Source organism: Nitrosomonas communis, assembly GCF_001007935.1.
Lineage (GTDB): Bacteria > Pseudomonadota > Gammaproteobacteria > Burkholderiales > Nitrosomonadaceae > Nitrosomonas > Nitrosomonas communis.
In genome coordinates, this window is sequence record NZ_CP011451.1 from 3,748,650 (window position 1) to 3,806,320 (window position 57,671).

The window sequence follows — 57,671 nt, forward strand, 5'->3', positions numbered from 1 at the left end:
TAGTGTTAGGCACGGTGGTGCTGGCGGTGACTGGCGCTGAAGCGCTCTATGCCGACATGGGGCATTTTGGTCGAAAGCCGATCCAGTTTGCCTGGTTTGGATTTGTCTGGCCGGCACTGCTGTTAAATTATTTTGGACAAGGGGCATTACTGATAAGCGATCCGACGGCGGCGCGCAGCTCATTCTATCTGATGGCACCGTCTTGGGCGCTTTATCCCGTGATTGCTCTTGCTACTGCTGCCACAGTCATCGCTTCACAGGCAGTCATTACAGGCGCCTTCTCGGTCACTCGACAGGCTATCCAGCTGGGTTATATTCCTCGCATGCAGATACTACATACTTCAGAGCACGAGATAGGGCAGATTTACATTCCGTTTGTGAACTGGTTTCTAATGCTGGGTGTAGTGGTACTGATAATTGGGTTTGGTTCCTCAAGTAATCTAGCAGCGGCTTACGGCATCGCTGTAACCGGCACTATGGCCATTGACACGCTGTTGGTCTTTTTTGTGATTTATGGCCTGTGGCGCTGGCATTGGACAGCAGCCATCCTCATCATAATACTTTTTCTAGTGATCGACCTCGCCTTTGTCAGTGCCAATCTTACCAAGATCCTTCACGGCGGCTGGTTTCCGCTGCTCATCGCCACAGTTATCCTTACTTTCCTGAACACCTGGAAGAAAGGACGCAGCATTCTGATGCAACGGCTTCAGACGGATGTAATCGATATCGACTTTTTCCTTAGCAACATTGAAAAGGAACCGCCGACCAGAGTACCCGGTACAGCCGTGTTCCTGACCGCTAACTCCACAGGGGTGCCTCATGCCTTGCTTCACAATCTTGCGCACAATAAGGTGCTGCATGAGCAAGTAGTGCTGCTGACAGTGGTCACTGCTGATGTACCTTTTGTACCGGCCAATGAACGCATTGAGATTAAATTACTGGGAAACGGCTTCTATCGCGCGCTATTCCACTTCGGCTACCTCGATCAACCGGATGTACCCGCAACGCTGGCACAATGTGAACTTTTAGAGAAAAAATTCAATATGCTTGAGACCTCATTCTTTCTCAGCCGAGAAACACTTATTTCCACCTCTTTCCCAGGTATGGCACGATGGCGCGAGAAGCTGTTCATTACCATGGCGCGTAACGCTTCCAGTGCCATGACGTTGTTCAAGATTCCAGCTAACCGTGTCATTGAGCTGGGCACACAAGTCGAATTGTGAACCCATCACTTTTCCTCGCCAGGAAACATTTTCAACGATACTACTCCTATCTCAAGAGTTGAATTGCTTGAAATATATGGATACGCTGAGAAACTCACTACGGAACCAATGTATAACACACTAAGGTAATGACCAATACCCCAATAAAATTAAGCACCAAACCTTCACGTACCATCCGCTCAATCGGAATCATGCCGGTTCCAAAGGCAATCGCATTAGGTGGGGTTCCTACTGGCATCATAAAACCATAACTCGCACTCATGGCGGCAGGTACCATCAGCAGTGCCGGCTCAACGCCTGCAGCTAGCCCTGCCGGGCCAAGAATCGGCATTAACAAGACAGCGGTAGCGGTGTTACTGGTCGTCTCAGTCAGAAAGGTCACGATCAGTGCAATGGTCGCGATAATGATCAACGGATGCAGATGGGATAGCATTGTTAATTGTTCAGCGATCGATTTGGATAATCCAGATGCCACAAATGCCTGAGCTATAGCGATGCCCCCAGCGAACAGAATGAGAATGCCCCAAGGCACTTTCACTGCCGTTTGCCAATCCAACAATTTTCCGTCACGACCATTGGGAATCAGAAACATAGTAATGACAGCAAGCAGTGCAACAGTCGCATCTGAGGCTCCCTCCAGATCCAACCAGGCACTCCAGCCTCCAAAAGGCTCAGTACGGGTGACCCAGGCCAACACCGTCAAACCAAAAATAATCAGAATACGTCGCTCTTCTGGCCGCCATGGGCCAGGCTGAGGCATGGAAAGTTCGCCGACATAAGTCAGGTTGCGCGTCAACCACAACCCTGCCAGTGGCGCCATTAGTAGAACAACGGGCACCCCCCAGCTCATCCATTGCGTAAAACTCACGGTTGTTCCGGTGAAATTCTGATATTCCTGCATGAAAACCAGATTGGGAGGAGTGCCAATTGGTGAACCCAAGCCACCAATACTACTACCATAAGCGATAGATAACAGAAGAGGTAAAGCGATCTTTTTATCACTACTTTGATCAATCACAGCCAGCGCAAGCGGCAGCATCATCAATGTGGTTGACGTATTGGAGATCCACATACTCAGCAAGGCACATGTACACATGAAACCCAACACAATGCGTCGGCTGCTATTTCCTCCCACTAATCTTATCAAGCCCAAGGCAAGGCGGTAATGTGTTCCCGAATGCGCCATCGCAGCAGAAATCATGAATCCACCAAGCATCAGTAAAATCATGTCGTTGCCGTAGGCTTTGGCGATTTCTTCTTTCGGCAAAACGCCAACCAGTGGAAAAATGGCTAACGGAATGAGTGAAGTCACAGGGATCGGTACAGGTTCAAAAATCCACCAGATAACGCAAAGCATTACCACTGTACCTGTCCAGCAGGCTTTGGCATCCCAGCCGTAGAAACTCATGCTTGCTGCAAGCCCTGCTGCAAGCAGAGGGCCTGCAATGAAGGCCCATTGTCGGTATATGTGCATGATGACCAACTCACTATGATGAGATGAATAGGGATTTAGAAATATAGAAAAAAGGAGGAATTCTATTACTTATTCCATTTCTAAATCAAAACGACATTGCCGGCTCTGGCTCTTCTTGCCGGCAATGTCAAGTTTGATTTAGCTGGTAGGATGCAATAAGTGTAACCCATTGCACCAGATGATAAGGTAGCACATACGGCGCAATGCCCGATGGTTATTACCCTTACACGGGTTGCCCTATCGAACACAAATAGGCGCTGTGCTAAGCACTGCCTAAACAACTAAACCGTCGATATGCTCTTTAAATGCGATACATTCTGAATCATTCTTAACTGGTTAAGCTATAGCGTCCTTGCCTTTATAAAATTGAATTGCATCTTATCGTAACGCTAGCTAACGTATTTATTTACTGCTTAAATCAATTCTCAGTCAGAGTAGCCAGACATTCTTTATTTTCTCTCTAGGCTATTCAAGTATGACTTCTAATAGAACCACGCCTTGCTACTTTTCTTTAATCACCCCATCTTCCAACTCCACTACCCGATCGGCCATATCCAGAATACGATAATCATGCGTCACCAGCAAAATGGTGGTTTGCGACTCTTTGGCTAATCGTTCCAGAATCGTGACAGCCTCATGTCCACTTTGCTTGTCCAGCGAGGCGGTGGGTTCATCGGCCAGCACGATTTTGGGCTGCCCTACCAGAGCCCTGGCAATGGAGACACGCTGGCACTGCCCCGCCGACAGCTGGTCTGGTTTGTAATTGAGCCGCGCGTCGAGCCCTACCGCTCTCAGCATTTCTGCGGCATGATCGAGCCTCTGCTGCTCAGTCATGCTGTTTTGCATCTCTAAAGCCATACTGACATTTTGCTGTGCAGTGAGCGATTTAAGCAGATTATGCTGCTGAAAAATGTACCCGATCTGCTGGCGGACGCTTACTTTAACCTGTTCGCTACTGTTAATTAATTCCTGATCGAGCACTCTCACACTGCCGTGATAAGCCTGGCGCAGGCCACCGATAATGGTTAAGAATGTCGTTTTACCTGAGCCGGAAGGACCCGTCATCAGTACAATCTCGCCTTTTTGAATGGAAATGGTGACGTTTTTCAGGACAGGCTGTGTGAGCGCGCCGCTGCCAAAGCTGAAATTCAGGTCATGCACATTAATGACATGCGACATCAGAACATATCGGCTGGGTTGGCTGCTTTCAACTTATGTATTGCCAGGAACCCTGCGGTCATGCACATGGAAAGAATAAACAGGAACACGGTCACGGCTTTAGTAAAAGTCATCGGCATCGGCATGAATATCTGGGATTCAGCCAGGTGATATAAGCTGAGAGAAAAAAGATAGCCGGGAATAAAACCTAGGATAGCCAAAAAGAAGGCCGACGCAAACACCACACGGATAAAGTAACCGTGCTCATAGCCCATGGCTTTCAGCGTTGCAAACTCATGACGGTGATTGGTGATATCCGTGAACAGGATTTGATAGACGATGACCAGGCCCACTACCAGTCCCATCACCGTGCCAAAACCAAAAATAAAGCCAATGGGGGCCATGTTTGCCCAGTAATTCTTTTCATTTTGCAGTAACTCGTCGTAGGTAAAAATATTGACGAACTCATTCAGCTGACTGCTCAGCTCGGTTTGTACCTGTTTTATCGATGTGCCAGCATACAGCTTGATGACGCCTAAATCGATATCATTGCGCGTTCTATCTGGAAAAATACGCATAAAATTCAGGTCACTCGTAACGATATTGCCATCAGCAGCAAATGAAACGCCCAGTCGGAAAAATCCAATGACGGTGATTTTATAATCATTTACTTCTGTCACATTCCGGCCGGTTTCCAGCAATTGACGCATCGGTCCAAACTCGGGACGGGAATATTCATCAAACAGCACGGTATCTTTGAGCCGCAATGCAGTCCGCTTATTTTTAATCTCTTCGATACCAAAGATCAGGGAATCAGGATCAAAGCCGTAAACCATCAATGTTCTTTTACTACGGGTTTCGATGTTCTTAAAAGGCGCTAGCCCTAGATAGAATGGATAAACCTCAGCAATTGCCGGATGCCCCAACGCACGCATCAGTTCGCTGCGTTTGAAGCGGACCGGACGCCACATCGCTTCACTTTGTTTATGCATCAGAAACAAATCACCATTTAACTTTACCGGAGCAGAAGCAGCGCTGGCATAGAGCGCATCTCTGAATCCCTGCTGCATGAACACTAGCACACAGGCGAATAACACGCCACAGGTAGCCGCAATCAGTTTGGTACGGTCAAAGATCAACTGCCGCCAGGCCAGGCGTGCTGGAAAATAAATCCAGGCAACCAGATTCATGGTACAATCCGCACCCAGACCTGCCGGAGAATCTGGTGCTGCAACTCAGTCACGGCTTCAGGTTCAAGCGTCAGGCGTACTTCAATGATGCGATTATCCCGATCTGCTAGCGGATCCGTGTCATTTAAATCGTTTTTCCTGACAAGGAATCCGAGTTCTCTAACTTCAGCGTGATAACTCCGCTTGAAACCAGTCGCATGGATGCAGCCTCTCTGTCCTGCCTGGACACGCAGCAGATCGGACTCATAGACTTCGGCAACGACATCGAGCTGGGTTAAATCCGCTATTTCCAGCAAGCCATTCTCTCGGATTCTTTCAGCCGGCCAGGTATGAATCTTTAAAATAGTGCCGGAAATGGGGGCATAAATCAGCATATTTTCCAGTTCTGCTTCGGCGACCTTCTGTTCCGCTTGCGCATTGGCGATTTCGGCCGCCAAGCGTTTAAGATTCGCTTCAGATTGTTCCAGTGCCAAACGTTTGGCATCGGCAAGCGAGGCACTAGCAGCAGAATCCTGCTCAAGTGATTGATAGCGCAAATGTTCCTTTTTATTGAAAATCAGCGCGACCTGTTCGACGATCCGTTGAGCTTCCAGCGACTTGACGCGTGCTCTGGCAGCCTCCACCTCAGCCTTTTTTTTATTATGATCCGAAAGTACTGCGAGCTTGTCACCCGACTTGACCCGATCGGCCTCCTGGAAAAAAAGTCGCTCTACTCGGGCACCTTCTGGGCCAGCATTATGAGAAACCTTGATCACGCGGGAGCGAGGCTCGATCCAGCCTAGAGCACCAATTCCTGGAATGTTATTATTAACCAGGCATTGTGTCTCGGCAAATACGCTAGGGGTCGCACGAATAAAAACTATGATAACAAAAAGAGAATAATGGACCTTATTAAAGTACATGAATCATTACACAATTCGAGTTAGAAAAAGGGATGGTATTGGACGGATTCAAGAATCAGCCGGCTACAATTCTCACTACTTAACGCAAACCCTGCCTGAAAAAAGGCCATTATATATTCTACCTGCGATCCCATAGATTGATTCAGATTTGAAGGAAAGCCCTTCGCAGGAAATATGCAAAATGCGCCATACTACCAAGATACTAATCACTATACCGGGCACTAAGCCGACATTCTCCTGATGCGTTGTGTACAGTTATCTATCGATAGCTCATACGGCCGGGACAGTTTGCTTTGTGTGCTAGCGCACATACTAATTACACTATTTCTGCAATACTTTAGTTGGATTTTTGCGAATATTTGCCTGACTTCATCAGCTTCTCGCTCGATATCAATAAGGCGGTTGAAGTTGCTCGCAATGTCATTCCATTTCCAAATCAAACATGACGCGAAGGCGAGCCGTAAACAGTCTCCATAATACGGCAAGGTGAAGTCGACAACGTCACTTTTGATTTAGCAATAGAATTAAGGAAGTGATAGCTGTCAAGAATGTCATGTGAGTCAAGTGAAGGTAGATCGCTGCATTGATTAAACGTAGCCATCTATGCACTTTTATAGGAGACTCTATGCTAGATTCTGATTCATCCAATTATTGGTATTGCCGGAAAATGGGCATAAAGATTCCTATGCAAAAGGGAGTCCATTTCTAAATGGAGACCAATAACCATCGTTTCTTCCGATATTTGCGCCGACTGAATACGAATTTGCACGGTGGTATCTCCCTAAAGAATGCCTTTAATGAGCTGCCGTTACGCTCGGAATTGCTTAGCGCAGATCAGATGGAACAGCGCGGCAAGCATCTCGCTGGCATGCACAAAGTGACGCAGAAACGCCCGCGAGATTACCTGATAGCGCGGTTGGCAGCAAATGAAGCGGTCTTGATCGACGTTTGCAGACGACTCACAACGGCGGTAAGAGCCAACCAGCAGATCACGCCGGCTAGCGAATGGCTGCTCGATAACTTCTATTTAGTTGAAGAACAGATCCGTACTGCCAGGCGTCATATGCCTAAAGGGTATAGACGGGAATTACCTCGTTTATTGGATGGTCCTTCGGCCGGGTTGCCGCGTGTATATGATATTGCGCTGGAGATCATTTCGCACGGAGATGGACGGGTGGACTCGGAAAATCTCAACCGTTTCGTCGCGGCTTATCAGACGGTTCACACGCTCAAATTAAGCGAGTTATGGGCCATCCCCATCATGTTGCGATTGGCATTAATTGAGAATCTGCGGCGTGTTGCTATTCGCATCGTCGCCGATAGAATCGAGCGCGACCTTGCTAGTACCTGGGCAGAGCAAATGACGGCAGCCGCAGAGACGGATCCGAAGAGTCTGGTGCTGGTAATCGCGGACATGGCACGCTCGCAGCCGCCGATGTCAACTTCATTTATATCGGAGTTTACGCGTCGGCTGCAAGGACACAGCACCGCCCTGTCATTGCCGCTGACCTGGATCGAGCAAGTGCTGGCCGAATCCGGACTGAACATTGAACAATTGATCCAATCAGGACACCAGCATCAAGCTGCTGACCAGGTTTCTATTAGCAACAGCATCGGCAGCTTGCGTTTTTTAAGTGGAATGGATTGGCGTGAGTTCGTCGAAAGCATGAGTATCGTCGAGCAAACGTTACGCAAAGATCCGAGCGGCACTTATGGCAAGATGGATTTTGCTACCCGCGACCATTATCGTCATGCGGTCGAAAAGATTGCAAAGCGGAGTTCCCTCACTGAAACCGAGATAGCACAAAGTGCAGTCCAACTCGCGCATGAGGCTCAGGCAGCGCATTCAGATAACGAAGATGATGACAAACGCGCAGCACATGTCGGCTTCTACCTGATTGACCGAGGCTTACCCAAACTTGAGACAAAGGCACAAGCGCGTTTCTCTGTGACTGATAGCCTCGCGAAAATAGGATCACAGCACGCACTGATGGTGTATCTCGGTCTAATCACGCTGCTAACGCTGCTGTTCAGCGCTAGCCTGATGTCCATTGTTCATACTCAAAACGTATCGAATGAATTCTCGCTGCTGATCGGTATCCTCGCACTGCTGTCCACCAGCCAGCTGGCACTCACTCTGGTGAATTGGCTGGCAACCTTGTTCGTACGCCCGCATCACCTGCCACGTATGGATTTCTCCGGCGGCATCCCCGCACAATCGCGGACCCTGGTCATCGTGCCGACGATGCTCACTAGCCTGCAAGGTGTCGACGATCTGGTCGAGGCACTGGAAGTGCGCTTTCTGGCGAATCAGGACGACAATCTGTATTTCGGCTTATTGACCGATTTTCGCGATGCACACGAAGAAACCCTCGCCGAAGACGAACCGCTGCTGCAGCTGGCCCAGACACGAATCGAGGCACTGAATGCAAAATATAGCGCTGTAGAAAAAAGCATCTTCTTTCTTTTTCATCGCCCGCGCCGTTGGAATCCGCAGGAGCGCATCTGGATGGGCTATGAACGTAAGCGTGGTAAGCTTGCGGACCTGAATGCATTGCTGTGTGATATCATGCTTAGCCATGCTGGCAACTGTTTCTCACGCATTGTCGGTGACACAACTTGCCTCACGAACATTAAGTACGTCATCACTTTGGATACAGATACGCAGCTACCGCATGATGTCGCACGGCAGCTTGTGGCCGCAATGTCTCATCCGCTGAACCGCCCACGCTATGATGAACAGCGGCAGCGCGTGCAAGAGGGCTACGGTATTCTCCAGCCGCGCGTCAGCGTAAGCGTGGAAGGAGCTAATCGCTCACGTTATGCGCAATTGCATAGTAGTGAAGCCGGCATCGACCCTTATACCCGTGCCATCTCCGATGTCTACCAGGACGTATTTGGCGAAGGCTCGTTTATCGGTAAGGGCATCTATGATGTGGATATGTTCGAGCGGGCATTAAATGGACGCTTTCCCGAAAACAAGATTCTCAGCCACGATTTGCTGGAGGGATGTTATGCGCGCGCCGGCTTATTGAGCGATGTACATGTGTATGAGGAATATCCTGCGCACTACAGCGTGGATGTGAGCCGACGTCATCGCTGGATACGTGGCGATTGGCAATTGCTGGGCTGGTTGTTGCCACGCGTTCCTGGCCCCGATAAACATCGACTGAAGAACCCGCTCTCGTGCCTGTCGCGATGGAAACTATTCGATAACCTGCGGCGCAGTCTGGTGCCGACAGCGTTGACGCTGTTGCTGTTGCTAGGCTGGGTGGTGCTTGCCTCACCCTTGCTCTGGACCTTGGCAGTAATCGGTATACTTCTCCTTCCACCTTTGGTCACATCGGTGGTGGATCTCTTTCACAAGCCGAGTGATGTGCCATTACGGCAACATCTTACCGCTGCACTCGACACAGCAAGTCAACGCCTGGCGCAAGCGGCCTTTACCCTGGCATGCCTTCCGTATGAAGCCTGGTTCAGCTTGGGTGCAATCATACGTACAGCGGGGCGTATGCTGTTTACCCACAGACGGCTGCTCGAATGGAATCCGTCGGGTGAAGCGGCACGTACTAGCCGCACGGATTTAGCCGCCGCTTTGCGCATGATGTGGATCGCCCCACTGATTACTATGGCTGTGATACTTTATCTGCTGTTATTCAAGCCTGCTGCACTCATGGTAGCAGGGCCCATCCTGCTACTATGGCTAGGTTCACCCGTGATTGTCTGGTGGACCGGCCAACCTCTCGCACGCCGCGAGGCACGGCTATCGGCTGCACAGACAGCCTTCTTGCGTAAGATTTCGCGCAAAACCTGGGCGTTTTTCGAGACTTTTGTTGGCCCGGGAGATCATTGGCTGCCGCCGGATAACTATCAAGAATACCGCGGTGCCTCCGTTGCACATCGCACTTCTCCGACCAATATGGGGATGGCGCTACTCGCGAATTTATCCGCATATGACTTCGGCTACATCCCGGCTGGGCAACTCATCGAGCGCACGGCACATACCCTCGACACGATGCAAACGCTGGAGCGTCATCGTGGCCACTTTTACAACTGGTACGATACACAGTCATTGAAACCGCTGCATCCAGCTTACGTTTCGACGGTAGATAGCGGAAACCTGGCAGGCCATCTGCTGACCTTACAGTCGGGTCTGCTTACGCTTGCTGATGACAAAATCTTCAGCACGCGTTGGTTCCAGGGATTGCACGACACGCTCGGAATCCTGGTCGATGCGGCAGGCAACATCCGGTCAGAGCTACTCGCTGAACTGCAGGCAGATATCGAGTCTGCCTATAGCTCCCCCCCCACTACACTCGCATTGGCATGGCAGCGCCTCGGACAACTGGCGAAACGCGCGGAGGAGTTTGCCGACAGCATGGAAGCTGTCTCTCCGAAGCTGCCTCAAACAGGTAGCGCGCTGGTAGCCACCCAAAAAAAACGGGATGCAGCAACTGGAGGATACTTGGAGACAGATGAAGATTCCACACACCATCCGACCTTGGATCACGCCAGCGCTGTCATCTCTGAGACAACTTCTGAGAATCATGTGTTCTGGTGGGCGCATGCGCTGGTACGGCAATGCCGCGCGGCTCTCGACGAGTTGGCCTTTCTCGCCCCCTGGCTAGCGCTGCCAGCTGCACCGCGCGGGCTTGGCGACAACTTCGACCTTGCCACAATCCCAACGCTGCAGGAATTGGCTAATATCGAACATGAATTATTGACGGCAATTGAACAGCAGCTCGACGCGCCCCTTGCGGATGATGCTGCCACATCCGCGAAATACGAGTGGCTACACGCATTTAAATGCTGCCTCACACAAGCCAGCCGCCGCGCCACTGAGCGAATCGCCACTATCGGACGGCTTGCCATGCAGTCAAGCGAGCTCGCATGCATGACATATGACTTTCTGTATGACAAATCATCGCGTCTGCTAGCGATTGGGTACAACGTGGATGAACTGAGGCGGGATGCGAGTTACTATGATTTGCTGGCTTCGGAAGCGAGGTTGGTGAAATTCATTGCGATCGCGCAGGGACAGCTGCCGCAGGAAAGCTGGTTTGCCTTGGGACGTCTGCTCACGACTGCTGGCGGCGAACCCGTTCTTTTATCATGGAGCGGCTCCATGTTCGAGTATCTGATGCCGCTGCTGGTGATGCCCACCTTTGATAACACGCTGCTTGACCAAACCTATAAGGTAGCGGTGAGACGGCAGATCGAGTATGGACGTCAGCGTGGCATACCGTGGGGAATGTCGGAATCTGGCTATAATCTGGTCGACGTCCATCTCAACTATCAGTACCGGGCATTTGGCGTGCCTGGCCTTGGGCTAAAACGCGGACTTGCTGAGGACCTGGTCGTTGCCCCTTATGCCACGGTGCTGGCATTGATGGTGGCACCCGAAGCGGCGTGTCTGAATCTGCAACAACTCGCTGCGATAGGACTGGAAGGAAAGTTCGGCTTTTATGAGGCCATTGATTACACCCCCTCACGTCAACGACGTCGGCAATCGAGCACAGTAGTACGATCTTATATGGCGCATCACCAGGGAATGAGTCTGCTCTCCCTGACTTACCTTCTGCTGGACCGTCCGATGCAGAAGCGTTTCGAGGCGGTGCCGCTGTTCCAGGCGACCTTGCTGCTGCTTCAGGAGCGGATTCCCAGAGCCACGTCATTCTTTCCGAGCGTGGCCCAATTTTCTGACATTCGACTGCCTCTCCACGCCGAGGAAGCACCGATTCGCGTTTTCAACACGGCTAATACGTCAATGCCGGAAGTGCAATTGCTATCCAACGGCCGCTATCATGTGATGGTCACCAATGCCGGCGGCGGTTATAGTCGCTGGAAAGAGCTTGCGGTCACACGCTGGCGCGAGGACACGACTTGCGACCACTGGGGGTCATTCTGCTATCTGCGCGACGAGCGCAGCGGAGAAATCTGGTCAACTGCCTATCAGCCGACATTGAAACAGCCGCAGCATTACGAAGTGATTTTCTCCGAGGGACGCGCTGAATTTCGTCGGCGCGATGTTATAGGCGATGGCAGTTTCGAAACCTATACCGAGATAGCAGTATCGCCAGAAGATGATATTGAGCTGCGCCGCGTGCGCATCACCAACCGTACCGGTATCCGCCGCACCATCACCATGACCAGTTACGCAGAAGTAGTGCTTTCCGTACCTGCCGCAGATTTGCTGCATCCGGCTTTCAACAAGCTGTTCGTGCAGACTGAGATCGACGAGAAACGCCACGCGATCCTTTGCACGCGTCGTCCGCGCTCAGCTACCGAGCAAACATGCTGGCTGTTTCACATGATGACAGGGCACGGAGTAGATGTCGACGCCATCTCTTATGAGACGGATCGGATGCAATTCATTAGCCGCGGCCGCACCACTGCTGACCCGCAAGCACTGAGCGGTACATCATCAGAGGCGCTTTCCGGCAGTCAGGGCTCAGTGCTGGATCCGATTGTCGCCATCCGCCATGCCTTGACGCTCAATCCAGAACAAACAATCACTATCGATATAGTGAGCGGCATAGGGGAGAGCCGTGATGCCGCATTAGGCCTGATCGAAAGATATCAGGATAGACGGCTTGCAGAGCGTGTCTTTGATGTCTCCTGGACACATGCCCAAGTGGTGTTACGCCAACTCAATGCGAGTGAGACCGATGCTCAACTCTATGGACGTCTGGCCAATTCTGTTATTTATGCCCACGGCTTGCTTCGCGCTGAAGCCAGCATTCTGATGCAAAATCGTCGAGGGCAATCCAGTTTATGGGGCTATGCCATTTCTGGTGATTTTCCCATCGTTCTGCTGCAGATTGGTGACGCAGCCAATATCGAATTGGTACGTCAATTGGTACAGGCTCACGCCTACTGGCGTCTAAAAGGACTGGTAGTGGATCTGGTGATCTGGAACGAGGACCGTGCCGGTTATCGACAATTGCTCCAGGATCAAATTATCGGTTTGATTGCGGCAGGCACTGAAGCGCATGCCATCGATCGACCAGGTGGCATTTTCGTGCGCCGCGCGGAACAGATATCGAACGAAGACCGTGTTCTGTTCCAATCGGTCGCGCGCGCGATCATAACAGATAGCCGAGGAACACTGGAGGAACAGGTCACCCGCCGTAGCCTGAGAGAGGTACAGATGCCGCGCTTCCGGCCGAGCCAAAGTTACCGCGCGGATTCTCCTGATGGCAGCATGTTGCCGCAGCGCGATCTCATTCTGCACAATGGTTTGGGCGGGTTCACACCGGACGGACATGAGTATGTTATTACCACCACAGCCGCACAAGTAACGCCCGCCCCATGGGTAAATGTATTAGCGAATCAGCATTTTGGCACAATCATTTCCGAGAGCGGCCAGGCTTATACCTGGAGCGAAAACGCACATGAGTTCCGCCTCACCCCCTGGCACAACGACCCGGTATCCGATACGAGTGGAGAAGCTTTTTATCTGCGCGACGAGGAGAGCGGTCATTTTTGGTCACCTGCACCCCTGCCCTGCCGCGGCGCGAGTGCGTATGTCAGTCGGCACGGATTCGGCTATAGCGTGTTCGAACATACTGAAGGCGGCATCGTCTCAGAGTTATGGATATATGTGGCTGTGGATGCTGCAGTCAAATTTTCGGTATTAAAAATGCGTAACGCATCAGGGCGGTCACGGCGGCTCTCCGCGACCGGCTACGTGGAGTGGGTGCTGGGCGATTTGCGGCCGAAATCGAACATGCACGTAATCACCGAAGTAGATCCCGGCAGCGGTGCGCTGTTCGCTCAAAACCCTTACAATACGGAATTCGCAGGCAGGGTTGCTTTCTTCGATGTGGATGAAGTCGATCGTTCGATCAGTTGCGATCGCGCTGAGTTCATTGGGCGTAATGGCTCGCTCAAAAATCCGGCAGCAATGACGCGTACACGGCTTTCAGGCAAGGTAGGGGCAGCATTGGACCCTTGCGCTGCGATCCAGGTAGGCTTCGACCTGGCTGATGGTCAAGAACGCGAGATCATCTTCCGCCTGGGCCAGGCCGGCAGACGTGGGGCGGATGATGCGCGCAATCTGGCGCAGCGTTTTCGTGGATCGGCCGCTGCACATGCTGCGCTCGAAGCGGTGTGGCAATACTGGAACCATACCCTTGGCGCGGTTCAGGTGGAAACCCCGGAGCCGTCTCTCAACGTCCTGGCTAATGGTTGGCTTGTCTACCAAACGCTTGCCTGTCGTCTATGGGCACGCAGCGGCTATTATCAATCGGGCGGCGCCTTTGGTTTCCGCGATCAGTTGCAGGACGTGATGGCGCTGATCCATGCCGAACCGCAACTCGTGCGTGAACATTTGCTGCTGTGCGCGGCGCATCAGTTTGTTGAAGGCGATGTACAGCACTGGTGGCATCCACCGTCGAGCCGTGGCGTACGCACCCATTGCTCCGACGATTACCTCTGGCTGCCACTGGCAGTGTGCCGTTATGTGCTGAGTACCGGTGATACCGGCGTATTGGATGAATCCGTTCCTTTCCTTGAAGGCCGCCCGGTCAGTCCTGAGGAAGACTCGTATTATGACCTGCCAGGTCACTCTACTGAGTCAGCCAGCCTGTACCAGCACTGTGTACGCGCCATCCGGCACGGCCTGGCCTTTGGCGAGCATGGTCTGCCGCTGATGGGCTCCGGAGACTGGAACGATGGCATGAACCTGGTGGGCATACACGGCAAGGGTGAAAGTGTCTGGCTCGGCTTCTTCCTGTATAAAGTGCTGACACGCTTCGCAGTACTGGCGCAACAGCAAGGCGACATGCCATTTGCTGAGCAGTGCCGGCACGAAGCCGAACAATTGCGCCAGCATATCGAACAAAATGCCTGGGATGGCGTATGGTATCGCCGCGCCTACTTTGACGACGGTACCATGCTAGGGTCGGCAACCAACATCGAATGCCAGATCGATTCGATCTCACAAAGCTGGTCAGTGCTCTCCGGCGCGGGCGAGAGTGAACGTTCGCGCATGGGTATGGACGCCGTATATACCCGACTGGTGCAGCACGATCACGCGTTGATCCAGCTCTTGGATCCGCCATTCGACAAATCAGATCTGGATCCGGGCTACATTAAAGGTTATGTTCCTGGCGTGCGCGAAAATGGCGGGCAATACACCCATGCCGCTATCTGGACCGTAATGGCATTCGCAGCCTTGGGTGACAGCCAGCGCGCATGGGAATTGCTGACCATGATCAACCCGGTGAATCATGGAAAATCGGCAGCAGATGTGGCGATCTACAAAGTTGAGCCCTATGTCGTCACCGCCGATGTTTATGCGGTCTCGCCGCACGCTGGTCGCGGGGGATGGAGCTGGTACACGGGTTCCGCCGGCTGGATGTACCGTCTCATTGTGGAATCTTTGCTCGGCCTGAGGCTAGATGTGGACAAACTGCATTTTTCCCCCTGCCTGCCTGCGTCCTGGCAGGCGTTCAAACTGCATTACCGGTATCGAGAGACCGTCTACCATATCACCGTGTCGCAAGCGGAGGCCGACAATGCTACGCAGAGCAGTGTAATGCGCATCACGGTAGATGGTATCGAACGCCCCGATAAAGTCATTCCGCTGATCGACGATCGCAAGGATCATACGGTCGAAATAAACATCGTAACCCAGCCCCAGCCACATCAATGATACAGCAGAACATGAGCATAGTTCTCACTCGAGATAATAAACCAAAAGTATTCATGCATTTTTCAGCATTCTGCTTTACTAGCGCAAGGAATTACGACGAACTACATTTTCTCTCTACCCGCTATGCAGGAGGGATGAGGCTAATATCAAATAACATTTTCTGAGGTTTGCATTATGAATAACTATCATCAGCAAGCTGTCACCAGGGCGATTTTCCCAGTCGCTGGTTTAGGAACACGTTTTTTACCAGCCACCAAGGCCTCACCGAAAGAAATGCTGGTAGTCGTGGATAAACCGCTTATTCAATACGCAGTAGAAGAGGCCTATGCTGCCGGCATACGTGAAATGATCTTTGTGACAGGCCGCCATAAACGCGCAATTGAAGATCATTTTGACACGGCTTATGAGCTGGAAGCTGAACTGGCTGCCCACGGCAAAGACGATTTACTCGCGATCGTCAATGCCGTTAAGCCTGCTGACATGGAGTGTGTCTATATCCGTCAGCCCAGGGCGCTCGGTCTGGGTCATGCCGTGTTGTGCGCCGAACACCTGGTGCAAGGCGCGGCCTTTGCGGTGTTATTAGCCGACGACCTGATGGTAGGCGATCCACCTATTATGCAGCAAATGACTAACCTTTTCAGTCAACACCAGTGCAGCATTCTAGCGGTGCAGGAAGTACCACAGAATCAGACCGACCGTTACGGTATCGTCCAAGGAGAGGCGCTGACGCGCGATCTTATCAAGATCACCGGTTTGATTGAAAAACCTCACCCCAGTATTGCCCCCAGCAACCTCGCAATCGCTGGCCGCTACATCCTGACCTCATCAGTATTTGAGCACATTCGTGCACAACTTCGCGGCACTGGAGGTGAGATTCAACTCACTGATGGCATTGCAGCCCTGCTTGGTTCAGAGCAAGTACTAGCTTATCGCTACCACGGCAAACGTTATGACTGTGGCAGCAGGCTGGGATTGCTCCAGGCCAGTGTCGATATGGCATCTGCTCATCCAGAGATGGGCAGAGAGTTCTCTGCCTGGCTGAAAGCCCGTTCAAGCGTTTAATCCGGATATTTCATCAGGCTGACCTGCAACATGAGTAAAAGCTAATGAACAAGCGCTTTCAAGCAGATTTACCCAGATCCAATTTGTATCGCCGATCTCTGTGGATAATTTATAATTCCATTTCCAAATCAAACATGGCGCGAAGACCCATCGCAGACAATATCCATCATACGGCAAGATGAAGCCGACCCAGTCAGTTTGGATTTAGCAATGGTATGACAGCAACCGAGATGGTACTTGTCTATTATGCACCGCTATCCAATCCACAGCGTTTTAATATTAACGAACTCACGAATGCCATGATAGGATAATTCCCGCCCAAACCCCGACTCTTTTATACCGCCGAATGGTAAACGCGGGTCACTTTTAACGACACCATTGACGAAAACGCTGCCAGCCTGGATTTGGCGAGCGATAGCCTCACCTCGTGTCACATCACGTGTCCAGACACTTCCACCCAGACCAAATGGCGATTGATTAGCCAGGCGTATCGCTTCCTCAGCGTTTTTAACCCGTACCATGACCGCTACCGGGCCAAACAATTCTTCATCAAAGGCGGGTATACCAGGACGTACCTGATCCAGAATAGTTGGTGCGTAATAAGCACCTTCGGTACCAACCAATTTGCCGCCAGTCACGAGGGTAGCGCCCATGGCAAGACTACGCTCAACTTGCGCATGCAGAATGTCCCGCAAATCGGCACGCGCCATTGGCGCAAGAGTAGTCGTTTCCAGCTTGGGATCACCGCTGCGTAATTCACTTGTTAACATTTTAAAGCGTTGTACGAATGTATCGGCAATGGCATCCACGAGAATAAAGCGCTTGGCAGCAATACAACTTTGCCCCATGTTTTGGAAACGGGCAGTCACCGCTTGTGCTGCCGTAAATTCAAGATCGGCATCATCGAGTACGATGAAAGGATCTGATCCACCCAGTTCCAGGACACATTTTTTCAAATGTTGACCCGCAATGGTAGCAACTTTGCGTCCGGCAGCATTGCTGCCGGTCAAGGTTACCGCAGCAATGCGTTTATCGGCAATGACCGTTTCAGCCTGGTTTGCCGTGATCATCAATGTGCGGAAAGTATTCGCAGGAAATCCTGCTTCACGAAAGGCTTCTTCCAATGCAAGCGCACAACGCGGCACATTGGAAGCATGTTTCAGTACTACGGTATTACCCGCCATCATTGCAGGAGCAGCCGCCCGTATCAATTGCCAGAAAGGGAAATTCCACGGCATGATGCACAATAAGGTCCCCAAGGGCTGATAAACGACAAGACTGCGGCTGGCATCAGACACAATAATTTCATCTGCCAGATAAGTACTGGCATGCTCAGCGAAATAGTCACATCCCCAAGCACATTTATCGATCTCGGCTCTGGCTTCCTTCAGTAATTTGCCCATCTCATCGGTAATCAGATGAGCGCAATCATCACGGCGCTGACGAAAAACTCCTGCCAGCTGACGCATATAAACAGCTCGCTGCTCAACACTCAGCAAGGCCCAGCCTACTTGTGCTGATTCCACCTCACGCAAGACAGTGTCAATAGTATCGGCCTGCCAAATAGGAAAAAATTGTATCGTTTGCCCGGTAACGGGATTGATTGAGAGCATGGACATAGTGTTAGTACCCCTTAAAAGCAGATTTCATGTGTCATTTATCATTATCAGGTAATACTTCTGCATTGAGCAGAATAATTTCATTTTCATTGATGATCTCCTGGCGCAATTTATGATACATAAACACAATCTTGCTGCATTCCTTTTCATCTGCCGGCTTTTTCTGTGACTAATCCTCAGGCAGGTGGTGAGCTTGAGAGTCTCCTGCATCAAAGATAAATTACCCTAAAGGCGGCTTCCAGGATTATGTATGCTATTGCATTATTGCCTGGCTATGTGTTATCCCTTAGCATTAACTTGTAACAAGATCAAACTGAGTTGGATTTTTTTCCGCGCCAGTTATTTCCCTAAATAGCGCTTTGCTAATGAGTTTCAATTTTGAAAGGATAAAGGACAGAACGACTCAATCATAATAACTGGCCTTAAGTTGAAGGAGGGACCAAATGCAAGACTCGGAATCTGCTGCCGTTATTGGTCTATTTGCCCTACTCGTATTGGTCGCATTATTTTGTTTGCTGAGTCTCTCACGCTGGCTTGGTGGCTACCGACCACAGTGGGATAAGGAGCAACCCTTTGAGTGCGGTGTCCCTCCCACCGGCGATGCACGTCCTCAAGTTCCAGTGCGCTTCTATGTGATCGCAGTCTCCTTTTTGATATTTGATATTGAAGCGATGTTTCTGTTTATCTGGGCGGTCGCCTATTGGGAATTAGACTTGCCAGGCGTTATTGGCGCCATTGTATTTATATTGGTTCTGATGCTTGGTTTGGTTTATGAGTGGTACAAAGGGGGGTTATCATGGAGTCCAGACAAAACAACCAAGGATCTCTAACAGCTGTTTTCAGCAGACTGGAAGAAGCAGTGTCTTGGGGGCGCAAGTATTCACTCTGGCCATTCAATTTTGGCCTCTCTTGCTGCTTCGTCGAGATGATGACGGCGTTCACGCCACGCCATGATATCGCTCGCTTTGGTGCCGAAATCATGCGTGGCTCACCGCGTCAGGCCGATCTGTTGATCATCTCGGGGACCGTATTCATCAAGATGGCGCCGATGATTCTGCGTCTCTACCACCAGATGCTCGAACCTAAGTGGGTTATTTCCATGGGCTCCTGTGCCAATTCAGGGGGTATGTACGATATCTATAGTGTGGTGCAAGGGATAGACCTGATCCTACCGGTAGATGTCTATGTTCCCGGCTGCCCACCACGTCCCGAAGCATTGTTGCAGGGGCTGGTAATATTGCAAGAGTCAATTGGTACCAAGCATCGGCCACTTGCTCGCAGGGTGGAAGGATAACAAATGGTAGACAGGAACAGAACGCTGATTACACAACTGCAGACGCTCTTCAATGCCGTTCCCGGCGAACTACCCCACGATAAAATCGATACCCTGTCAGTACCCGCTGATCGGCTCATCGAAGCACTCATCTTTCTCAAACATAAGGCAGAGCCCCGCTTTGAGATGCTCTTTGACCTGTCTGCCATTGACGAGGCTAAACGAGGCGGCGGACTGACTGTGTTCTATCATTTGCTCTCGCTCTCCGGTAATACCGATCTGCGTCTCAAAGTAAGCCTACCTGAGGAGGCACCGGTATTACCCAGCGTCTGCACCGTATGGCCAGCTGCCAATTGGTATGAACGCGAGCTTTATGACATGTTCGGCATCCACATAGACGGTCATCCCGATCTGAGGCGTATCCTGATGCCCGAATACTGGGAAGGCCATCCTTTGCGCAAAGCACATCCCAATCGTGCCACTGAGATGCCGCCCTACCGACTGCCCGAAGCACGCTATCGCAGTATCATGGAAAGTTACCGTGCCGAAGATTATCGCGAACCGGGGACAAGTGCTGAAGAAATGATCCTCAATATCGGCCCCACCCACCCTGGTACGCACGGCCTATTGCGTTTAGTCGTGCAACTGCTGGGCGAGGAGATACGCGATGTGAATCCAGATATCGGTTTCCATCATCGCGGCGCGGAAAAAATGGCCGAACGTCAAACTTATCACAGCTACATCCCTTACACCGACCGCATCGATTATCTGGCTGGCATTCAAAACGAGCTGCCCTATGTGCTTGCAGTGGAACAGCTCGCTGGAATTACCGTACCACCACGTGCTGAGGTCATGCGGGTGATGCTTTGCGAACTTTTCCGCGTTGCCAGTCATCTGGTCTGGATAGCTAGCTATGCACATGATACAGGAGCATTGGCGCCGCCTTTTTACGCCTTTCGAGAGCGTGAATATCTGTTCGATGTGATGGAACTCATCACCGGCGGGCGCATGCATCCGAGTTTCTTCCGCATCGGTGGCGTGGCCCTTGACCTGCCCGAGGGCTGGCACGAAGCATTGCAAAGTTTCCTAAAACGCATGCCTGCTGCTATTGATGATTACCAGGCTTTACTGGCGGATAATCCGATATTTCGCGCCCGCACCCGTGGTATCGGAGTATTGTCCGCAGCAGAAGCTATCGATTGGGGGGTAAGCGGACCCAATTTACGAGCCTGTGGTCCGACATGGGATCTGCGCAAAAAACGTCCTTACAGCGGTTACCAACACTACGAGTTTGAGATCCCCACCGCTACCGAAGGAGATGCCCTAGCCAGAACTGAAGTGCGTCTGGAAGAAATTCGTCAAAGTCTACGCATCGTCGAACAAGCTATGCAAAACATGCCGCCTGGCCCGGTTCTGTCTGCAGAAGCGCGTTATGCCTTCCCACGCAAGGAGGCGACATTGCAAGACATCGAAACGCTAATTCACCATTTCATCGCGGTGGGCCGGGGGATGAGCTTCCCAGCCGGGGAAAGCCTCTTTGTGACTGAGGCACCCAAGGGGATGAACGGCTACTTTGTCGTCAGCGACGGTTCGGAACACCCCTACCGTTTACGGATACGCACGCCATCTTTTCCGCATATCCAGGCTCTGAAATTATTAGCTCACGGCCATCTCTTGGGAGATCTGATTCCCATCCTGGGTTCCATCGACTATGTCCTGGCAGATGTCGATAGGTAAGGAGAAAAAAATGAATGACAAGCTCGACCGACAAACATTGCAAAAGCATCTGGCCCAACTTCCCGTCACTCACCCAGAACGCCGTGCGGCGGTAGTCCCTCTGATGCAATCCATACAGGCTGAACGCGGTCACCTTGATGACAGGGGCGTTGAAGAGGTCGCACAGGTTACCGGTCTGTCAACTACCGAAGTTGAGGAACTCGCTACTTTCTATAGTCTGATCTATCGTCACCCAGCAGGCCGACATGTCCTGCGGGTGTGCGACAGTCTATGTTGCAGTCTGCAGGGAGCGGATCGATTGCTGGAAGCAGCCGAACAATACAGCAGCGTATCATTGGGCAAGATTTCTCCAGATGGTGCTTTCAGTGTCTTGCCCAGCATTTGTCTGGGCTTATGCGATCAAGCACCCGCGGCACTCTTAGATGGTGAAGCAGTAGGACCATTGAATGAAGCCGCTCTGCAAGTTTTGCTGCGCCGACTGCAAGAGGTGGATTAAGCGTATGGAAGCGGTACTGACCCGGCACATTGAAGCCAACGCTCCCCTAGACTTGGAAGCCTACCGATCTTTAGGTGGCTACCGAAGTTTGGATGCCGCCTTTGCTCGTAAGCCTGAGGAAATCATTGAAATAGTAGAAGCCGCCAATCTGCGTGGGCGCGGCGGTGCGGGTTTTTCCTGTGGCCTGAAGTGGCGCCTACGGGGTGCAGATGCACCGCGGCCCCGTTATCTCGTTTGTAATATAGACGAATCAGAGCCGGGTACTTTTAAAGATCGCTACCTGCTCTATGGCGGTCCCCACCAGATCATCGAGGCGGTCATCGTCTCCGCCTATGCGCTGCAAGCTGAAAAGGCGGTAATTTTTGTCCGGGGAGAGTATGGCAAGGGGGGGCATGGTTTACACCGAGCCATCAAAGAGGCTGAGATGGCTGGACTGGTGGGATCTAATATCTGCGGCAGTGGTTTCGATCTGCAGATGGAGGTGCACATCAGTGGTGGACGCTACATCTGCGGCGAAGAAACCGCTATGCTGAATGCCATCGAAGGTTGGCGTCCCAATCCGCGTCACAAGATACCACGACCCAGCGTCAAAGGTTTATGGCAGCATCCTACCACCACCAATAACGTTGAGACCCTGGTCAATGTGCCGCATATTCTGCTTAATGGTTCAGACTGGTTTCGTGCTCTGGGAATCAACGGCGGTTGTGGACCCAAGCTATTCTGTGTCAGCGGCATGGTGCACCATCCTGGCCTATTCGAACTACCCTGTGGTACGCCAGCACGAGAATTGATTTTTGAACATGCCGGCGGCCTGGCCGAGGGACGTACTCTGCTTGGTTTTATACCTGGCGGAGCTTCGACAGCCTTCTTGTTGCCCGAACACCTTGATGTGCCAATGGATTTCGATCCCGTCGCCAAAGCAGGATCCAGGCTCGGGACCGCCAGTGTCATCGTTCTCGATGACACTACCTGCCCGGTTCGAGTTACGCTGAACCTGATGCGCTTCTTTGCCCGTGAATCCTGTGGTTTCTGTACTCCCTGCCGTGATGGCATTCCTTACTTAGCGCAAATCCTAGCAACTATTGCTAGCGGAGAGGGGCGGGCAGAAGACTTAGTCTTGCTAGAAGAACTAAGCGGTATCATCGCCCTTCAATCCTTTTGTGCCTTCGCCCCTGGTGCGATAATACCCCTTATCAGCAGCCTGCATTGCTTTCACGACCATTACGAAAGTCATATCGACACCGGCCGCTGCCCGTTTGACGCAGTCAACAAGAGCGGAGCCTAATCATGGGAACGATGCGTATCGACGGTCACGAGATCCCTTTCCAGGAAAATGACAACATTCTCAAGGCCGCGTTAGCAGCGAATATAGAGATCCCCTATTTCTGTTATCATGCTGCCCTCGGCAGTCTTGGTGCCTGCCGGCTGTGCGCTGTCGAGGTTGCGTCGGTGGATCCGGCCCAAAAACCCCGGGTAGTCATGTCTTGTCTCGAATTTGCTAGAGATGGGCTCAGTGTTTCAGTTTCTGCGGCTGCGGCACGACAAGTACGGCAGAGAGTCATCGAATTTTTAATGATCAATCATCCGCACGATTGTCCGGTGTGCGACGAAGGAGGAGAGTGTCACTTGCAGGACATGACGGTTGCCTGCGGCCCTCCCTATCGCCGCTATCGCGGCCGCAAGCGCACCTTCACCAACCAGTATCTAGGCCCGCTGGTTCACCATGAAATGAACCGCTGCATTACCTGTTATCGCTGCACTCGCTTTTACCAGGATTATGCGCTCGGCGATGACCTTGGCTCAATGCGTCTACGCAACGAGGTCTATTTCGGTCGCTTCCAGGATGGCCCGCTGACAAGCCCGTTTGCCGGTAACCTGGTTGAGATCTGCCCTACCGGCGTCTTCACCGATGCCGTGTTCCGGCAGCATTTTGCGCGGGTCTGGGATCTGCAGACGGCCCCTTCCATTTGCCCCCACTGCAGTGTCGGCTGCAACACCCTGCCTGGAGCACGGGACGGCACACTACGCCGGGTGCGCAATCGCTTTCACCCCGAGCTCAACCGCTGGTTCATCTGTGATCGCGGCCGTTACGGTCATCAATACAGCGAACACCCTGATCGGCCGCTGACAGCCCAGGTGGCGGGCGTGAAGATGAGTTATCGTGAAGCGCTTGCTGCCGCTGCAGAACAGATCAAAGCTGCCGGGGATAAAACGGGCGGCCTTGGCTCAACACGAGAAGACCTGGAAAGCAATGCGATGTTACAGACCTTACTGAATAAGCTGAGTGGGAGGTTCGCTACCTTTAGCGACCCCCAGCTCGAGACAGCAACTGCTGCTGCCGTCGCAGCTCTGCAAAGCAGCGGTGGGGCGCCATCCCTGGCCGAAATAGAACAAGCTGACGCAGCGCTGGTGGTCGGCGACCTGACTGCGCATGCGCCCATGATGGACTTAGCCTTGCGGCAGGCTTATCGGAATGGTGCCAAACTGGCCATTCTGCATAGCGGACCCTGCCTGCTGACTCGCTTCGCAGCCACGACCTTGACAGTTGCGCCTCACGAGATAGGCGCACAACTTTTGCATTTGAATGAGCAGGCGGCTACTGCCTCTAATGCCTCCAACCAGCATAAGAAGGAGCTAGCGGATATTGCAACCTGCCTGACAACGGCCCAGCGACCGATATTAATAGGGGTGAGCGAGACTATGTCTGCACCAGAGATTGCTGCCCTGGTACAACTGGCTACTGCCTTGGGATCTCATGCCAGACTCGCCTATGCTTTGCCTGGAGCCAATGCCTACGGCACGACATTACTTACCCCGACAAATAGCACGAATGCGGTGCTAGAGGCAATCGAATTGGGTCAGATCCAGACTTTGATCGTGATGGGCAATGATCCGCTCGGTGATGCCCGCCTCGGTGCTCGCTGGCGCGCGGCACGCCAACGCCTCAGCACGCTTATCGTATTGGATTGTGTCGCTACCACCACTGCCGAGGCAGCGGATATTTTGCTGCCAGTAGCAGCGTGGGCCGAACGGGGGGGCACTTTTGTCAATTATGAGGGCCGCGCCCAGGGCTTTGCTCCTGTCTTTCAGCGAGCAGAACCCCTGCCCAACACAGTAGAGGTCCTTGCTGACCTGGCTCACTGCCTCGAGCTCACCTTACCGGATGTCCCAGCAGTACTGAATAATCTCTTCCCTGGCTATCAGACACCCTTCCCTGGCACAATGGGACCGTCTCTACCCGCTCCCTCTCTAACTATGCAGACCGATACCACTATCGGTACAGCGTCCATAACCCACCCCGGCCATTGGCAAGTGGCATTGACCAGCTGGTATGGAGATGATGCGCTTGCCAGCTACGCGGCGGCTTTGGTGGAGCTTGCTCCAGCCGCCGCCGTGCTTATTCATCCGACAGCAGCCTTTAAGGAAGGGATTGAGGATAAGGAGCAGGTCAGATTGCGCGGTCCGGCCGGCACCGTAGTACTACCCGTGCAACTTAATAACGATGTGGCCGCCGATACGATTGCCCTAGCCAGAGTGACGCTGGCTCAATTAGGGGTGGGTCACGGTGATCTACTTGAACTGGAGCGAATATTATGAGCTTCACGCTGTGGCTACTTACTTTCGCAAGCATGGTATTGGTACTGCTGGGGTTGTTGCTGATTGGTGCCATTCTGAGTTATGGTGAGCGCCGCATTCTTGCGCTGCTGCAAGATCGCCTTGGCCCCAACCGCGCTGGCCCCTTCGGTTTGTTGCAGCCTGTGGCTGATATTCTGAAGCTGATAAGCAAGGAAGATTTCATCCCGCCCTTTGCCGATCGTATAGTTTATACCGTTGCCCCGATTATCGTCCCAATGACAGTGTTGATTAGCTTTGCCGTGGTACCAGTCAGTGAAGATGAGTGGCTGGCCGATCTCAACATTGCACTGCTTTACGTACTGGCTCTCTCTTCGCTGCGAGTTTACGGCGTTATGCTCGGCGGCTGGGCTTCTAACAGCAAATATTCGCTGCTTGGCGGTCTACGCTCCGCCGCGCAGATGATCAGTTACGAATTACCGATGGGACTCGCATTGGTGGGGGTAGTGATGTTAAGCGGTTCTTTCAGCCTCAGGGAAATTGTTGCTGCCCAGGAGTTGCCTTTTATCGTGCTTCAACCGCTGGGATTTATCATTTTTCTGGTGTGTGGCATCGCTGAAACCAACCGCCTGCCCTTTGATCTTCCAGAGGCGGAGAACGAGCTCGCTGCTGGTTATAACACCGAATACGGCGGGATCAGATTCGCCTTCTTTTATCTGGGTGAATACTTAGGGGTACTGCTCATCGCAGCACTCGTGACAGTACTGTTTCTGGGTGGCTGGCATGGACCCTGGCTACCTGGGGTAGTGTGGTTTGCCCTTAAGACACTGACACTGATATTGCTATTCTTTTGGTTGCGCACCAGCCTGCCCCGGCTGCGCTATGATCAATTGATGGATCTCGGCTGGAAGTTGATGCTGCCTGCCGCGTTGCTTAATCTGCTAGTTACGGCTGTGCTAGGGTTATTCTGGATGAGAGGCTAACTAAGGTGGATAGATAGACAAATGAATAAACAGACTCCAGCTCTACTTATCAGGCTATGGCATTCGCTGTGGACGACCTTGCGTCATGCCTGGGCAAAGCGTGAGACTGTGTCATACCCGGAGATTAAGCGCCCTTTGCCCGGACGCTGGCGTGGCCGCATCGTGCTTACCCGCGACCCTGATGGCGAAGAACGTTGTGTAGCCTGTTATTTATGCTCGGCGGTATGCCCAGTGGACTGCATCCACTTGCAAGCTACGCAGCGAGACGACGGCCGGCGTTATCCGGAAACATTTCGTATCGATTTCAGCCGCTGCATCTTTTGTGGCTTTTGTGAAGAAGCCTGCCCGACGCTGGCGATACAGCTTACGCCAGATTTCGAGATGTGCGAGCAAAGCCATGGTGAGCTGGTGTACGAGAAAGAGCAACTGCTCGTTGAAGGCCAGGGCAAGCACCCCAGTTACAATTTTTACCGTCATGCTGGCATCGCAATCACCGGTAAAGCCATCGGCGAAGGTGTCGGCGATACACCACCGGTAGATCATGATACCAATCTGCCCTAGTAAATGAAGCATAACTGGCTAATGTAATTCCATTTCCAAATCAAAAATGACGCGAAGGCGAGCCGCAGACAGCATCCATAATACGGCAAGGTAAAGCTGACAAAGTCAGTTTTGATTGAGAAATAGAATAAGGAAGCATCGATGGACAGCACACAAAGATAAGGAAAACAACCATGATGAATAGCACAACCAGTCCAACAGGGTCAGCTCATGTATGAGTTCATTTTTTATCTTTCTTCCGTTATTGCAGTGATTGCCGCAGGCACAATCCTGGTCGTGCGTCATCCGGTCTATGCCGCCTTGTACCTGATCGTGTCACTACTGGCTTTAGCATTGTTGTTCTTCTTGCTCGGCGCTCCCCTATTGGCAGCATTCCAGGTTATGTTATACGCTGGTGCGATCCTGGTATTGTTTTTGTTCATGATGATGGTGATGAATTTACGTACCGAACGGAATCTGCCACTGTTACTTCCTGCCAGCTGGGGAGGGGTGGCATTATTGGCTCTGCTTCTGTGGTTGGTAATCTTGCTGTTACTTAGCAGATCGTCATTAGATATGGCAGTCAACATCATGGTGATCGGACCCACGGCGGTGGGGAATGCGCTATTTGGCCCATATCTGGTGGTGGTTGAAGCTGCTGCGATTTTATTGCTGGCGGCATTGGTAGCGGCCCTCTATCTCAGTCGAAGGGGAAAACGATGATCCCGCTCAGTCACAGCCTGGCTATCGCCGCTCTATTATTCGTACTGGGTCTTGCCGTGGTGTTATTACGGCGGGAGTTGCTGTTCATATTGATAGGATTGGAGGTGATGCTCAATGGCGTTGCCTTAACGGCGATAGCAGCGGGCCAATACTGGGGCAATGCCGATGGTCAGGTACTGGTTATCATGCTGATGACGGTAACGGCTGCAGAAGTTGTGGTGGCATTGATTCTAGTATGGCTAGCCTATGATCACTACAAGGCAGTGCGGGTGGAAACGCTCACCCACCTGAAAGATGAAACTGAAAGGAGTTCATCGTGAGTCAGTGGCTATGGCTGATTCCCTGCGCGCCTTTGCTTGGATCGCTCATCATTCTCTTTCTGGGGGGCCTGCTGCGACGGGAACACCTCGCCATAGTAGCTTGTTGCGCTGCAGCCATTGCTTTTCTGGTAGTGATGTTAGCCTGGCTAACCGGGGCCGCCAGCCAACCGTTGCAGCAAACCCTTTATACCTGGGTTGCAGTGGGCGAATGGCAGCCGATGTTTGGATTCACGCTTGATCGCCTTGCTTTGGTCATGGTGAGCGTAGTTAGCGGTGTGGGCTTATTGGTCCATTTTTACTCGGTACCCTTTATGGCTGAAGAAACCGATCAGCGTCGTTATTATTTTTTTCTCAACCTGTTTTTAGCCGGCATGCTGTTGCTGGTGCTAGCTGATAATCTGTTGCTTCTTTATCTGGGTTGGGAGCTGGTTGGGCTATGCTCCTATGCCCTGATTGGTTTCTGGTATCGAGAGTCACTGCCAAGCAATGCTGGGCGCAAGGCCTTTATTGTCACTCGCATTGGCGATACGGCACTGGCACTCGGCATCTTTCTCCTATTCAGCCAGTTTCACGAATTATCCCTCTCCGCGCTGCTTGCAAATGCTACCGCCCAGTGGGAAAAGAACTCAACCTTGGCCACTCTGGCGACGCTGTTAATCCTGGGTGGTGCTCTAGGTAAATCAGCACAATTACCACTACAAATCTGGCTGCCTGATGCTATGGCTGGCCCCAGTCCGGTTTCTGCATTGATGCATGCCGCCACGATGGTCACGGCAGGCGTTTATTTGATCGCGCGCACTCACCCCTTGTTTGAGTTGGCACCTCAGACACAATGGCTCGTGGCAGCCATCGGTGCGCTAACCATTATCTATGGCGCTAGCGCTGCGTTAGCACAAACAGATTTCAAAAAAGTGTTAGCCTACTCCACCATCAGCCAAATAGGTTACATGTTCCTGGCACTGGGCTGCGGAGCCTATGCATTAGCACTGTTTCATCTGACCACTCATGCCTTTTTTAAGGCTTTACTATTTCTATCTGCAGGCACGGTAATTCAAGCCAGCGGGGATGAACACGATATAAATAGTTTAGGCAGAATAGGTAACCATCCATCCATAGCCCGCTGGACATTCCTGATTGGTGCAGCTTCACTGGCTGGCGTGCCTTTCGTCACCGCCGGCTTCTATAGCAAAGACGCCATTCTTGTCACCACTTGGTCGGCACCGGCTGGCCCGTTATTGTGGGCCTTCGCTGCCTTCGGCGCCCTGCTGACTGCAATCTATATCTTTCGCGTCTATTTACTCGTCTTCCAAGGTTCAGGGCAGAAAACCTCGACAATATCCCTTCCCTATTTCATGTCGCTGCCGTTACTCATTTTGGCGTTGCTCAGCATCGTTAGCGGCTTCATTGAGTTACCGGAAGGCTGGCCCGGTCCGCACCTTTGGAGTCTATGGCTGGAAAATGAGCTTGGTGTAGCGACCTTCCCTCCACTAACCATTACTTACAATCTACAACTCATCACTGCGTTATTACCACTAGCGGGTTTTAGCTTGGCCTTGTGGTTGGTCCAGCGCGAGCAAGCGTATCAATCACTTCCCTTGGCAAATTTTTTGCGTAACGGCTGGGGTTTTGATGCTTTCTACCATGCCACGCTGGTACGTCCCTACCGTGGCTTGGCAAGGATACTGCACGCTGCTGAGAGTAAGGAGGGCATCATCTATATCATAGTACGCCCCTACCGCGCTCTCGCCAGGAGAGTATCAGGTGCTGTGGAAACTCTTCTGATTGAGGGGGCGCTAACCAGAATAACGCGTGGCTTCTTGGCCTTTGCCACCTTCTGCCGCAAAGGCGTGGAGTACAACGCGTTAGAAGCCGGCATCACTTGCTTAGTGGCAGCGCTGCGCTTCGGCTATACGCTTCTGAGCACTACCCAAAATGGTTTTCTGAGCCGCTATGCCTTGGTGATAAGTACAGGGGCCGTGTTCTTCCTGGGATATTGGTTATGGTGAGGAGAGTGTTATGGACTGGTTGAGCGTGCTGATATTTCTGCCCGTGTTGGGCGGGCTGTGGATCGGCGTAATAGGACACAATAAAACAGCCTTTGCACGTTGGGCCGCGCTAGCGATTACCAGCACAGAGCTGTTAATCGCACTTGGTTTGTGGTGGAACGCAGTCCCCAACGAACAGGGTTATTTTTACATCGTGCGTGCTCCCTGGGTCCCTGCCATGGGGATTCAATTTTTATTGGGTATGGATGGTATCAGCCTGCTGCTGGTGCTGTTAACCGCGCTACTAGGTCCTGTGGTAGTGTTGGTCTCATGGAATGCAATACAACGCAACTGGCCCGCTTTTGCCGCCCTCCTCCTCGCTACCCAGGCAGGAATTATGGGGGTCTTCCTGGCGCTTGACCTGGTGCTGTTCTATGTATTCTGGGAACTGATGTTAGTGCCGATGTATTTTCTGGTGGGAGTATGGGGTCACGAACGTAGACTCTATGCCGCCTACAAGTTTTTCCTTTTCACAGTTACCGGTTCACTGCTGATGTTGATAGCCATTCTGGGGTTGTACTTTACTCATGGCGAGCAAACTGGTATTTACACGTTCGATTACTTTGAATTATTACAGGTCAATCTGCCAGACAACAGCGAGATGTGGCTAATGCTTGGCTTTTTTATAGCTTTTGCTGTCAAGATTCCGCTGTTTCCAATACATAGCTGGCTGCCTGACGCTCACACCGAAGCGCCCACAGCGGGCAGCATCTTCCTCGCAGGCTTATTATTAAAGACCGGCGCTTATGGCTTGTTGCGCTTCTGCCTACCGCTGTTTCCTGAAGCCTCCACAGACTTTGCGCCCATTGGTATGACTCTAGGGGTGATCGGTATCCTCTATGGTGCCTTGTTGGCCTTGGTCCAGGAGGATATGAAGCGGCTCATTGCCTATTCTTCTATTAGCCACCTGGGCTTTGTGGTGTTTGGCATCTATGCATGGAATCAGGAAGGTTTGAACGGCGCTGTAATCTTGATGCTGGCGCACGGGGTGTCAACAGGCGCGATGTTTGCCATGGTCGGTATGTTGGAAGAACGTTGCGGCACCCGCTTACTAGCGCAGCTGGGGGGACTATTATCGCCAATCCCTCGTCTGGCTTCCCTGTTGTTACTCTTTACACTCTCTGCAATGGGTATGCCTGGGCTGGCCAATTTCATCGGTGAATTCCTGGTTCTTGCCGGCGTGTTCCAGGTCTCAGCCGGGCTTGCCGTAGCAGGAGCCCTAGGTATTATTGCTGGGGTCGTTTACCTGCTGTGGATGTACCAGCGCGCTGTGCTAGGGGAGATCACCATTAAACGAGCATGGACCGACCTCAACCGCCGCGAAGCTGTGCCACTGGGACTTTTGGCATTGGTAGTACTGTGGCTGGGTCTTTACCCTGCACCCTTCCTTGACAGCCTGCAAATCCCCGTGACCGCTATTATCGAATCGAAAAGCTCTGTGCCTACTGGATCGATTGATGCCCTCCGCTGAGCTGATCAATCTCGTCCCTTACCTGGTACCAACAACTGGTGGCTTAGCCATATTGATACTGGGTATCTGGCCGAAGCGTGTTTCGATCCGATTATTATCGACTGCCACGCTGTTTTTTCTGCTGCTGGGTGCTGCCGCCACTTTACTGTGGCAAGTACCTGGTACAGTAGGTAGCATGTTAGTAATCGACGATTTAAGTCGCGTGTTTACTCTATTTTTTATGTTGGGTGCCGCAGCCATCGTCCTGCTATCTTTCGGCCATGCCCCCATCCGCAATGAGCTCCAAGAGGAATACTTGAGCCTGATTCTCTTTGCCACATTAGGAATGGCCCTGCTCGTAAGCTCAAACAATCTTATCAGTGCCTTTCTCGGTCTGGAAATCCTGGCTGTACCGCTTTATGCCCTTATCGCGTGGCAACCAATAAGGTACGGTGCGATCGAGGGCGGCATAAAATATGCTGTACTTGCTGGTTTTGCTACTGCATTTTTTCTTTATGGCGTTGCCCTGGTCTATGCCAGCAGCGGCACTTTGGATCTGACTGAGTTGAACACAGTAGCTGGCGATGAATCCTTACTGCCAGTGGCCATTACTCTGATCTTGGTTGGGGTAGGATTTAAAGTAGCTTTGGTGCCGTTTCATATGTGGGCGCCTGACATCTACCAGGCCGCCCCTTCACCGATAACAGCTCTGTTTGCGAGTTTCAGTAAAGCGGCGACCATAGTGTTTCTGATCCGGCTATTGTGCCTACAATTGCCCCAAATATGGGAAGCGCTGCTTCCATTATTGTGGGGACTTGCGTTAATCAGTATGGTAGTAGGTAACCTGTTGGCGCTAAATCAACAGAATCTGAAAAGATTACTCGCCTATTCCTCTATCGCCCATCTCGGTTATATCCTGGTAGGACTGGCAGCGGGTACTGCGCAAGGCCGCGATGCCGCTATCTATTATGCTGTTACCCTAGCCATCATGAACCTAGGTGCCTTTGCTGTCATCGTTGCGTTAACGCGCCGTGAGCAGGATCGTGAAAATTTGGCAGATTATCGCGGGTTGGGACGTCGTTATCCGATGCTGGGACTTGCCATGGGAATTTACCTGCTAGCCCTAGCCGGCCTTCCGCCGACAGCTGGCTTTATGGCCAAGCTACTTGCCTTTGGTGCAGCTGTCGAGGCTGGCAATATGATGTTGGCGATTGTGGCAGTGCTCAACACAGCGCTCGCTTTTTTTTATTACTTACGGGTAATGATGGAGTTTTATAGTGAGCAGGAAACAAGCTTAAACACCATTCCGCCAACACAGGGCACATTGATTGTCATCATCATTGCCATTGTCCTGATTATCGGGCTTGGCATTTTCCCGCAGTGGCTATTGGGATCACTTCAATTGCCTTGAAGTACGGGATTTTTCAAGAAAATAGACATAGCGACAAGACTTTTGCAAGATGGATTTCGATTGTAATTCCCTTTCTAAATCAAACATGGCGCGAAGGCGAGCCGCAGACAGTATAAAATAATACAGCAAGGAGAAGCCGACAAAGTCAGGTTTGATTTAGGGATGGAATGACTTGTCATTAGCCGATAATACCTCTGTACTAAGCAAAATAATTTCAATTTCATTGATAATCTCCTCCTGCCGCAATCTGTTAGCCCTCATCCGCAATCTTGCAGTATCCTTCTCCAGATGTTGGATAGCACTATCCATATGAGCCAGTCGTTTATGATTTTCCCTCATAAACGATGAATAAAATACTTCATGTAATAGCACATAAAGATACTGATCAGTCAATTTTGTCAGAAATTGTGTCGGCTCCAGATGCAACAGAGGAGGGTGAGAATAAGTCAATTCTGGTTCAGGTAATGACAGAGGTAATAATTGGCGTAGCCTGATTTTCTCGCTTTCATCATCATAATAAAGTACGCTGATCTGCCCTATTTTTGTTGGCGCGGCTTGCTGTAATCTGTTCAGCACCTCAATTAGCCGCTGCAACGTAATCGGCACCTCTTCTGCCACACTGTGACTTTCAATAAAAGCAGCAATATGAAAGTTCTCGAGTAATTTGCTCTCAAGCTTGCGCCCCACCACTACCATCAAAGTTTCTCTTTGCAGTTGCTGGCTGTTTAAGAATGTAACTAACGATTCATTATAATCACCGCAAAAACCGCGTTCTGAACCGATGACAATCAATAGTTGCTGATGGCCCGGTTGAGCTGGGATCTGAGGATAAAAATACAGAAAATCCTGTGCCGTCATTTCAATGCTGGTAGTAACACGGCGTTGCGTGTCGAGGAACATTTCCAGTTTACGGATTTCAAGCAGAGCGAGGTTTTTCATCGTTTTCATGACGCTGTTGATTTCATCCAGCGTCGCTAGCCGCTCTTTTACCTCACGTCGTTTACTCATGCCCTACCCATTTCATTCAACCAGGTACGAACCAGGATTCTCCACTGCTCGTGGCCTTCCTCAATACTCAACCTGGTACGGGCTATTTGTTCTTGCAGATATTGCAAGCACGGTTTTATCTGATCCAATTCAAGATGATCAAACATTCCTTCGTTATAGGCAACCAGCCAGGCCATCTGGAATTCAATGGTTAACGGAGTAAGCAGTTCTTGCTTGAGTATCTCTCGTAATATCTGACCACGCCGTATGCGTGCCTCCATAGTGGGTTCGAGTCGTGAACCAAAACGGGTGAATACTTCGAGCTCAAGAAATTGCAAATAATCCAGCTTCATTCGCCCGGCTTCCTTTTTGATATTGGGATGCTGCGCATTTCCCCCAATACGCGACACTGAGCGCGTGACATCGATAGCCGGCAGGAAACCACGCGCAAATAACTGTTGATCAAGATAAATCTGTCCATCCGTAATGGAAATAAGATTGGTGGGAATATATGACGCAATTTCACCCTGTTCTGTCTCTATAATCGGCAATGCGGTCATACTGCCGCCCCCCTGTTTGGATGACAAACGGGTAGAACGCTCCAGCAAGCGAGAATGTAAAAAGAAAATATCGCCAGGATAAGCCTCGCGGCCAGGCGGTCTGCGCAGTAGCAAGGAAAGTTCGCGATAACTTCTTGCATGCGTGCTTAAGTCGTCATAGACCACGAGCGTATCATAACCTTCTGCCATCCAGGCCTCTGCCACAGCGCAACCGGCAAAGGGTGCCAGATATTTTAAGCCAGGCATGGCATTTGCCTCTGCAACCACCAACACAGTATTACTCAATGCTTGGTTGCGCCGCAGAATCTCGATAGTATTCACGACGGTGGAACGTTTCTGGCCAATTAAAACATAAACACAATAAACATTCTTGTCACGCTGATTAATAACCGCATCGATAGCGAGTGAACTTTTACCAGTACCATTATCCCCGATGATCAATTGTCGTTGTCCTTTGCCGACCGGAATCATGGTATCGATAATTTTGTTGCCGGTATACAGCGGCTGCGCCACAAAATCACGTGCAATAATGGGGGGGGAGCGCACGTCCAGCAAACGATAGATATCGAATTGAATCGGGCCGGCATCATCAAGCGGAATACCCAATGGATCGATCACTCGACCCAGCAGGGCACGCCCCACCCCTATACTCAAACGTTTCCCTGTCAGAAAAACAGCGGTGCCCGCGGTCAATTGGCTGGTCTGTCGTAGCAGGATGGCGCCCACCCGATCGCGGGCAAGATGAAACACTAAGGCACGGCTGCCATCTTCCAGATGAACCACATCCTCCATCCGCGCAGAAGGCAATCCACTAATCCAGGCAATGCCATCACCGATAGATACCACGTTGCCTTGCTCTGACAAACGAAGACCATACTGGTAGCGTGCTAACCAGTCGGCCTGTCTGTCAAAAAGAGAATTACTCAAAGAATTGGCACTGCTAGCTTCCCGCGGTAGCATGCTGCAAAGATCCACTAAAAAATTTTAATTCATCGCGTAAATTAGCATGCAAGATCCACGAACCTATTACTATCTGAAATCCTGCGATCAGATCAGAATTTACCTGAAATTCGATTGGCAGCATTCTTCCAGCGACATCTGACAAATAACGGGTAAGTTCATTTTGTTTGTTCTCATCCAGTGGAAATGCACTTTGAATTTTTATCTGCAACTCTGGTACTACCGTGGCTTCTGTAATAACGCGCTTATTTTCTTTGCTCAAACCATGTAAATCTTCCAGTAGCAATGCATAAAGAGCTGCTTCCAATTCAGGTGAGGCAAGGCGAAAGAGTAATTTAGTAGTAAATGCGATACCTTGCGCAATGCCTTGTTCTTCCATTCTGCGTTCAAATTCACGTTTAGCGCGCTCATCCAGCACCTTACGCCGTTCTGCTTCTTCATTGATTTTGTCATTCAGTTCAGCCAGTTTATTTTCACGCATTGCCGCCAGCTCAGCCATCAGGCGTGCCTGAGCCCTTTCTTTTTCCTGTTCCCATTCAGCCAGAAATTTTTCATGTTGTTGCTTAAGCTCATCTGCCTCAGCTTTGATTTGTTGCGCATCAGTCAGCGTCTTTTCGATACCAGCGCGACGTCTAGCAATAATGTCCAATATAGGTTGATACAAAAAATGCTTTAAGATCCAGACAAGTGCCAGAAAATTGATGATTTCGAGGATGAAGGTTGTCCAATCAAAAGTCACGCATACACCTGTACTTATCGGTTAATCAAATATTCCAGCAGCGGGTTACGAAACAGGATGATAAGCACAATTACCAGCACATAGATAGCAAGTGATTCAATCATCGCCAAGCCTATAAATAAAGTGCGCATAATAGATTTTTCTGCCTCTGGCTGACGCGCAAGCGAATCCAGCGCCTGGCTGATTGCCCGTCCCATCGCCATCGCTGGGAACATCATGCCAATAGCTACACCCAATACTGCGCTGATGGTAGAAAATATCGTAAACCAGGATATATCACTCATTAGCTAACTCCTTGTACATTTTGTTGAGATTGCATGGCGCCGGCAACATAAATCAACGCTAACATGCCAAAAATATAGGCCTGAACCAATGCCTCGATGATATGCAACATTAACACGGGTACCGGCACCAACAAGCCAGCTACGAGCAGGACCAGCAATGCCACCAGTTCGAGGCTCATAATGTTGCCGAATAAACGTACCGCTAAAGCAATCGTGCGGGTAACTTCACTAATCAGGTGAAAGGGTAACAAGATGGGCGAAGGGCTAAGATAGTGCTTAAGATAACCTGCTCCCTCATTGCGTATCCCAAACCAATGTACCGACAAAAAAACCAATAACGCAAGACCTGCGGTTACGGACAAGTTGCCAGTGGGAGAATGGAGCTCCGGAACAATGCCAACAAGGTTGGCAATGAGAATATAAATCCATAACGTTCCGATAAATGGCATCATTTGTTGCGAATAACCTGGAGATACCGCTTCGATGCTTTCCTCAATTAACAAAATGATTCCCTCCAGCATGGTTTGTAATGGCCCTGGCTCGAGCGACAGCTGCCGTGTAGCAAGCCAGCAGAATACGCCTAGCAATAATATGATGCCCCAGGTAGTGATCACAATGGATGTAATCGCAAAAGGTCCAGCATAAAATACGACAGCAGCTTCTTCCATCAGTCGTGCTTCCGCACATATAAATAAACGTTAACCATACCCACTATAATACCCAAAATAAGGAGTCCTATGGTCCAATGAACAGAATAGCCTTGCGCCTTATCATCCAACCAGTTACCAAGATAGACACCAGCGAGGATGGGCAGTATGAACAATAAGGAAAGTGTTCCCAAAAATATGGATTGAGCAAGCAGAGTAGGACGGTCCTGCTGTGCACGTTGCATCCGTTTCACTTGACGCTCGACTGATTTGCGTAGCTGTTCGTTGTTCATGATTTATTCTCAGAGGTTGTAAATTAATCTACTGCGCACCCAAATCGCTGTGTTGGGCGGTACTAGCTCCTCGCCTATCTTTTGCTATGTAGCTTTGCCGAAACTCGCAAGGCTCGTTTTATCGAAACTCACTCTGTTCGTTTTCTCGTCTCTACGTTCCGTCCGCCTCGCACTTTGGGCGCTCGCTACGTTTTCTTCATACCCCTCAGACCGTTTGAGTGGTAAGGTGTCCAATTTGCCATAAGCGCCGGAACATCTCTTGCTCCAGATGAGCGAGGCTATCTTTTAGCTCTCGTAGTGCTTCTTCTTCCTTGAGCAGCTGCTCCAGCAAGCCTTTACTAATGCGCTGATAATCCTTATCTTGCAGGAAGTGGCGCGTACTCAGATAGAGATGATTATTGGCAAAATAAAGTATGCCACCAGGAAGCCCAAGATAAATCCAGCCGCCATCTTGTAGTTGGTAGCGCGCCAGCCCGTAGTCCATTGCAGTCATCATGCGTTCATGATTCGCAAGAATACCAAAACTGCCAGTACTATCCTCTCCTACAAAACTGATCACATTGTCAGCGTATACATATTGCGTCGCACTCTGGATATGCAAATTGAAAGTCTTCATATTCATTATTGTTGCATTGAGCCTCGCATATAGCATTGCTCTTCCGGGATGGCATCATAGTCACCTCGCAAAAAGGTCTCGCAATCAGTCAATGTCACATCCAGTTTTACCGACACGCCTGGCACGCCAGTATGTGAAGCCATGACATGGAATGGCTGCGTTAAATATCGTTGCAGCTTGCGGGCACGCATCACAATACGCTGATCTTTCTGGGAGAGCGCCTCTAGACCCAGCATGGCAATAATATCTTCCAATTCCTGATAGCGCGCAAAATGTTCACGGACCCCTTCAGCCACACTATAATGCCGGTCACCGAGAAAGGTGCGATTCATCATTTTGCTCACTGATTGCAAAGGATCGACTGTCGGGTATATACCCTTAGCTGCCTGACTTCGAGACAGAATTACAGTCGTATCCAGATGCGTTAGAATGGTGCTGACCGCGGGATCAGTCATATCATCTGCAGGCACATAGACTGCTTCCACTGCTGTAATATTTCCACCACGCGTTGAGATGATACGCTCTTGCAATTCTGCCACTTCGCTCATTAAGGTAGGTTGATAACCAACCGTCGCAGGCATTCGCCCGAGTAATCCAGAAATTTCACTCCCTGCCTGGACAAATCGAAAGATGTTATCCATCATTAATAACACTTCTTTGCCTAAGGTATCCCGCAGATATTCCGCATAGGTTAAAGCAGATAAGCCCACACGGAAACGCACACCGGGCGATTCATCCATCTGACCAAACATCATCAGTGCGCGCGGCATGACGCCGGATTCCTGCATCTGGTGCCATAATTCATGACCTTCACGGATACGCTCCCCCACTCCCGCAAATACTGACACCCCCTGATGTAGATTGACGATGGCATGCATAAATTCCATAATCAGGACCGTCTTTCCCACACCCGCGCCACCAAACAAGCCGGTTTTTCCCCCTTTAATAAAGGGGCAAAGCAAATCAATGACTTTAATACCCGACTCGAGAATTCCGCCAGCTGGCACTGTTTCAGATAATAATGCGGGAGGAGCAATAATGCTCCGCATCTCTTTTTTTTCGAGCGGCGGCCCACCATCAAGCGGCATGCCAAACATATTCAGCATCCGATTCAGGCAATCCGGTGTTACTGGAACGCGTAAGGGAGCGCCGCTATCGAAAACAGATAAACCCCGCTTGAGACCACTTGTCGGATGCAAAGCAATGGCACGCACGCGTTGTTCGTCCAGATGGCGATAAACCTCAAAAGGATAAAATTCATGATCAGTTATGCTAAACAGCGCCTGATGCAGGGAGGGTAAACGTTTACAAAACACGTCAACCACTGGTCCATGAATTTCCTCTATTATCCCAAGTGGATCTTTTGCTGACTGCATTGATGGGATCATCTGTCCATTAAAATCCATATTTAAATCAATAACATAATATCAAATTAAATGCGGAGCAAACTCGATAAGTATACTCTTAAGACCGTTTATCCATGAGCTAGTTTATTTTTTTGCGGAGCAAATTTTAGGTAAAAATAGGGGGAATTTGTGCTTACGGAATACGGCAGATTAATTAGAGAATCTAGACTTGAGATCGGGGAAACATTAATGAGCATGGCAACCAGTATGAAAGCTAACGTGTCTTCTTTATCAGGTATGGTAACAGGAAGAATTAAAATAGAAGACGATATCATCACGAAAACGCATAAATTTTTTCTATTAAGAGGACTTCGTCTTGATGATGGATTGATGCGCAGATTGGCTAAAGGGAGTAATGACCGCCTTAAGAACGGCAATCCATTATTTAAAAGATAAGGAATAATAATTAATGAACAACTGGCCGTGTTTGATGGAAAAGTGAGGGACAAATGATCAATATACTAATTATTGCATTGACGATACTGGTATCTTTAGTAGAATTATCTGTGGTTATTTGGTCGTTAAAATCAACCAGAGATAAATTTGCCAGAGCTGATAATGATTCAGATAAAAATAGGAGGAATAATTAATGTCTGAATGGATTAAATTTAATGGAAGTGAACAACAGAAAAAACATTTAGAGCATTTGTCTGACGAGAGAATGAAATCATTAAGCAATAATCTTGAAAAGTTTTCTGCCGCCTTGAATAAACATATCCTTACTATGGAAGAGGCTACAAAAAACATCCAAGAGGCAGGCAAGAAGATGGGTATATTTTTATCAAAATCATGATTGATGGCAGTAAAAACAAAAGCCAGCGCAGATGTACCGCTGGCTTTTGTGGGATGAAGTGAACGAATCGTGCCAGATTCGAGTGGGTATTATAACATTACCTTGCAACGCCTTTGGCTTTTTCCCAAGTTCTGGTAACACTCAGTCCTAGCATAGCCAGCACTAACTCCATCAGATAATCTGTTTGTATGCTAGGCAACGATTCAACAGGCAGATTAAAAACATGGATAGACCAGGTAGCGACAGGCTGAATGAAGAACACCCAGGCGCGCCCGAGCACACACACCCACCCTATTCCTGGCCTCCACCCAGCAACAAATACAGAGCTATGCGCAGCTTCGACCTTATTGATTTCTCGCTGATCTGCAGCTGCTTGGTTGATAGCTTTCTGCAGATCGCCTTCTAGTTGCTCCCTAGCCCTAGCTCGCTCGTTCTCATTCGGTATCAGGTCCAGAACCTTATTGATGATTGGTGTTATTGCCGGAAATAATAATTGCCACATTTTATCGCTCCACGTCTTTGTCAAGATTGTAAAAATTCAGCCTTCCGATTTTCCCGACGAGCCGGTCAGGATTTTCTTTGGCCCACTTGGGGATGGCATTACCTTTAAGTGAGTCGTCATAGTATGAATCGATACCTTTGAGAGGTGATTTGTGCGATCCATCAACTACTGATCTTGCTATCTCAAGACATTCTGAAAATACTGGATCACCCGTTTTAGGCCAATTCGTCAGCTGCCTATCATTGGGATCAGTCATGCTTGAATACTGCCATTTTTTGGTGAGCACACTAATGATGTCATTGCCCCACCAGCCCGGGTTATTCACCCGGTTAACGATGGTATGAGCGACAGCAATTTTTGCCTCACGTGTTTCTCCCCTCGCCTCACGCCAAATGGTTAGCGCGAGCATTACAATTTCGTAATAACTCCACATATGCCCTACCTCACAATGTAATGATCACGTAGATGTTGACCGCGACAATCGCAACAATTGACGGAACCAAAAATTCCAGCCTGGCTTGATTACTCCAGTTCCTGATATCGAACCAATACAGCATACATTCAGCGCCTCGCCGTTCCTGATCCATAGCAACACGCTGACCAAGTTCCCACATGTACCAGCTCGCTACTACGGCAATAGTCACAGCAATCAGGTGCGGCAGCAACAATAAAACAATCATCATCGCCAGAGACGCAATAGAATGCGCCAGGATGTCTTTTAAGTTTTTATTCATACCTTTTCCTTGTTTTAATAAAAATAATTGCTTGCGGCTCAAATAAAACGGTCAATTTCTCAGCCAGTTGCTGATGCCGTGCTTGATGTAATCCACATTCTGAAAAAACCACCAGCCTACAGACGCGCAACCCATTACAACGTACAGAGCAACCCTCCCGGCAAACATCATTCTCTCTATGCTTTGCAAACGCTGATCGATGTTCTTCAATGTGGCAGTCATGTCGCGCACGCTTTCAGGATTCATTGGGCATTCATCCGATGTCTTCTCTCTCGCCACGATTCATGCTCCAGTCCGTTCTATACCCATGATTCACCCCTCTATAAATGTCTCAAATGAGAGACAAAAATGATAAAATGACGACTTGGTTAACTCCAATTTGGATGGAACACGAGCTCTGCTGGAACAGGGCTCGTGCATATGATGTAGTTTTAAAACAATCTCTCCACGATCATTCTCGCTCTACCTGCCGCTCCAGCCATAGCGGTGCCATCACCGTGCGCTCTTAGAACCGTGCCAGCCGCAAGGTAACCTGTATAGCCGTTACCTGTTGGCGCGTCTGATTCACCGGCCGAATTATTACCGCCTGCATAAATAAGCTTCTGTGCTTCCGCTATTGATGTGAATGCAGTCGTTAAAGTAGTACAGCTCTTTGATACCCCGAAAGACCCTACGGCCGCGCTAAATTCATGCGATAAATTCACATGGTAGATTCCGCTCGTATTGATAGTGAACCGGCCGCCATTCGCTGCGCTGTCTGCATAGGTGATTGATGCTCCCAAGTTTTCCAGAATGGTAGCGAATCGAAATATCTTGTTATCTGTTGATGCGTAGCCGTTTCCAGTGTGGACTGTGACTTTATCAGTGCCAGGAAAAGGCAAGATAATTGGTGAAGCCTGGCTGATTATCCAAGCGGCCAGCGTACCCGAGCCGTTAATATGGGTAATGTTCATACCCAATGCGCCGGTAGTTGAGTTGTAGCTAGTGACTTCACCCTGCATCCATTTTGATGCGTCAGCTGTATTCGCTAAGCGAAGAGTCATTCCAACCACGTAGGATTTTCCAGCCTGAGTAGTGAAAGACTTTGCACCGGTACCAATAGCCACGCTGCTTGCGCTGGTCCCATTCGTACTATTGAAGGGCACCTCTTTCAAGAAACAAATGTAACACAATGGTTTTACAGCAAATATTAAGTAGCCTCAGGAACAGGGGTAAGATTAAACCCCAGCTTCCGAGCGCGAACAGTCAGATGATGCAACACGCGTTGACGATATCGCTCCTCATAGTACTCCTGCCCTTTATCGACGTACTCGGTTCCTTTCGTTAGCATCGTGTAGATCAAGCGCGCCAGTTTGTGTGCTGTCGCTGTGATTGCCTTTGCCTTGTCGAGTCTGCCACATAATCTTCTGTAATAGGCACCCAGTGCAGACTGGCTGGATTTCAATGAAACTGCCGCCATGCGCAGTGCCTGAGCCGCACGGTTCGCTGTGCGCTTGCTTGCCCCCGATAGCACTTTTCCGCCCGATATCTTTGTTCCAGGACACAACCCAAGCCACGAGGCAAACTGCTTCGCACTCTTGAACCTGCTCATGTCAGCGCCCACTTCACTCAGGACTTTCATCGCAGTCATCACTTCGATGCCGTCAATTCGCGTCAAATCAACCCCACACATGCCAATCAGATGGGCACGCAAATCAAATTTGGGGGCGTTCTTGACATTGGAGCGGCGCTTCTTCTGGCAGATCTCTACCTTGTGCACCTGAAGTGCCGCCAGCATGGTTTCAAGCTGCCGGTCACATTCGGTGAGTCGTTCGCTGTAGGCGTCATAGAGTGACATCGCTTGCTTGAGTGCAAACAGGTGTTCTTCCCGCCAATTCCCGACTAACGATTTCTCAATCTCGTCTTTGCCAGCCCGGATGCGATTGCTCTTGAGATTCGCCAGGATGTGCCCATCTCTCTCACCAGTAATGATGGCACGAACGATCTTTTGACCGGTTTCGCCCACAATATCCGAAATCACGTTCGCCAATTGTATGTTCATTTGCGCCAGAGCCTTTTGCATATGTTGCACATGTCGCGCCTGATAACGGATCAGCATATCGCGTTGATGAGATATGGCTCGTAGTGCACATATCTCATCTTTCGGACGGAATGCGCCAGACATCAACCCAAAGCTCATCAGTTGCTGTAACCATTGGCAGTCCAGTACATCCGACTTCCGGCCAGAAACATTTCTAACGTGCCGCGCATTTACTAGATATAGCAGATCCCATATAAAATGATTTAAATTTCATAAGCGGCCAAAGAGTTGCTCGATGGAACAACCTTCCTTTTTTCTGATGGCTTTGGCCTGAGCCCATTTGGGTTCAATGCCATTTAAGTCAGGGGAATAAGGCGGCAGGTATTCAAGTGTATGCCCGGCATTGGCAATGGCGGTTTGGATATCCTGCCGTTTATGAAAGGTTGCGTTGTCCATGACAATCACGCAAGCGGGCAGAAGTTTAGGCAAAAGGTCCTGTGTTATCCACGCATAGAAAATGTCAGCGCAGATATTGGCGATGAACAGACTTATGGTCAGCAGCGTCTTTCCGATGAGAGCGCCAATCACATTGATTCGACCTCGTGCATGCCAGTCTTTTACGCCATGGACGCGCTCACCCACTGGCGCATAGCCATGCGTGCGTGGCATGTCGTGCGCAAAGCCGCTTTCATCAAGGTAGACGATAACGCGGCCTGCTCGCTCATAGTCTTCAATTTTTTGCTGGAAGATACGCCGCTCTTTTTCGCTGGCTTTGGGGTGACACAGGCTTTTTTTTTTATAAGTCACGCCCAGACGCTTTAAAGCATGGTTAATGCCTTGCTTGCTGACACCCAACCGTTTGGTGCGCTCGTACTGATACGCGTCCGGATAATTCTTGATGTCCTGCGCCAACATTTCCATGTTGATCTTGGTGGCAGGTTTGTTGCGGGTGGTCTTGGGATCGGGAGTTTTGATCCAACGCATCACGCTGGCGACCCCTACACCAAAACGCTTGGCCACTTGCGCCATTGAGAGGTTCTCCTTCTCACGAACGGATAATACTTTACGGCGAAATAATATCGGATAGGTCATCTGTAAATTATAATCAATTTATAGGGGACATGCTATACCACGCTTGGTGAAACGTGGGAAGACAAAGCATCCAAACTCGACGCGCACAGCATGCTGAAGTGCCTGGAGAATATTCCTCAGCGTTCGATTACCAGAGGTTGCCTGGCCCTGACGGTAGGCATCGATACTCAGGATAAATGGCTGGCTGTGAAGCTGCTCGGCTGGGGAGCCGATAACCTGTGGATTATCGAATGGCACACGATTGAGGGTGATACCACAAGGCCCGAAGAATGGGATAAATTAGAGGAATACCTCAATACCCCCTTGATCAATTCATGCGGTAACGCCATCCGCATCGAAGCAGCTGCGATCGATACCCGTGGCCACAGAGGTGAACAGGTCAAGAAATTCATTGCGCGCAAAACATTGAAGGTGCCTGTCTATGCTGTACAAGGCTCGACCACCAGACTAGGCAGAGCGATTGCTACCACCGCATCCCATCCTGAAAAAACGCACAGAGGCAAGGTCGTCAAGACTGGCTATTCTTTATGGAACGTTGGTACCGAGTATTGCAAGGATTTTATTTACGGTACCTTGGCCAGTGATGAAAAGCTCCCTACCCATAAGCGGGTAATCCATTTTCCTGAAGGCCTGACTGAAGATTATTTCGATGGTCTGCTATCGGAAATACTCGATCCTGAAACAAATCGATATATCAAAAGAAAAGGCGCTAAGCACCAACGCAATGAACCGCTGGACACGCTGGTTTATGCCTGGGCAATTGGTCACCACAACCGGGTAAGGATAGGCATGACATCACGCGGGGAATTCGATCCTGGCTACTGGACTAGGAGAGAAGCCATCCTGGAAAACCCATCGCTTTTTACGTTTGAGCATCAAGACACCGATAAGGTAGAGGTCATACCCAAACCAATACCAGAGTCGGGAGGTATCTCACTCAATGGCTGGAGGCGTGGATGATCGAGGAAAAAGATATCGTCGAGGATATTTTCTCTCAAATCAGAGAGATTATGGGCAACCAGTTCCATGGCGAAATATTCCTCAAACTTACTCAGATTGAAGCGAGAGTTCGTCAAAAGTGGGGCGGGACTGAGCCGTATGTACCTAAAAGCAGGGAAAAGAAGAGGGCTAAAGCTGCAAATGATTTAAAAAATGGGATGTCGCCAAAAGACGTTATGAAAACGACAGGCATCAGCAGGAGCGAAGTTTACAAGTTATTAAATCGCAACAATTGGAGCAGTCATGGCAGGAATAACACTTGAGCAGGCAGAGGCGCGGCTTGCAACATATTTAGAAGCTGAGGCAAAGGTATTATCTGGACAATCCTATGAGATTGACGGAAGAGCATTAAAGAGAGCGAACCTTGCTGAAATCCAGGCTGGAATCAATATCTGGAATCAGCGAGTAAAGGACTTGTCCGCGAAAGCAAGCGGCAGAAGCAGATCAGCAAACGTGAGTCCAGGATGGTGATGAAATGAAAAATCTTCCTAAGATGAATTTTTTAGATCGAGCAATCGCGGTCATTGCTCCCGGCACCGCTCTAAACAGGATAAGAAATCGAACAGCTTTGGCGCTTTCCGGATCCTATACTGGAGGATCGAGAAGCAGGGCGTCGATGAGAAACTGGAATCCATACTCAGGCGACGCAAACAGCGACATTATTTATGACCTGGAAATATTGAGAGCGAGATCAAGAGACCTTGCGCGCAATGCTCCTATTGGTGGGGCTGCTATTAACTCGGTCGTCACTAATGTAATTGGCACCGGGCTATCGATGCAGTCAAATCCAGACACTAAATTTCTTGGAATGACTGATGAGCAGGCTAACGAATTTAAGCGAGAGGTTGAGGCGGAATGGTCTATCTGGTGCAATAGCACTGAGTGCGACGTTTCGCGCAACATGAATTTCTATGGATTGCAGGGGCTGGCTTTACGATCCATGCTGGAGTCAGGTGACGTGCTTGCATTAACTCCTGCGATCGCCAAGAAAAGCAATCCCTACAGACTGGCTATCCAGTTAATAGAATCGGACAGGATCAGCAATAAGGGCTATGCAGCAGATACCGATACTAAATTTGCTGGCGTTACTTTGGACAGTAACGGTGCGGCTATTAAATACGACATAGCAAAAAAACATCCCGGATCTTTGTTAAGAAGGGGAAATGAATGGATTGAGGTGGACGCATTTGGACAGGATGGGCGAATAAATGTAATACATCTTTTCGACAAAACTAGACCGGGTCAAGTGCGCGGCGTTCCATTCCTTGCTCCAGTGATCGAGCAGCTCAAACAATTGTCCAGATACACCGAGGCTGAGTTGCAGGCGGCAGTAGTGTCTGCGGCGCTTGCTATCTTCGTTAAGATGGATACGGACGCTTTTGAGAGTTTGTTTCAAGAGGATGCAAAACAGAGCTACATTAAAAACGCTGCTGGATGGGACGGTTTTCTCAATTTCACCATGGATGATTCAGGCAAGGTGATTAACCTGTTGCCCGGTGAAGACGTTTTATCTCCTGATTTGGGCAGGCCGAATGCAAACTTTGATCCTTTCTTTTTGGCAATGCTGAAGCAAATAGGGCCGGTGTTAGAGATTCCGTTTGAGGTTTTAACCAAACATTTCTCAGCCAGCTACTCAGCAAGCAGGGCTGCACTACTGGATTTCTGGCGGATAGTCAGGAGACGTCGCGATTTTATGGCAACATACTTTTGCGAGCCGATCAAAGAGCTGTGGTTCGAGGAGGCGGTATCATCAGGAAGAATCGCAGCTCCCGGCTTCTTTGCAGATATAAGAATCAGGCAGGCATATACTAGGGTCACGTGGGTAGGAGATGGTCCGGGCAGCATTGATCCATTGAAAGAAGTAAGCGCAGCTGAGAAGCGTATTGCAGTCGGCATCAGTACCAGGGAAAAGGAAACGGCCGCTTATGATGGTGGCGATTATGAATCCAACATCGAGCAGCTTGGCAAAGAGAAAAAGCTGATGGAAGCAGCTGGATTATCTACGGAATCCAAGCCATTGGACACGGGATCGCTTGTCATCTCACCCGAGCAAACCTGAATATCATAAAAAGTCTCGTTTTCCCCTAAAAACGAGACAATCATATCTATAAAGTATAAGCCAGTTTATAAGGCTGGCTTATGCAAATCACTGATGTTCTGACTAGCCCTTGGGCTATCGTCCCCGAAAAATTACTTGAAATACATGCCATCTATGATGCTCGCGTAAAAGGTGAGCGCATAGACCTTGCTGCCGTGGAAGCCCGCATAGGGAAACCGTTAGCTAACGAGAACCAGGGCTATCAAATCAATAATGGCGTGGCAGTCATCCCCATTCACGGCGTGATCGCCAAGAAAATGAATATGTTCGATGCCATATCCGGCGGTGTTTCTACTCAGTTAGTAGCGCGGGATATTCGGGCAGCGGTTGATGATCCTGCCGTTAAGTCAATTCTCCTGCATATCGATTCACCAGGTGGAACGGTGGATGGTACGCAGACACTGGCAAACCTGGTCAAAGAGGCTTCAGCCATAAAGCCAGTCATGACCTTTGCTGATGGCGTCATGGCGAGTGCGGCGTATTGGATCGGTTCTGCTGCATCTGAAATCGTTTCATCTGGAGACACGACTCAGATCGGCTCAATAGGCGTCGTCACGACGCATAAAGATATCTCCAAAGCCGAAGAGAAAAGCGGCGTCAAAACCACTGAGATAAGCGCAGGCAAATATAAGCGCATTGCAAGTCAATTTTCTCCTTTGTCCGAAGAAGCTCAAGCCCATCTGCAAGATCAGGTAGACCAGCTCTACACCATCTTTGTTGATTCTGTTGCAGAGAACAGGGACGTCTCGTCTGACGTTGTGCTGGAGCAAATGGCGGATGGGCGCGTATTCCTCAGCAAGGAAGCGCTTAAGCGCGGAATGATCGATCACATAGCAACCTTTGAGCAAACAATTACTAACATGCAAAACGGAGTATAGCCAATGAATCAAGAGGTAACAAATCAACCGGCGGCAGCAAGCGCAGACAATGCGCCAGTTGCGAATAAGCCGGTAAGCATAGATGAGATTAAAGCCGCGTATCCAGAAATCTCCCAGGCACTGATCAACGAAGGCGCGGAAAAAGAACGAGCTCGTATCAAATCCTGTGAAGAAGCCAGTATGCGCGGCTATGAAAATTTGGTGGCAAGCATGAAATTCGATGGCAAGTCTACCGGCGAAACCATAGCACTTGCAATCGTTCGGGAAGAACAAAAAATCCGCAACGATAAGAATGCGGCCTTTGTTTCCAATGCACCACAGCCAGTTAAATCAGATCCTGTGAATGCGCTGGAAAAACCAAAAGACGAGGCAAAGGACAAAGTGAACGATCAATCATTGCCGCTTGAAGAACGCGCTAAAGCCGCATGGGATAGTGATGCAGGCTTACGTGCTGAATTCAGTTCCTTTGGTTCTTATTTCTCATTCGTTGAAGCTAATGGAGGCAAGCTGTAATGACAACCCTCGCTAAAGACCAACCACGAGATTTTTTGAAAGGCGACTTCCACGATTATCCGGTGATTGCATCGGACATTATTTACCAAGGCGCAGCGGTAGGAGATAACGGCTCAGGCTATGCGCGGCCTTTGGTTGCTGGTGATCCTTTCCGTGGTTTTGCTGACTACCGTGCTGACAATGCGATCGGCTCAGCTGGTGATGTTTATGTTCGCTGCCGTACGCGAGGAAAGATCAGACTTTCTATTTCCAGCCTGGCAATCACTGATGTGGGCAAAGATGTGTTTGCCTCAGACGATGACACGTTCACCTTGACGCAAGGCAGCAATACCAGAATAGGTGTCGTAGTTGGTTGGGTATCTACTGGCGTTGGCATCGTGGAATTTAACACGACTCGCGGGGTATTGACTGAATTAAGGGCACCTCTAAAAATTCAAGCTATAAAATGAGGCGCGTTAGGAGAAAGTAGTATTTTCTTGATTTGTCCAGGATAACACGTTGTTTAAAATGTATAATAATGAGATTATGCTCCCCGATATGAGTCCTCACCATGCAACTCGGTTTTTTTGACCTTGACAATCGATATGCTCAGCTAAGTAAGTTAAATGATCCGCTTGAAGAGCTGAATCGCATAATCGATTGGAATCTATTCGCTGATCTTCTTGCAGAGACAACGACGAAGCCCCGGAAAAGTGAAGCAGGCCGCAAACCCTTTGATCGGGTGATGCTATTCAAAATGCTGGTATAGCATATCCCATATAAAATGATTTAAATTTCATAAGCGGCAAAGAGCTGCTCGATGGAACACCCTTCCCTTTTTCTGATGGCTTTGGCCTGAGCCCATTTGGATTCAATGTCATTTAAGTCAGGGGAATAAGGCGGCAGGTATTCAAGTGTATGCCCGGCATTGGCAATGGCGGTTTGGATATCCTGCCGTTTATGAAAGGTTGCGTTGTCCATGACAATCACGCAAGCGGGCAGAAGTTTAGGCAAAAGGTCCTGTGTTATCCACGCATAGAAAATGTCAGCGCAGATATTGGCGATGAACAGACTTATGGTCAGCAGCGTCTTTCCGATGAGAGCGCCAATCACATTGATTCGACCTCGTGCATGCCAGTCTTTTACGCCATGGACGCGCTCACCCACTGGCGCATAGCCATGCGTGCGTGGCATGTCGTGCGCAAAGCCGCTTTCATCAAGGTAGACGATAACGCGGCCTGCTCGCTCATAGTCTTCAATTTTTTGCTGGAAGATACGCCGCTCTTCTTCGCTGGCTTTGGGGTGACACAGGCTTTTTTTTATAAGTCACGCCCAGACGCTTTAAAGCATGGTTAATGCCTTGCTTGCTGACACCCAACCGTTTGGTGCGCTCGTACTGATACGCGTCCGGATAATTCTTGATGTCCTGCGCCAACATTTCCATGTTGATCTTGGTGGCAGGTTTGTTGCGGGTGGTCTTGGGATCGGGAGTTTTGATCCAACGCATCACGCTGGCGACCCCTACACCAAAACGCTTGGCCACTTGCGCCATTGAGAGGTTCTCCTTCTCACGAACGGATAATACTTTACGGCGAAATAATATCGGATAGGTCATCTGTAAATTATAATCAATTTATAGGGGACATGCTATATTACAAAGAATGAATAATCTGTCGGATGATCGGCTGGAGTATCAAGTCCGGGACCGGTTGAGTTTCATGCGGTTTTTGGGACTTGGTCTGGCAGGGGTAGTGCCTGACGCAAAGACCATGTGGTCGTTCCGGGAAGAGTTGAAAGAGAACCATCTGATGGATCGTCTGTTTGCAAGATTCGATGAATGTTTACGAGAGTTGGAGGTAGAACTGAAGTCAGGTCAGATCATTGATGCGACCTTTGTGAGTGTGCCTAAACAACGCAATACACGTGAAGAAAACAAGATGATTAAAGAAGATGCCGTTCCGATTGAATGGGGACAGAATCCCCACAAACTGGCGCAAAAAGACATTGATGCGCGTTGGACGAAGAAGAACAGCGAATCGTTTTATGGTTACAAAGATCACGTCAATATGGATCGCGATACCAAGCTGATAACCACATGGGAAGTTACTTCAGCGCAAATTCATGACAGTCAGGTTTTGGAAGAAGTGCTGCAATCCCCTGAAGTGGGAGGCGCAGATATTTATGCGGACTCAGCATACCGCAGCAATGCACAGGAAGAAAGTCTGGTCACCTCAAAATACACGAGTCAGATTCACGAAAAAGGCGCTCGCAATCATCCCCTCACGCAAGCACAAAAATCCAGTAACAAAGAGAAATCACGGGTACGTGCACGAGTAGAGCATGTGTTTGGTTCGATGACGAATGAACTGGGCGGAATCACGATTCGTACCATAGGTTATGGGAGAGCAAAAGTACAAATAGGCTTACTCAACCTCGTCTATAACATCAAGCGTGTAGCGACGCTGATTCGAAAAGGGTATTTCAGTTTCGATAGGGTTAGTGCGCCCGAAATGGCTTAAAGGGAGCAAAAACGAGAAGATAACAACCCGAATCACCTTGAATTTAGAAAAATTTAATTATTGGACAGAAAAACTTTGAGAATCAAGTGAAATTGCCCTCCTGGTTGAATTGATTTGCTTTTTTTAGGTATTTTTAGCGTAGTAATCCGCTAGAGGCGGCAAGGCGCGCAGAAGAAACAAGCGGCGTCAGAGCTTGAGGAATAAAGTTGGAATGTCGCGCTGGAGAAGACCGACCCATCACTGGTGCTAATCCGCCCGTTTTTTAGCGTGGTCATGGGTCACGTCGGCGACATTGGTGAGTCCGTGGCAACGGACATCCCGTTTGAAAGAGTGAGTACAACGACGTACCTGAACCAGCGCGACATTCCAATAGAGATAATGGAGGATGTCATGGCAAAGTTCAAGCAAAGTAAATTGGAGTTAATCCATCCGAATGCAGCGGGGATTGATATTGGCTCTGCGAGCCATTTTGTGGCGGTACCGCCGGATCGAGATAACAAGCCGGTAAGGGAATTCAAGAGTTTCACCGCAGACCTGAATGGTTTAGCGGACTGGTTAGAGGCCTGTGAAATTGACACTGTGGCAATGGAATCGACGGGGGTATACTGGATTCCACTGTATGAACTTTTGGAGTCGCGCGGGCTGACTGTGTATAGCAGATCCCATATAAAATGATTTAAATTTCATAAGCGGCAAAGAGCTGCTCGATGGAACAACCTTCCTTTTTTCTGATGGCTTTGGCCTGAGCCCATTTGGGTTCAATGTCATTTAAGTCAGGGGAATAAGGCGGCAGGTATTCAAGTGTATGCCCGGCATTGGCAATGGCGGTTTGGATATCCTGCCGTTTATGAAAGGTTGCGTTGTCCATGACAATCACGCAAGCGGGCAGAAGTTTAGGCAAAAGGTCCTGTGTCAGCCACGCATAGAAAATGTCAGCGCAGATATTGGCGATGAACAGACTTATGGTCAGCAGCGTCTTTCCGATGAGAGCGCCAATCACATTGATTCGACCTCGTGCATGCCAGTCTTTTACGCCATGGACGCGCTCACCCACTGGCGCATAGCCATGCGTGCGTGGCATGTCGTGCGCAAAGCCGCTTTCATCAAGGTAGACGATAACGCGGCCTGCTCGCTCATAGTCTTCAATTTTTTGCTGGAAGATACGCCGCTCTTCTTCGCTGGCTTTGGGGTGACACAGGCTTTTTTTTATAAGTCACGCCCAGACGCTTTAAAGCATGGTTAATGCCTTGCTTGCTGACACCCAACCGTTTGGCGCGCTCGTACTGATACGCGTCCGGATAATTCTTGATGTCCTGCGCCAACATTTCCATGTTGATCTTGGTGGCAGGTTTGTTGCGGGTGGTCTTGGGATCGGGAGTTTTGATCCAACGCATCACGCTGGCGACCCCTACACCAAAACGCTTGGCCACTTGCGCCATTGAGAGGTTCTCCTTCTCACGAACGGATAATACTTTACGGCGAAATAATATCGGATAGGTCATCTGTAAATTATAATCAATTTATAGGGGACATGCTATATCGCCAGTTATCCCACCGACAGCTACACCTTCAGTTGATGGTGCACCCAGTTCACGCTCCCCTTCCTGCAGGTACACCAGCTTCACCTCATCGCCAAACACATCCCGCACTTCATCAGCCAGCTTGCATGCCTCAGGGAACAATTGCCTTACCTGTTCTTTTTTCATAGATTCCACACCTTGCCTGAGGTATGGAACAGGTATGGAAGCTGGAAACGAGCGTCTGTGCTTGTTCTTCCTAACCTTCCATACCTTCCATACCTTCCATACCGATATATGAATAAATATTTAAAGCATCCTATACGCGCGCGTGTGCGCGTGTGCGTGCGCGCGGTGAGGTGTGGAAGGTATGGAAGGTATGGAAGAAGCCCTATCCATGCGGCTTTTGAGGCTCCATACCCTTGCGCCAGGTGTGGAAGAGGTGTGGAACTTATGATGTCAAAATGCGATGCCATGATCGCTACCTTTCTCTTCATCACCACGCCCGGTTCTTCGATCGTGTCCCATTTCTGTGGGGGACTTGTACCAAAACCTGGTTGTTGCGTGCGTCCGTTTCTCAATACGCTTACAGCCCAATTGCCGCAATGCGTTCCCTATCCTAGTCTGAATATCCCTACTCAACCGTGCTGCATCTATCTTCAAACACTCTATTGCGACATCTGCTACGCAGAATTCCTTATACTGCTCATACACCCAGCGCTCGATCATATCGACATAGCTGTCTGAGGTGCCTCGCTTGTATTGTTCTGGATTGAATATTTCCCGCTGCTCATTGCTATCCGGCCAGAAACGCTCGCCATTCAGATACACCTGATAGGCTTCCGCGAAGAGCTGATCGCGCGTGGCTGCCAGCCCATCGGTATCGACATCGCCATCACATTCCACCGGCCAGAAGCGACGACCGCCAGTCGGGTCCTTGTTCCACTCCCACTCATTGGTAGTTCCCCCGAACACCAGCTGGCGCGGGCAACGTATTTCACGCGAACCATAAGCAGGCCGATATTCATCAACTTGACGGGAGAAAAATGATTTTTGCTTAGTCGCTTCCGCACGAGCCAGAGAGCCCAGTTCAGCAATCTCATAAAGCCATTTGCCACGTAGCGCAGACATGGAATCCTTGCTATGCAGATCAAGGTCAGTATCACCGTACCACTCCCCACCGAGCACGCGCAGCGCAGCCGATTTTTTACGCCCCTGCTCGCCTTCGAGCACTAGACAATAATCAAACTTGATCCCAGGCTGCATAGCACGGGCTACCATGCCCACTAAAAACCAGCGTGACACGCGCCACACATAGTCGGTTTTCTTCGCACCCAGAAAATCTGAAATCCAGTCGTTGATGCGCTCCACCCCGTCCCATTTAAGCGAGCACAGATAATCCTGCACCGGATTAAACCCATGGAACTTGGCCAAGGCTTCAACCGCAAGCCCTACCAAATTCTCGCGTGGGGCAAAACCATACTTGCGCGTGATCCACATGGCGGTTTGCACATCGTCATCATCCGTCCATTCGCCGACCTTGCCACCGGCATAAGGGGGCGGTTTAAGCTTCATGGTGCGGTAAGAAAATTCATCGTAGCCAAGCACGCCCTGCCATTGCTTGTCATGTTCAAGAATGTCATATACATTGGATAAACAACTGGCCGGCCGTTTGCCATCCCATACCAGATCATGTGGCGTCCAGGGTGGAGCGCCATCATCACCACCTGATGAGGAAATGTTGTTTTGTCTGACAGGCGCCTGTTCTATCGGTCTTGTATTGAGGATAAACTGCTTCAACTCCTGCGCAGTCATGCCATCCTGAATGGCATCGGCAATATCCCAACCGTCCGGCTTCTCACCCGGCTTTGGAATATCGACAATATGGAAATTGCCAGGATTGCCGAGCAGCTTACGTATCTTGAGCATGGCTGACATGCCGGGTTGTTGCGATTCAGGAAGCAGATGATTGCCTGTTCTATCGCGTTGCGCGTCACAATCTGCCCAGGCATAAAGCATGCACCCTCGCAATGGCGTCCAATCGATCTTTCCAATTGCCTTGCTCCCGCCTGGCCATGCCATCACTACAAATTGATCTCTTAAATACTCATGCCCGGCATCAGCGCACTTCTCCCCCTCCACCAGCAACACCGGCTTATCAGGATGCTGTGCCAGCTCGTACAACCCATAAAGCGGTCTAGGTTCAGGAAATGCCATCCAGCGCCATTCACGTTTTTTGTTTTGCGTATGTTCAGCAAAACAACACGGCAATACTTCCTTGCCTCCGTCTGAGGTGATAAACCGGCAAATAATGCCCAGTAAATTCCCTTGCGCATCGAAATACTCATAGGTTGCCTGCGGACGACCGCGCACAGGATGAGCCAATGGATACTGGCCAGCCTCATCCGGTACCGGCAAAACAGGACGCCATAACGTGCGCTTATTGGTTGCTTCCTGCTCAGGTGCAGGCTGTGCTGATTGCTTAAGCGGTATAACATTGCTGCGCGGGCTAGGCTCTGATGCCGAATCATCTGTCATAATGCCCACCTGTGCTGCTACTTCCTTGGCGGCCTCAAGCTGGGATAATCCGTTAATGTAGGCATACAGGCTGATCAAATCCGCGCCGGATTCATTTGTGGAAAAATCTGACCACACACCCGACCGAAGATTGATCGAGAACGATCCTTTGGAACGATCACCGCGGGTAGGATTGAGCGCCTTGTACTCACCGCCGGACACATCACCACCTGGTAACCATTGCGCTACCAGTATATGGGCACGATTCAGCGCGGCTGAGGCGATTGCTTTGAAATCCAGCCTTTTCTTCGCGCTCATTATTTCCCCCTACCCATCCAACGTTTCAGATAGTTTGTTCCAACGCTTATGTGAAGCAGCGCCTCATCCACTTCGGTCCAGCCAGCGATCAGCAAATTGCTGAGATCATCTAGCGCATCCCATAGTGGTGATCCGATATTGTGCGGGAGGGTATTAGCCCATACCTTTAATTCAGTGATGATCTTCCTGGATGCATCGATACTGCGATCAGTGCCTTTTTCATGCAGCGGGCCCGGGCGTGTCCATACGGGTGGGTTGATTGGCTGATATTTCGCCTCAAGCTTTTGTATGCGTGCTTCGAGCTGGTTAGGTAAGGCAGGTTTGCTGGTTCGTTCCAGAGAAATGAAATACCGTCGAATCTGACGTCCTTTTTCATTGTTCTCGACCATCGCCAGCTCTTTGGCCATGTCGAGGTTTAGGTGGTATTCGGTGCGGCGCTTGCCTGCTTTGCCGTCAGACCTATTTAACAAAATTGTTAAATAGTCTTCTCCTTCAGTAAAACCGTATTGCGCGATTCGTTCTTTAATCCAATTGGCAAATTGTCGTTGTGACTCCAAGAATTGGTGCAAGTCACGTGCATTGCAGAGTTGGATAGATTGATGCTGAATGGTACCAGTGAATACCGGTATTAAATCGGTATGTGTCATGATGTGCGCTCCAGTTCGTTTAACGAACCGCCGACCACGATGCCAATCATGGTGGGCGGAACTGAACAGGTTGGCATACTGGTGGAGCGCACCAGCGGCCTTGCGGCCCCTGCCCAGCCCACCCATAAACGGACGCACTGAGGCATAAAAAAAGCCACATAGCATGATGCTTTGCGGCCATTGCCGCTCCATTTCAGGATGCCAATCCTGACCACGTTTTTTTCCGTGGTAAAGAAAGGATAAACCTGGATGGCTGGCCTGTCAAATGTACATACAAAAATGATCACACAAGGATGATTGTTGTATGTACAATAATATTGATGAAGATTACATTCGATCCTGCCAAAGATGCTGTCAATACCGCCAAGCATGGTGTTTCGATGGCGCTGGCAGATCAATTTGAATGGGATGCGGCAGTGATCTGGATAGATGATCGCAAAGATTACGGCGAGCCAAGAATGTGCGGGTTGGTGCCGTTGGATGAGCGGCTGTTTTTTGTGGCCTTCGTAGATCGCGCCGATGGGCGGCGCGTCATCAGTCTGCGCAAGGCCAATAACCGGGAGAAGAGACACTATGCAAAAGTATTTGACGACTAAATCAGGACGGAAAATCCTGCTCAATACACCAGAAGAAGACAAAGCCATCACCGAAGCCGCAATGTCCGATCCGGACGCTTTGCCGCTGACCGATGAAGATTTCGCGAAATTGAAACGGGTGGGCCGCCCACGCGCAGCCACTACCAAAGAGCGCATCACCATCCGGTTATCACGTGATGTGGTGGAATCATTCCGCGCTACTGGCAGTGGATGGCAAACCAAAATTGATGAAGTGCTCAAGGAATGGATACGTAAGCACCATGGTTGAGAGGTAAGCGATATCAAGATCATGTATTACCTAATCAACCCAGTCTGATTTCAGGTTCTTCTGCTAAAGGAGCAATTGAATTAATTTCTTCAATTATCTTGATCAATTCGTCATTAATGCTTTTTGCTTCAGATAACTTGGCTTGCAATGCATCAAAGTCACATTGCTTGACTGCTAATACGGACTCATCTCGTATCATCCTGTATCGATTACTTGATACATTGCCTAGCTCATAAGATACTGTGTACAAAAGCTCGTTTCGCTTGGAGATAAGCTCTTTAGCTCTCTTTGAAGCAGCGTGATAACGTCCTATTACTTCATAATTAATTTCAGCCTTTTCCACCTCAGCAAT

56 protein-coding genes and 2 pseudogenes (1 of these 58 only partly in view) are annotated in these 57,671 nt (G+C 50.0%); 30 read left to right on the plus strand and 28 right to left on the minus strand.

The genetic code is table 11. From position 1 onward, the window contains the following. Positions 1 to 1,223, plus strand: the 3' portion of a protein-coding gene (locus AAW31_RS16915; RefSeq protein WP_046851142.1) for a potassium transporter Kup. Its footprint begins 670 nt before the window's first position; 1,223 of the gene's 1,893 nt are visible here — the last part of the coding sequence; its start codon lies beyond the left edge, outside the window; it ends in the stop codon at positions 1,221 to 1,223. Positions 1,224 to 1,320: 97 nt separating this feature from the next. Here the strand turns inward: AAW31_RS16915 and AAW31_RS16920 are convergent, their stop codons facing one another. The 4 genes from AAW31_RS16920 to AAW31_RS16935 form a co-directional block, all read right to left on the minus strand. Further along, positions 1,321 to 2,697 carry an SLC13 family permease gene (locus tag AAW31_RS16920; RefSeq protein ID WP_046851143.1) on the minus strand — a complete coding sequence of 459 codons (1,377 nt, stop codon included), beginning with the start codon at positions 2,695 to 2,697 and terminating at the stop codon, positions 1,321 to 1,323. A 501-nt stretch (positions 2,698 to 3,198) separates the two neighbouring features. Continuing rightward, complete coding sequence (locus AAW31_RS16925; RefSeq protein WP_046851144.1) at positions 3,199 to 3,876, minus strand: ATP-binding cassette domain-containing protein; 678 nt, start codon at positions 3,874 to 3,876, stop codon at positions 3,199 to 3,201. After that, a complete protein-coding gene (gene devC, locus AAW31_RS16930; RefSeq protein ID WP_046851145.1) occupies positions 3,876 to 5,045 on the minus strand; it encodes an ABC transporter permease DevC in 1,170 nt (389 codons plus the stop codon). Before devC ends, AAW31_RS16925 begins: the two co-directional genes overlap by 1 nt. Further along, complete coding sequence (locus tag AAW31_RS16935; protein ID WP_052752327.1) at positions 5,042 to 5,947, minus strand: HlyD family efflux transporter periplasmic adaptor subunit; 906 nt, start codon at positions 5,945 to 5,947, stop codon at positions 5,042 to 5,044. The genes devC and AAW31_RS16935 overlap by 4 nt, the downstream gene beginning before the upstream one ends. A gap of 709 nt (positions 5,948 to 6,656) precedes the next feature. Here AAW31_RS16935 and AAW31_RS16940 point away from each other — a divergent pair. Further along, a complete protein-coding gene (locus AAW31_RS16940; RefSeq protein ID WP_046851146.1) occupies positions 6,657 to 15,605 on the plus strand; it encodes a GH36-type glycosyl hydrolase domain-containing protein in 8,949 nt (2,982 codons plus the stop codon). A 174-nt stretch (positions 15,606 to 15,779) separates the two neighbouring features. After that, entirely contained in the window at positions 15,780 to 16,667 is an 888-nt protein-coding gene (gene galU, locus AAW31_RS16945; protein WP_046851147.1) for a UTP--glucose-1-phosphate uridylyltransferase GalU, read from the plus strand. A 254-nt stretch (positions 16,668 to 16,921) separates the two neighbouring features. Here the strand turns inward: galU and AAW31_RS16950 are convergent, their stop codons facing one another. Then, the gene (locus AAW31_RS16950; protein ID WP_046851148.1) at positions 16,922 to 18,286 is read right to left on the minus strand and encodes an NAD-dependent succinate-semialdehyde dehydrogenase; all 1,365 of its coding nucleotides are present in this window, start codon (positions 18,284 to 18,286) and stop codon (positions 16,922 to 16,924) included. A gap of 443 nt (positions 18,287 to 18,729) precedes the next feature. On the opposite strand from AAW31_RS16950, the gene AAW31_RS16955 reads away from it, so the two are divergent. From AAW31_RS16955 to AAW31_RS17015, 13 genes are all read left to right on the plus strand, one after another. Then, positions 18,730 to 19,116 carry an NADH-quinone oxidoreductase subunit A gene (locus tag AAW31_RS16955; protein ID WP_046851149.1) on the plus strand — a complete coding sequence of 129 codons (387 nt, stop codon included), beginning with the start codon at positions 18,730 to 18,732 and terminating at the stop codon, positions 19,114 to 19,116. Further along, a complete protein-coding gene (locus AAW31_RS16960; protein WP_046851902.1) occupies positions 19,083 to 19,580 on the plus strand; it encodes an NADH-quinone oxidoreductase subunit B in 498 nt (165 codons plus the stop codon). Before AAW31_RS16955 ends, AAW31_RS16960 begins: the two co-directional genes overlap by 34 nt. Positions 19,581 to 19,583: 3 nt before the next feature. Next, positions 19,584 to 21,296: an NADH dehydrogenase (quinone) subunit D gene (gene nuoD / locus AAW31_RS16965; RefSeq protein WP_046851150.1), complete on the plus strand. Its 1,713-nt coding sequence runs from the start codon at positions 19,584 to 19,586 to the stop codon at positions 21,294 to 21,296. A 10-nt stretch (positions 21,297 to 21,306) separates the two neighbouring features. Further along, the gene (gene nuoE / locus AAW31_RS16970) at positions 21,307 to 21,792 is read left to right on the plus strand and encodes an NADH-quinone oxidoreductase subunit NuoE (RefSeq protein ID WP_046851151.1); all 486 of its coding nucleotides are present in this window, start codon (positions 21,307 to 21,309) and stop codon (positions 21,790 to 21,792) included. A gap of 52 nt (positions 21,793 to 21,844) precedes the next feature. Beyond that, positions 21,845 to 23,077 (plus strand): complex I 51 kDa subunit family protein, encoded by a 1,233-nt coding sequence (locus AAW31_RS16975; RefSeq protein ID WP_200899659.1) that lies wholly within the window; start codon positions 21,845 to 21,847, stop codon positions 23,075 to 23,077. A gap of 2 nt (positions 23,078 to 23,079) precedes the next feature. Beyond that, positions 23,080 to 25,389: an NADH-quinone oxidoreductase subunit NuoG gene (nuoG, locus tag AAW31_RS16980; RefSeq protein WP_052752328.1), complete on the plus strand. Its 2,310-nt coding sequence runs from the start codon at positions 23,080 to 23,082 to the stop codon at positions 25,387 to 25,389. Beyond that, on the plus strand, positions 25,386 to 26,348 hold the full coding sequence (gene nuoH / locus AAW31_RS16985) for an NADH-quinone oxidoreductase subunit NuoH (RefSeq protein ID WP_046851153.1): 963 nt from the start codon (positions 25,386 to 25,388) through the stop codon (positions 26,346 to 26,348). Before nuoG ends, nuoH begins: the two co-directional genes overlap by 4 nt. Positions 26,349 to 26,369: 21 nt before the next feature. Next, complete coding sequence (gene nuoI, locus AAW31_RS16990) at positions 26,370 to 26,909, plus strand: NADH-quinone oxidoreductase subunit NuoI (RefSeq protein ID WP_046851154.1); 540 nt, start codon at positions 26,370 to 26,372, stop codon at positions 26,907 to 26,909. Positions 26,910 to 27,119: 210 nt separating this feature from the next. Further along, complete coding sequence (locus tag AAW31_RS16995) at positions 27,120 to 27,611, plus strand: NADH-quinone oxidoreductase subunit J family protein (protein ID WP_046851155.1); 492 nt, start codon at positions 27,120 to 27,122, stop codon at positions 27,609 to 27,611. After that, a complete protein-coding gene (gene nuoK, locus AAW31_RS17000; RefSeq protein ID WP_046851156.1) occupies positions 27,608 to 27,931 on the plus strand; it encodes an NADH-quinone oxidoreductase subunit NuoK in 324 nt (107 codons plus the stop codon). Before AAW31_RS16995 ends, nuoK begins: the two co-directional genes overlap by 4 nt. Then, positions 27,928 to 29,937, plus strand: coding sequence for an NADH-quinone oxidoreductase subunit L (nuoL, locus tag AAW31_RS17005; RefSeq protein ID WP_046851157.1), 2,010 nt, complete (start codon positions 27,928 to 27,930; stop codon positions 29,935 to 29,937). The genes nuoK and nuoL overlap by 4 nt, the downstream gene beginning before the upstream one ends. 10 nt (positions 29,938 to 29,947) lie before the next feature. Then, complete coding sequence (locus AAW31_RS17010; RefSeq protein WP_046851158.1) at positions 29,948 to 31,447, plus strand: complex I subunit 4 family protein; 1,500 nt, start codon at positions 29,948 to 29,950, stop codon at positions 31,445 to 31,447. Beyond that, positions 31,434 to 32,837 carry an NADH-quinone oxidoreductase subunit N gene (locus AAW31_RS17015; RefSeq protein WP_052752329.1) on the plus strand — a complete coding sequence of 468 codons (1,404 nt, stop codon included), beginning with the start codon at positions 31,434 to 31,436 and terminating at the stop codon, positions 32,835 to 32,837. The genes AAW31_RS17010 and AAW31_RS17015 overlap by 14 nt, the downstream gene beginning before the upstream one ends. 156 nt (positions 32,838 to 32,993) lie before the next feature. Here AAW31_RS17015 and AAW31_RS17020 read toward each other — a convergent pair whose 3' ends face one another. The 8 genes from AAW31_RS17020 to atpD form a co-directional block, all read right to left on the minus strand. Continuing rightward, the gene (locus tag AAW31_RS17020) at positions 32,994 to 33,845 is read right to left on the minus strand and encodes a F0F1 ATP synthase subunit gamma (protein WP_046851159.1); all 852 of its coding nucleotides are present in this window, start codon (positions 33,843 to 33,845) and stop codon (positions 32,994 to 32,996) included. Then, positions 33,842 to 35,311: a F0F1 ATP synthase subunit alpha gene (locus AAW31_RS17025; protein ID WP_235264404.1), complete on the minus strand. Its 1,470-nt coding sequence runs from the start codon at positions 35,309 to 35,311 to the stop codon at positions 33,842 to 33,844. Before AAW31_RS17025 ends, AAW31_RS17020 begins: the two co-directional genes overlap by 4 nt. Positions 35,312 to 35,324: 13 nt before the next feature. Next, complete coding sequence (locus tag AAW31_RS17030; protein ID WP_046851161.1) at positions 35,325 to 36,083, minus strand: F0F1 ATP synthase subunit delta; 759 nt, start codon at positions 36,081 to 36,083, stop codon at positions 35,325 to 35,327. Between the two features lie 14 nt (positions 36,084 to 36,097). After that, on the minus strand, positions 36,098 to 36,367 hold the full coding sequence (gene atpE / locus AAW31_RS17035; RefSeq protein ID WP_046851162.1) for an ATP synthase F0 subunit C: 270 nt from the start codon (positions 36,365 to 36,367) through the stop codon (positions 36,098 to 36,100). Continuing rightward, entirely contained in the window at positions 36,367 to 37,035 is a 669-nt protein-coding gene (locus AAW31_RS17040; protein ID WP_046851163.1) for a F0F1 ATP synthase subunit A, read from the minus strand. The genes atpE and AAW31_RS17040 overlap by 1 nt, the downstream gene beginning before the upstream one ends. Next, complete coding sequence (locus AAW31_RS17045) at positions 37,035 to 37,307, minus strand: AtpZ/AtpI family protein (RefSeq protein WP_046851164.1); 273 nt, start codon at positions 37,305 to 37,307, stop codon at positions 37,035 to 37,037. Before AAW31_RS17045 ends, AAW31_RS17040 begins: the two co-directional genes overlap by 1 nt. Before the next feature lie 205 nt (positions 37,308 to 37,512). Beyond that, a complete protein-coding gene (locus tag AAW31_RS17050) occupies positions 37,513 to 37,929 on the minus strand; it encodes a F0F1 ATP synthase subunit epsilon (RefSeq protein ID WP_200899660.1) in 417 nt (138 codons plus the stop codon). Next, the gene (gene atpD / locus AAW31_RS17055) at positions 37,929 to 39,311 is read right to left on the minus strand and encodes a F0F1 ATP synthase subunit beta (RefSeq protein ID WP_235264405.1); all 1,383 of its coding nucleotides are present in this window, start codon (positions 39,309 to 39,311) and stop codon (positions 37,929 to 37,931) included. Before atpD ends, AAW31_RS17050 begins: the two co-directional genes overlap by 1 nt. Before the next feature lie 207 nt (positions 39,312 to 39,518). On the opposite strand from atpD, the gene AAW31_RS17060 reads away from it, so the two are divergent. Next, positions 39,519 to 39,725: a hypothetical protein gene (locus AAW31_RS17060; protein WP_046851165.1), complete on the plus strand. Its 207-nt coding sequence runs from the start codon at positions 39,519 to 39,521 to the stop codon at positions 39,723 to 39,725. 193 nt (positions 39,726 to 39,918) lie between these two features. Beyond that, positions 39,919 to 40,122 (plus strand): hypothetical protein, encoded by a 204-nt coding sequence (locus AAW31_RS17065; protein WP_046851166.1) that lies wholly within the window; start codon positions 39,919 to 39,921, stop codon positions 40,120 to 40,122. 97 nt (positions 40,123 to 40,219) lie between these two features. Here AAW31_RS17065 and AAW31_RS17070 read toward each other — a convergent pair whose 3' ends face one another. The 7 genes from AAW31_RS17070 to AAW31_RS20220 form a co-directional block, all read right to left on the minus strand. Beyond that, positions 40,220 to 40,624 carry a 3TM-type holin gene (locus tag AAW31_RS17070; protein WP_046851167.1) on the minus strand — a complete coding sequence of 135 codons (405 nt, stop codon included), beginning with the start codon at positions 40,622 to 40,624 and terminating at the stop codon, positions 40,220 to 40,222. A 1-nt stretch (position 40,625) separates the two neighbouring features. Next, positions 40,626 to 41,057, minus strand: a complete 432-nt coding sequence (locus AAW31_RS17075; RefSeq protein ID WP_046851168.1) for a cell wall hydrolase — start codon at positions 41,055 to 41,057, stop codon at positions 40,626 to 40,628. 10 nt (positions 41,058 to 41,067) lie between these two features. Next, positions 41,068 to 41,358, minus strand: a complete 291-nt coding sequence (locus AAW31_RS17080; protein ID WP_046851169.1) for a hypothetical protein — start codon at positions 41,356 to 41,358, stop codon at positions 41,068 to 41,070. Positions 41,359 to 41,409: 51 nt separating this feature from the next. Then, positions 41,410 to 41,637, minus strand: coding sequence for a hypothetical protein (locus AAW31_RS17085; protein ID WP_144413009.1), 228 nt, complete (start codon positions 41,635 to 41,637; stop codon positions 41,410 to 41,412). A 152-nt stretch (positions 41,638 to 41,789) separates the two neighbouring features. Further along, positions 41,790 to 42,503, minus strand: a complete 714-nt coding sequence (locus AAW31_RS17090) for a hypothetical protein (protein ID WP_046851171.1) — start codon at positions 42,501 to 42,503, stop codon at positions 41,790 to 41,792. A 44-nt stretch (positions 42,504 to 42,547) separates the two neighbouring features. Beyond that, positions 42,548 to 43,633: an IS110 family RNA-guided transposase gene (locus AAW31_RS17095; RefSeq protein ID WP_144413010.1), complete on the minus strand. Its 1,086-nt coding sequence runs from the start codon at positions 43,631 to 43,633 to the stop codon at positions 42,548 to 42,550. Between the two features lie 15 nt (positions 43,634 to 43,648). Continuing rightward, positions 43,649 to 44,470, minus strand: coding sequence for an IS630 family transposase (locus tag AAW31_RS20220; protein ID WP_046851172.1), 822 nt, complete (start codon positions 44,468 to 44,470; stop codon positions 43,649 to 43,651). Between the two features lie 42 nt (positions 44,471 to 44,512). Between AAW31_RS20220 and AAW31_RS17105 the strand changes: the two are divergent. The 8 genes and pseudogenes from AAW31_RS17105 to AAW31_RS17140 all read left to right on the plus strand — a co-directional run. Beyond that, positions 44,513 to 45,430, plus strand: a pseudogene (locus tag AAW31_RS17105) (terminase gpA endonuclease subunit); the annotation flags it as partial. Beyond that, positions 45,427 to 45,732, plus strand: a complete 306-nt coding sequence (locus AAW31_RS17110; protein WP_046851174.1) for a helix-turn-helix domain-containing protein — start codon at positions 45,427 to 45,429, stop codon at positions 45,730 to 45,732. The pseudogene AAW31_RS17105 and the gene AAW31_RS17110, both read left to right, overlap by 4 nt. After that, positions 45,713 to 45,940: a DUF6148 family protein gene (locus tag AAW31_RS17115; RefSeq protein WP_046851175.1), complete on the plus strand. Its 228-nt coding sequence runs from the start codon at positions 45,713 to 45,715 to the stop codon at positions 45,938 to 45,940. Before AAW31_RS17110 ends, AAW31_RS17115 begins: the two co-directional genes overlap by 20 nt. Before the next feature lie 145 nt (positions 45,941 to 46,085). Continuing rightward, on the plus strand, positions 46,086 to 47,528 hold the full coding sequence (locus AAW31_RS17120) for a phage portal protein (RefSeq protein ID WP_158441581.1): 1,443 nt from the start codon (positions 46,086 to 46,088) through the stop codon (positions 47,526 to 47,528). A gap of 80 nt (positions 47,529 to 47,608) precedes the next feature. Next, positions 47,609 to 48,445, plus strand: a complete 837-nt coding sequence (sppA, locus tag AAW31_RS17125) for a signal peptide peptidase SppA (protein ID WP_052752332.1) — start codon at positions 47,609 to 47,611, stop codon at positions 48,443 to 48,445. A gap of 3 nt (positions 48,446 to 48,448) precedes the next feature. Next, positions 48,449 to 48,958: a hypothetical protein gene (locus AAW31_RS17130; protein ID WP_046851176.1), complete on the plus strand. Its 510-nt coding sequence runs from the start codon at positions 48,449 to 48,451 to the stop codon at positions 48,956 to 48,958. After that, the gene (locus tag AAW31_RS17135) at positions 48,958 to 49,407 is read left to right on the plus strand and encodes a hypothetical protein (protein WP_046851177.1); all 450 of its coding nucleotides are present in this window, start codon (positions 48,958 to 48,960) and stop codon (positions 49,405 to 49,407) included. The genes AAW31_RS17130 and AAW31_RS17135 overlap by 1 nt, the downstream gene beginning before the upstream one ends. 101 nt (positions 49,408 to 49,508) lie before the next feature. Then, positions 49,509 to 49,706 (plus strand): hypothetical protein, encoded by a 198-nt coding sequence (locus AAW31_RS17140; RefSeq protein ID WP_046851178.1) that lies wholly within the window; start codon positions 49,509 to 49,511, stop codon positions 49,704 to 49,706. Positions 49,707 to 49,726: 20 nt separating this feature from the next. Here AAW31_RS17140 and AAW31_RS17145 read toward each other — a convergent pair whose 3' ends face one another. Next, positions 49,727 to 50,260, minus strand: a complete 534-nt coding sequence (locus AAW31_RS17145) for an IS630 family transposase (protein WP_309567629.1) — start codon at positions 50,258 to 50,260, stop codon at positions 49,727 to 49,729. Then, positions 50,193 to 50,552 carry an IS630 transposase-related protein gene (locus AAW31_RS17150; RefSeq protein WP_046851180.1) on the minus strand — a complete coding sequence of 120 codons (360 nt, stop codon included), beginning with the start codon at positions 50,550 to 50,552 and terminating at the stop codon, positions 50,193 to 50,195. The genes AAW31_RS17145 and AAW31_RS17150 overlap by 68 nt, the downstream gene beginning before the upstream one ends. Positions 50,553 to 50,598: 46 nt before the next feature. On the opposite strand from AAW31_RS17150, the gene AAW31_RS17155 reads away from it, so the two are divergent. Together AAW31_RS17155 and AAW31_RS17160 are read left to right on the plus strand one after the other, a co-directional pair. After that, positions 50,599 to 51,456, plus strand: coding sequence for an IS5 family transposase (locus AAW31_RS17155; protein WP_052752333.1), 858 nt, complete (start codon positions 50,599 to 50,601; stop codon positions 51,454 to 51,456). Positions 51,457 to 51,846: 390 nt separating this feature from the next. Continuing rightward, positions 51,847 to 52,110 (plus strand): annotated as a pseudogene (locus AAW31_RS17160) (IS110 family transposase); the annotation flags it as partial. A gap of 22 nt (positions 52,111 to 52,132) precedes the next feature. Here the strand turns inward: AAW31_RS17160 and AAW31_RS17165 are convergent. The 5 genes from AAW31_RS17165 to AAW31_RS19275 form a co-directional block, all read right to left on the minus strand. Beyond that, complete coding sequence (locus AAW31_RS17165) at positions 52,133 to 52,666, minus strand: IS630 family transposase (RefSeq protein ID WP_309567630.1); 534 nt, start codon at positions 52,664 to 52,666, stop codon at positions 52,133 to 52,135. After that, a complete protein-coding gene (locus AAW31_RS17170) occupies positions 52,599 to 52,958 on the minus strand; it encodes an IS630 transposase-related protein (protein ID WP_046849897.1) in 360 nt (119 codons plus the stop codon). The genes AAW31_RS17165 and AAW31_RS17170 overlap by 68 nt, the downstream gene beginning before the upstream one ends. 18 nt (positions 52,959 to 52,976) lie before the next feature. Next, the gene (locus AAW31_RS17175) at positions 52,977 to 53,162 is read right to left on the minus strand and encodes a hypothetical protein (RefSeq protein ID WP_046851182.1); all 186 of its coding nucleotides are present in this window, start codon (positions 53,160 to 53,162) and stop codon (positions 52,977 to 52,979) included. Between the two features lie 270 nt (positions 53,163 to 53,432). After that, on the minus strand, positions 53,433 to 55,808 hold the full coding sequence (locus AAW31_RS19270) for a VapE domain-containing protein (RefSeq protein WP_052752335.1): 2,376 nt from the start codon (positions 55,806 to 55,808) through the stop codon (positions 53,433 to 53,435). Further along, the gene (locus tag AAW31_RS19275) at positions 55,808 to 56,647 is read right to left on the minus strand and encodes an antA/AntB antirepressor family protein (protein ID WP_052752336.1); all 840 of its coding nucleotides are present in this window, start codon (positions 56,645 to 56,647) and stop codon (positions 55,808 to 55,810) included. The genes AAW31_RS19270 and AAW31_RS19275 overlap by 1 nt, the downstream gene beginning before the upstream one ends. 128 nt (positions 56,648 to 56,775) lie before the next feature. Between AAW31_RS19275 and AAW31_RS17190 the strand changes: the two genes are divergently transcribed. After that, positions 56,776 to 57,051 carry a BrnT family toxin gene (locus AAW31_RS17190; RefSeq protein WP_046851183.1) on the plus strand — a complete coding sequence of 92 codons (276 nt, stop codon included), beginning with the start codon at positions 56,776 to 56,778 and terminating at the stop codon, positions 57,049 to 57,051. Further along, positions 57,029 to 57,319, plus strand: coding sequence for a BrnA antitoxin family protein (locus tag AAW31_RS17195; protein WP_046851184.1), 291 nt, complete (start codon positions 57,029 to 57,031; stop codon positions 57,317 to 57,319). The genes AAW31_RS17190 and AAW31_RS17195 overlap by 23 nt, the downstream gene beginning before the upstream one ends. 34 nt (positions 57,320 to 57,353) lie before the next feature. On the opposite strand, the gene AAW31_RS17200 is transcribed toward AAW31_RS17195, so the two are convergent. Then, entirely contained in the window at positions 57,354 to 57,662 is a 309-nt protein-coding gene (locus tag AAW31_RS17200) for a hypothetical protein (protein WP_046851185.1), read from the minus strand. Positions 57,663 to 57,671: the final 9 nt, after the last annotated feature.

What these genes read in the sequence shown, in the direction of transcription:
- AAW31_RS16920 (WP_046851143.1), bottom strand. Translation starts at nt 2,697, where the DNA reads ATGCACATATACCGACAATGGGCCTTCATTGCAGGCCCTCTGCTTGCA.
- AAW31_RS16925 (WP_046851144.1), bottom strand. Translation starts at nt 3,876, where the DNA reads ATGTCGCATGTCATTAATGTGCATGACCTGAATTTCAGCTTTGGCAGC.
- devC (WP_046851145.1), bottom strand. Translation starts at nt 5,045, where the DNA reads ATGAATCTGGTTGCCTGGATTTATTTTCCAGCACGCCTGGCCTGGCGG.
- AAW31_RS16935 (WP_052752327.1), bottom strand. Translation starts at nt 5,947, where the DNA reads ATGTACTTTAATAAGGTCCATTATTCTCTTTTTGTTATCATAGTTTTT.
- AAW31_RS16940 (WP_046851146.1), top strand. Translation starts at nt 6,657, where the DNA reads ATGGAGACCAATAACCATCGTTTCTTCCGATATTTGCGCCGACTGAAT.
- galU (WP_046851147.1), top strand. Translation starts at nt 15,780, where the DNA reads ATGAATAACTATCATCAGCAAGCTGTCACCAGGGCGATTTTCCCAGTC.
- AAW31_RS16950 (WP_046851148.1), bottom strand. Translation starts at nt 18,286, where the DNA reads ATGTCCATGCTCTCAATCAATCCCGTTACCGGGCAAACGATACAATTT.
- AAW31_RS16955 (WP_046851149.1), top strand. Translation starts at nt 18,730, where the DNA reads ATGCAAGACTCGGAATCTGCTGCCGTTATTGGTCTATTTGCCCTACTC.
- AAW31_RS16960 (WP_046851902.1), top strand. Translation starts at nt 19,083, where the DNA reads ATGGAGTCCAGACAAAACAACCAAGGATCTCTAACAGCTGTTTTCAGC.
- nuoD (WP_046851150.1), top strand. Translation starts at nt 19,584, where the DNA reads ATGGTAGACAGGAACAGAACGCTGATTACACAACTGCAGACGCTCTTC.
- nuoE (WP_046851151.1), top strand. Translation starts at nt 21,307, where the DNA reads ATGAATGACAAGCTCGACCGACAAACATTGCAAAAGCATCTGGCCCAA.
- nuoG (WP_052752328.1), top strand. Translation starts at nt 23,080, where the DNA reads ATGGGAACGATGCGTATCGACGGTCACGAGATCCCTTTCCAGGAAAAT.
- nuoH (WP_046851153.1), top strand. Translation starts at nt 25,386, where the DNA reads ATGAGCTTCACGCTGTGGCTACTTACTTTCGCAAGCATGGTATTGGTA.
- nuoI (WP_046851154.1), top strand. Translation starts at nt 26,370, where the DNA reads ATGAATAAACAGACTCCAGCTCTACTTATCAGGCTATGGCATTCGCTG.
- AAW31_RS16995 (WP_046851155.1), top strand. Translation starts at nt 27,120, where the DNA reads ATGTATGAGTTCATTTTTTATCTTTCTTCCGTTATTGCAGTGATTGCC.
- nuoK (WP_046851156.1), top strand. Translation starts at nt 27,608, where the DNA reads ATGATCCCGCTCAGTCACAGCCTGGCTATCGCCGCTCTATTATTCGTA.
- AAW31_RS17010 (WP_046851158.1), top strand. Translation starts at nt 29,948, where the DNA reads ATGGACTGGTTGAGCGTGCTGATATTTCTGCCCGTGTTGGGCGGGCTG.
- AAW31_RS17015 (WP_052752329.1), top strand. Translation starts at nt 31,434, where the DNA reads ATGCCCTCCGCTGAGCTGATCAATCTCGTCCCTTACCTGGTACCAACA.
- AAW31_RS17020 (WP_046851159.1), bottom strand. Translation starts at nt 33,845, where the DNA reads ATGAGTAAACGACGTGAGGTAAAAGAGCGGCTAGCGACGCTGGATGAA.
- atpE (WP_046851162.1), bottom strand. Translation starts at nt 36,367, where the DNA reads ATGAGTGATATATCCTGGTTTACGATATTTTCTACCATCAGCGCAGTA.
- AAW31_RS17040 (WP_046851163.1), bottom strand. Translation starts at nt 37,035, where the DNA reads ATGGAAGAAGCTGCTGTCGTATTTTATGCTGGACCTTTTGCGATTACA.
- AAW31_RS17045 (WP_046851164.1), bottom strand. Translation starts at nt 37,307, where the DNA reads ATGAACAACGAACAGCTACGCAAATCAGTCGAGCGTCAAGTGAAACGG.
- AAW31_RS17050 (WP_200899660.1), bottom strand. Translation starts at nt 37,929, where the DNA reads ATGAATATGAAGACTTTCAATTTGCATATCCAGAGTGCGACGCAATAT.
- atpD (WP_235264405.1), bottom strand. Translation starts at nt 39,311, where the DNA reads ATGATCCCATCAATGCAGTCAGCAAAAGATCCACTTGGGATAATAGAG.
- AAW31_RS17060 (WP_046851165.1), top strand. Translation starts at nt 39,519, where the DNA reads ATGAGCATGGCAACCAGTATGAAAGCTAACGTGTCTTCTTTATCAGGT.
- AAW31_RS17065 (WP_046851166.1), top strand. Translation starts at nt 39,919, where the DNA reads ATGTCTGAATGGATTAAATTTAATGGAAGTGAACAACAGAAAAAACAT.
- AAW31_RS17070 (WP_046851167.1), bottom strand. Translation starts at nt 40,624, where the DNA reads ATGTGGCAATTATTATTTCCGGCAATAACACCAATCATCAATAAGGTT.
- AAW31_RS17075 (WP_046851168.1), bottom strand. Translation starts at nt 41,057, where the DNA reads ATGTGGAGTTATTACGAAATTGTAATGCTCGCGCTAACCATTTGGCGT.
- AAW31_RS17080 (WP_046851169.1), bottom strand. Translation starts at nt 41,358, where the DNA reads ATGAATAAAAACTTAAAAGACATCCTGGCGCATTCTATTGCGTCTCTG.
- AAW31_RS20220 (WP_046851172.1), bottom strand. Translation starts at nt 44,470, where the DNA reads ATGACCTATCCGATATTATTTCGCCGTAAAGTATTATCCGTTCGTGAG.
- AAW31_RS17110 (WP_046851174.1), top strand. Translation starts at nt 45,427, where the DNA reads ATGATCGAGGAAAAAGATATCGTCGAGGATATTTTCTCTCAAATCAGA.
- AAW31_RS17115 (WP_046851175.1), top strand. Translation starts at nt 45,713, where the DNA reads ATGGCAGGAATAACACTTGAGCAGGCAGAGGCGCGGCTTGCAACATAT.
- AAW31_RS17120 (WP_158441581.1), top strand. Translation starts at nt 46,086, where the DNA reads ATGAGAAACTGGAATCCATACTCAGGCGACGCAAACAGCGACATTATT.
- sppA (WP_052752332.1), top strand. Translation starts at nt 47,609, where the DNA reads ATGCAAATCACTGATGTTCTGACTAGCCCTTGGGCTATCGTCCCCGAA.
- AAW31_RS17130 (WP_046851176.1), top strand. Translation starts at nt 48,449, where the DNA reads ATGAATCAAGAGGTAACAAATCAACCGGCGGCAGCAAGCGCAGACAAT.
- AAW31_RS17135 (WP_046851177.1), top strand. Translation starts at nt 48,958, where the DNA reads ATGACAACCCTCGCTAAAGACCAACCACGAGATTTTTTGAAAGGCGAC.
- AAW31_RS17140 (WP_046851178.1), top strand. Translation starts at nt 49,509, where the DNA reads ATGCAACTCGGTTTTTTTGACCTTGACAATCGATATGCTCAGCTAAGT.
- AAW31_RS17150 (WP_046851180.1), bottom strand. Translation starts at nt 50,552, where the DNA reads ATGACCTATCCGATATTATTTCGCCGTAAAGTATTATCCGTTCGTGAG.
- AAW31_RS17155 (WP_052752333.1), top strand. Translation starts at nt 50,599, where the DNA reads ATGAATAATCTGTCGGATGATCGGCTGGAGTATCAAGTCCGGGACCGG.
- AAW31_RS17170 (WP_046849897.1), bottom strand. Translation starts at nt 52,958, where the DNA reads ATGACCTATCCGATATTATTTCGCCGTAAAGTATTATCCGTTCGTGAG.
- AAW31_RS17175 (WP_046851182.1), bottom strand. Translation starts at nt 53,162, where the DNA reads ATGAAAAAAGAACAGGTAAGGCAATTGTTCCCTGAGGCATGCAAGCTG.
- AAW31_RS19270 (WP_052752335.1), bottom strand. Translation starts at nt 55,808, where the DNA reads ATGAGCGCGAAGAAAAGGCTGGATTTCAAAGCAATCGCCTCAGCCGCG.
- AAW31_RS19275 (WP_052752336.1), bottom strand. Translation starts at nt 56,647, where the DNA reads ATGGAGCGGCAATGGCCGCAAAGCATCATGCTATGTGGCTTTTTTTAT.
- AAW31_RS17190 (WP_046851183.1), top strand. Translation starts at nt 56,776, where the DNA reads ATGAAGATTACATTCGATCCTGCCAAAGATGCTGTCAATACCGCCAAG.
- AAW31_RS17195 (WP_046851184.1), top strand. Translation starts at nt 57,029, where the DNA reads ATGCAAAAGTATTTGACGACTAAATCAGGACGGAAAATCCTGCTCAAT.